Annotated in this window: 50 protein-coding genes (2 of these 50 running past the window's edge); 26 read left to right on the top strand and 24 right to left on the bottom strand. The window is 62.6% G+C overall.

The window, feature by feature from the left end:
- Positions 1-598 carry the 5' portion of a glycosyltransferase gene (locus tag E4341_RS02425; protein WP_165114894.1) on the bottom strand. 3416 nt of this gene lie to the left of the window's left edge, so only the first 598 of its 4014 coding nucleotides appear in the window; the start codon lies at positions 596-598; its stop codon lies beyond the left edge, outside the window.
- A 215-nt stretch (positions 599-813) separates the two neighbouring features.
- Here E4341_RS02425 and E4341_RS02420 point away from each other — a divergent pair, with 215 nt between their 5' ends.
- From E4341_RS02420 to E4341_RS02385, 8 genes are read left to right on the top strand one after another with little or no spacing between them, the layout of a single operon-like run.
- Positions 814-2472, top strand: a complete 1659-nt coding sequence (locus E4341_RS02420) for an AMP-binding protein (RefSeq protein WP_165114892.1) — start codon at positions 814-816, stop codon at positions 2470-2472.
- Positions 2473-2479: 7 nt separating this feature from the next.
- Positions 2480-2731, top strand: a complete 252-nt coding sequence (locus E4341_RS02415; protein ID WP_165114890.1) for an acyl carrier protein — start codon at positions 2480-2482, stop codon at positions 2729-2731.
- Positions 2728-3597, top strand: coding sequence for a WcbI family polysaccharide biosynthesis putative acetyltransferase (locus tag E4341_RS02410; RefSeq protein ID WP_165114888.1), 870 nt, complete (start codon positions 2728-2730; stop codon positions 3595-3597). Before E4341_RS02415 ends, E4341_RS02410 begins: the two co-directional genes overlap by 4 nt.
- Before the next feature lie 29 nt (positions 3598-3626).
- Positions 3627-4400, top strand: coding sequence for a bifunctional 2-polyprenyl-6-hydroxyphenol methylase/3-demethylubiquinol 3-O-methyltransferase UbiG (locus E4341_RS02405; RefSeq protein WP_165114886.1), 774 nt, complete (start codon positions 3627-3629; stop codon positions 4398-4400).
- A complete protein-coding gene (locus E4341_RS02400; RefSeq protein ID WP_205751342.1) occupies positions 4393-5208 on the top strand; it encodes an ABC transporter permease in 816 nt (271 codons plus the stop codon). Before E4341_RS02405 ends, E4341_RS02400 begins: the two co-directional genes overlap by 8 nt.
- Before the next feature lie 30 nt (positions 5209-5238).
- Complete coding sequence (locus E4341_RS02395; RefSeq protein WP_165114884.1) at positions 5239-6402, top strand: chain-length determining protein; 1164 nt, start codon at positions 5239-5241, stop codon at positions 6400-6402.
- Positions 6403-6406: 4 nt separating this feature from the next.
- On the top strand, positions 6407-7087 hold the full coding sequence (locus E4341_RS02390; protein WP_165114882.1) for an ABC transporter ATP-binding protein: 681 nt from the start codon (positions 6407-6409) through the stop codon (positions 7085-7087).
- Positions 7084-8001, top strand: coding sequence for a hypothetical protein (locus E4341_RS02385; protein WP_165114880.1), 918 nt, complete (start codon positions 7084-7086; stop codon positions 7999-8001). Before E4341_RS02390 ends, E4341_RS02385 begins: the two co-directional genes overlap by 4 nt.
- Positions 8002-8063: 62 nt before the next feature.
- On the opposite strand, the gene E4341_RS02380 is transcribed toward E4341_RS02385, so the two are convergent.
- The 7 genes from E4341_RS02380 to putA form a co-directional block, all read right to left on the bottom strand.
- Positions 8064-9392, bottom strand: coding sequence for a glycosyltransferase family 1 protein (locus tag E4341_RS02380; protein WP_165114878.1), 1329 nt, complete (start codon positions 9390-9392; stop codon positions 8064-8066).
- A gap of 132 nt (positions 9393-9524) precedes the next feature.
- A complete protein-coding gene (locus E4341_RS15730) occupies positions 9525-10790 on the bottom strand; it encodes a tetratricopeptide repeat protein (RefSeq protein ID WP_370458477.1) in 1266 nt (421 codons plus the stop codon).
- 180 nt (positions 10791-10970) lie between these two features.
- Positions 10971-12500, bottom strand: coding sequence for a glycosyltransferase (locus E4341_RS02370; protein WP_165114874.1), 1530 nt, complete (start codon positions 12498-12500; stop codon positions 10971-10973).
- Positions 12500-13393 (bottom strand): glycosyltransferase, encoded by an 894-nt coding sequence (locus tag E4341_RS02365; protein ID WP_165114872.1) that lies wholly within the window; start codon positions 13391-13393, stop codon positions 12500-12502. Before E4341_RS02365 ends, E4341_RS02370 begins: the two co-directional genes overlap by 1 nt.
- 33 nt (positions 13394-13426) lie before the next feature.
- Positions 13427-14184, bottom strand: a protein-coding gene (locus E4341_RS02360) for an IS5 family transposase (protein WP_156796487.1) whose coding sequence is annotated in 2 segments (ribosomal slippage) — positions 13427-13863 and positions 13863-14184 — 759 coding nt in all. Because the reading frame shifts where the segments join, the coding sequence is not laid out codon by codon here.
- Between the two features lie 25 nt (positions 14185-14209).
- On the bottom strand, positions 14210-14515 hold the full coding sequence (locus tag E4341_RS02355) for a hypothetical protein (RefSeq protein WP_165114870.1): 306 nt from the start codon (positions 14513-14515) through the stop codon (positions 14210-14212).
- A 247-nt stretch (positions 14516-14762) separates the two neighbouring features.
- Entirely contained in the window at positions 14763-17894 is a 3132-nt protein-coding gene (gene putA, locus E4341_RS02350; RefSeq protein WP_165114868.1) for a bifunctional proline dehydrogenase/L-glutamate gamma-semialdehyde dehydrogenase PutA, read from the bottom strand.
- Between the two features lie 109 nt (positions 17895-18003).
- Between putA and E4341_RS02345 the strand changes: the two genes are divergently transcribed.
- The 7 genes from E4341_RS02345 (at position 18004) to E4341_RS02315 (ending at position 25307) form a co-directional block, all read left to right on the top strand.
- A complete protein-coding gene (locus tag E4341_RS02345) occupies positions 18004-18465 on the top strand; it encodes an Lrp/AsnC ligand binding domain-containing protein (protein WP_039243792.1) in 462 nt (153 codons plus the stop codon).
- Positions 18466-18578: 113 nt separating this feature from the next.
- Positions 18579-20795 (top strand): AGE family epimerase/isomerase, encoded by a 2217-nt coding sequence (locus E4341_RS02340; RefSeq protein WP_240893601.1) that lies wholly within the window; start codon positions 18579-18581, stop codon positions 20793-20795.
- 92 nt (positions 20796-20887) lie between these two features.
- Positions 20888-21973, top strand: a complete 1086-nt coding sequence (locus E4341_RS02335) for a glycosyltransferase family 1 protein (RefSeq protein ID WP_165114866.1) — start codon at positions 20888-20890, stop codon at positions 21971-21973.
- Positions 21974-22013: 40 nt separating this feature from the next.
- Positions 22014-23513: a phosphomannomutase/phosphoglucomutase gene (locus tag E4341_RS02330; protein ID WP_165114864.1), complete on the top strand. Its 1500-nt coding sequence runs from the start codon at positions 22014-22016 to the stop codon at positions 23511-23513.
- A 69-nt stretch (positions 23514-23582) separates the two neighbouring features.
- Positions 23583-23843: a hypothetical protein gene (locus E4341_RS02325; protein WP_066628951.1), complete on the top strand. Its 261-nt coding sequence runs from the start codon at positions 23583-23585 to the stop codon at positions 23841-23843.
- Positions 23843-24586: a Crp/Fnr family transcriptional regulator gene (locus E4341_RS02320; protein ID WP_165114862.1), complete on the top strand. Its 744-nt coding sequence runs from the start codon at positions 23843-23845 to the stop codon at positions 24584-24586. The genes E4341_RS02325 and E4341_RS02320 overlap by 1 nt, the downstream gene beginning before the upstream one ends.
- Positions 24587-24638: 52 nt before the next feature.
- Entirely contained in the window at positions 24639-25307 is a 669-nt protein-coding gene (locus tag E4341_RS02315; protein WP_165114860.1) for a Crp/Fnr family transcriptional regulator, read from the top strand.
- On the opposite strand, the gene glmS is transcribed toward E4341_RS02315, so the two are convergent.
- Complete coding sequence (glmS, locus tag E4341_RS02310; RefSeq protein ID WP_165114858.1) at positions 25268-27082, bottom strand: glutamine--fructose-6-phosphate transaminase (isomerizing); 1815 nt, start codon at positions 27080-27082, stop codon at positions 25268-25270. The two genes, E4341_RS02315 and glmS, sit on opposite strands and share 40 nt — an antisense overlap.
- A 161-nt stretch (positions 27083-27243) precedes the next feature.
- On the opposite strand from glmS, the gene glmM reads away from it, so the two are divergent.
- Entirely contained in the window at positions 27244-28590 is a 1347-nt protein-coding gene (glmM, locus tag E4341_RS02305; protein ID WP_165114856.1) for a phosphoglucosamine mutase, read from the top strand.
- Here glmM and E4341_RS02300 read toward each other — a convergent pair.
- Both E4341_RS02300 and rph read right to left on the bottom strand, forming a co-directional pair.
- Positions 28587-29048, bottom strand: a complete 462-nt coding sequence (locus tag E4341_RS02300; RefSeq protein WP_165114854.1) for a hypothetical protein — start codon at positions 29046-29048, stop codon at positions 28587-28589. The genes glmM and E4341_RS02300 overlap by 4 nt on opposite strands.
- 64 nt (positions 29049-29112) lie before the next feature.
- Positions 29113-29838: a ribonuclease PH gene (rph, locus tag E4341_RS02295; protein WP_055754224.1), complete on the bottom strand. Its 726-nt coding sequence runs from the start codon at positions 29836-29838 to the stop codon at positions 29113-29115.
- Between the two features lie 66 nt (positions 29839-29904).
- Here rph and hrcA point away from each other — a divergent pair, with 66 nt between their 5' ends.
- Both hrcA and grpE read left to right on the top strand, forming a co-directional pair.
- Positions 29905-30999 (top strand): heat-inducible transcriptional repressor HrcA, encoded by a 1095-nt coding sequence (hrcA, locus tag E4341_RS02290; RefSeq protein ID WP_055754458.1) that lies wholly within the window; start codon positions 29905-29907, stop codon positions 30997-30999.
- 44 nt (positions 31000-31043) lie between these two features.
- A complete protein-coding gene (gene grpE / locus E4341_RS02285; protein WP_370458476.1) occupies positions 31044-31631 on the top strand; it encodes a nucleotide exchange factor GrpE in 588 nt (195 codons plus the stop codon).
- A gap of 24 nt (positions 31632-31655) precedes the next feature.
- On the opposite strand, the gene E4341_RS02280 is transcribed toward grpE, so the two are convergent.
- From E4341_RS02280 to E4341_RS02250, 7 genes are all read right to left on the bottom strand, one after another.
- On the bottom strand, positions 31656-33698 hold the full coding sequence (locus E4341_RS02280) for a S8 family peptidase (RefSeq protein ID WP_165114850.1): 2043 nt from the start codon (positions 33696-33698) through the stop codon (positions 31656-31658).
- A 294-nt stretch (positions 33699-33992) separates the two neighbouring features.
- A complete protein-coding gene (locus E4341_RS02275; RefSeq protein ID WP_165114848.1) occupies positions 33993-34892 on the bottom strand; it encodes a dienelactone hydrolase family protein in 900 nt (299 codons plus the stop codon).
- Positions 34893-35037: 145 nt separating this feature from the next.
- Positions 35038-36642: a bifunctional phosphoribosylaminoimidazolecarboxamide formyltransferase/IMP cyclohydrolase gene (gene purH, locus E4341_RS02270; RefSeq protein WP_165114846.1), complete on the bottom strand. Its 1605-nt coding sequence runs from the start codon at positions 36640-36642 to the stop codon at positions 35038-35040.
- A gap of 78 nt (positions 36643-36720) precedes the next feature.
- On the bottom strand, positions 36721-38568 hold the full coding sequence (locus E4341_RS02265) for a heparinase II/III family protein (protein WP_165114844.1): 1848 nt from the start codon (positions 38566-38568) through the stop codon (positions 36721-36723).
- A complete protein-coding gene (gene rpe / locus E4341_RS02260) occupies positions 38565-39242 on the bottom strand; it encodes a ribulose-phosphate 3-epimerase (RefSeq protein WP_165114842.1) in 678 nt (225 codons plus the stop codon). Before rpe ends, E4341_RS02265 begins: the two co-directional genes overlap by 4 nt.
- Positions 39243-39289: 47 nt before the next feature.
- Positions 39290-40678, bottom strand: a complete 1389-nt coding sequence (locus tag E4341_RS02255) for an RsmB/NOP family class I SAM-dependent RNA methyltransferase (protein WP_370458462.1) — start codon at positions 40676-40678, stop codon at positions 39290-39292.
- Entirely contained in the window at positions 40675-42651 is a 1977-nt protein-coding gene (locus E4341_RS02250; RefSeq protein WP_066553394.1) for a potassium transporter Kup, read from the bottom strand. The genes E4341_RS02255 and E4341_RS02250 overlap by 4 nt, the downstream gene beginning before the upstream one ends.
- A gap of 168 nt (positions 42652-42819) precedes the next feature.
- Here E4341_RS02250 and E4341_RS02245 point away from each other — a divergent pair, with 168 nt between their 5' ends.
- Together E4341_RS02245 and E4341_RS02240 are read left to right on the top strand one after the other, a co-directional pair.
- Positions 42820-43290 (top strand): Rrf2 family transcriptional regulator, encoded by a 471-nt coding sequence (locus E4341_RS02245; protein WP_091751760.1) that lies wholly within the window; start codon positions 42820-42822, stop codon positions 43288-43290.
- A 7-nt stretch (positions 43291-43297) separates the two neighbouring features.
- Positions 43298-44095: an SDR family oxidoreductase gene (locus E4341_RS02240; RefSeq protein ID WP_165114840.1), complete on the top strand. Its 798-nt coding sequence runs from the start codon at positions 43298-43300 to the stop codon at positions 44093-44095.
- Here the strand turns inward: E4341_RS02240 and lpdA are convergent, their stop codons facing one another.
- The 5 genes from lpdA to E4341_RS02215 form a co-directional block, all read right to left on the bottom strand.
- Entirely contained in the window at positions 44096-45508 is a 1413-nt protein-coding gene (gene lpdA, locus E4341_RS02235) for a dihydrolipoyl dehydrogenase (RefSeq protein WP_165114838.1), read from the bottom strand.
- On the bottom strand, positions 45505-45963 hold the full coding sequence (locus E4341_RS02230) for a hypothetical protein (protein WP_165114836.1): 459 nt from the start codon (positions 45961-45963) through the stop codon (positions 45505-45507). Before E4341_RS02230 ends, lpdA begins: the two co-directional genes overlap by 4 nt.
- 131 nt (positions 45964-46094) lie before the next feature.
- Complete coding sequence (locus E4341_RS02225) at positions 46095-47732, bottom strand: 2-oxo acid dehydrogenase subunit E2 (RefSeq protein ID WP_165114834.1); 1638 nt, start codon at positions 47730-47732, stop codon at positions 46095-46097.
- A 1-nt stretch (position 47733) separates the two neighbouring features.
- On the bottom strand, positions 47734-48801 hold the full coding sequence (locus E4341_RS02220) for an alpha-ketoacid dehydrogenase subunit beta (RefSeq protein WP_370458475.1): 1068 nt from the start codon (positions 48799-48801) through the stop codon (positions 47734-47736).
- Positions 48802-48860: 59 nt separating this feature from the next.
- Positions 48861-50096, bottom strand: a complete 1236-nt coding sequence (locus E4341_RS02215; RefSeq protein ID WP_205751340.1) for a thiamine pyrophosphate-dependent enzyme — start codon at positions 50094-50096, stop codon at positions 48861-48863.
- 161 nt (positions 50097-50257) lie between these two features.
- Here E4341_RS02215 and E4341_RS02210 point away from each other — a divergent pair, with 161 nt between their 5' ends.
- From E4341_RS02210 to E4341_RS02185, 6 genes are all read left to right on the top strand, one after another.
- A complete protein-coding gene (locus tag E4341_RS02210; RefSeq protein ID WP_055754211.1) occupies positions 50258-50746 on the top strand; it encodes an Lrp/AsnC family transcriptional regulator in 489 nt (162 codons plus the stop codon).
- Between the two features lie 39 nt (positions 50747-50785).
- Positions 50786-51724: a pirin family protein gene (locus E4341_RS02205; RefSeq protein WP_165114829.1), complete on the top strand. Its 939-nt coding sequence runs from the start codon at positions 50786-50788 to the stop codon at positions 51722-51724.
- A gap of 49 nt (positions 51725-51773) precedes the next feature.
- Positions 51774-52739 (top strand): WD40 repeat domain-containing protein, encoded by a 966-nt coding sequence (locus E4341_RS02200; protein WP_165118503.1) that lies wholly within the window; start codon positions 51774-51776, stop codon positions 52737-52739.
- Positions 52739-53431, top strand: a complete 693-nt coding sequence (gene mtgA / locus E4341_RS02195) for a monofunctional biosynthetic peptidoglycan transglycosylase (RefSeq protein WP_165114827.1) — start codon at positions 52739-52741, stop codon at positions 53429-53431. The genes E4341_RS02200 and mtgA overlap by 1 nt, the downstream gene beginning before the upstream one ends.
- A gap of 64 nt (positions 53432-53495) precedes the next feature.
- Entirely contained in the window at positions 53496-55388 is a 1893-nt protein-coding gene (locus E4341_RS02190; protein ID WP_165114825.1) for a M2 family metallopeptidase, read from the top strand.
- A gap of 96 nt (positions 55389-55484) precedes the next feature.
- Entirely contained in the window at positions 55485-57395 is a 1911-nt protein-coding gene (locus tag E4341_RS02185) for a TadE/TadG family type IV pilus assembly protein (RefSeq protein WP_165114823.1), read from the top strand.
- A gap of 4 nt (positions 57396-57399) precedes the next feature.
- On the opposite strand, the gene E4341_RS02180 is transcribed toward E4341_RS02185, so the two are convergent.
- Positions 57400-57671, bottom strand: the 3' end of a protein-coding gene (locus E4341_RS02180) for an isopenicillin N synthase family oxygenase (protein WP_055754455.1). 640 nt of this gene lie beyond the right edge of the window; only the last 272 of its 912 coding nucleotides appear in the window; its start codon lies beyond the right edge, outside the window — the gene reads right to left on this strand; the stop codon is at positions 57400-57402.

Raw genomic sequence — 57671 nt, 5'->3', positions numbered from 1 at the left:
GATTTTTGTGATTCCACTGAACGGCCGGATACAGAACGAAACGACGCCCAGCATCAAGTGTTACCGCTTCCTGGTCTCCAAACGAGAAATGCGGAGGCTGAATAATCGCGCTGACGGCGGCCTTGCCGAACACGTTACGAATCTTTTCCGCCTGCTGGTCGCTGACGGTCCAGACGTGATCGGCGCGATCAATTGCGTCACCGTAATGCGAGCGACGAAAATCGATCTCTTCCTGACTGAAAAAGTACGGCCTATCTACAAATAATAGATCGTGGATCACCGGCACAGTAAAGACATGTCTCGGTAAACGTGACGGCTCCAACCCGTTCAGAGGATCGATAAAGACATCCAGATCGTCTAGATGCGGCTCGAATGCGCGATCGACGCCATTTGAAAAATCAAGCGGAATGTACTGTAGGCCATCAACATCTCCGACCCTACGGCGGATGTCGGCCATATTCGAATACTGAACAAAAACCGAGGTACGGTAGCGTTTAGCAGCCTCTCTGACCATCGAGATTCCGAACAACCCGGCGCCGCCACCCGAGTTGGAATTCAAACGTGTAAGATTGATACCGACGATAAATTCGGGGATCATTTCAGCCAGCTTTGATCATGAAAGTTCGCGACACAAAGCAAATCTATCCCAGCATTGCAAGGGAACAGAAATCTCAACTTGATCGTTATCGGCTTAGAATTTATTGCTCGCTCGACATAATCGGAGTCACAATCGGCTAACGGCAGAGGCTCGTTTCGGATCAAGGTCTCCGGTGATAATTCCTCCCTTAAAATCGACTGTTGTTGAGAAGACCCGTGCTGACCAAGCCTGACGCCCCCCGGACAGAAACAATAGTGGGCTTGGCTCATCGCTGGGCGACCGAAACGCCAAACAAGCCGTTTACAGTGTTTCGAAAGGCCAATGGCGAACGATCAGTTCTGACTTATGGTGAGTTCGTGCGTTCTGCTGCGGTCTTTGCGGAGACGATCCAGGCCCGCGCTGCGGCGCCGGGCCAACCTATCATAATTTCACACGAGCCCGGTCCCGACCCAATGTGCGCCTTTCTCGGCGCAATGATGGCGGGCTATCCGCCTGCGATGATGCCCTACCCCAATGCCAAACAGCAAAATTCCGTCTATTGGACATCGCACTCTAAACTTTACGACCTGATCCAGCCCGCACTGTTTGTTTTGTCAAACAGTATCGCCGAAGCCTACAGAGAAAATCTACCTCAGCATAGCGATTACATTATTGCCACATCTGAGATTTCGAAATTTGATCAGGCGGTTATCGCCCGGCCAAGCGCAAAAGATGTTGCGTTTCTGCAACACAGTTCAGGCACGACCGCACTCAAAAAAGGGGTTATGTTAACGCATGACGCCGTCGTCAATCACGTCCGCCTATATGCAAATACTATCGGTTTCACGCAGGAATCGATTGCAGCGTCATGGCTGCCATTGTACCATGACATGGGGCTCATCGCCTGCTTTATGATGCCGCTGGTCATGGGGGCGACAGTGGCTATGGTTGATCCATTTGAATGGACCGCACGCCCGCGCCTGCTTCTCGAAGCCATCCAAGACGAAGGCGCACAGTATGCATGGATGCCAAACTTCGCCTTCGCTCACATGTGCAATGGGGTCAGAAACCCCGAAGATTTTGATCTCTCCAGTCTGCGCGCGATCATAAGCTGCTCTGAACCCAGCCGTCCCGCCGTCCAGGCTCGATTTCAAGCACATTTCGCGCCGTCGGGTTTTGCGGCGGAGGCGGCTCAAGTTTGCTACGCCATGGCCGAGAATGTGTTCGGAGTTACACAGACCAGTTCTGGTCGAGCAGCTGCGAGCCTAGTGGTGGACCGTGCAGCGTTCGAAGCGGGACGTGTCGCCCCCGCGAGTGACGGGCCAACCCTTGAGATCGCCAGTTGCGGGCGTGTCCTACGGGGCATGGAAGTTAGAATTTTAAGAGGCGATAGGCAACTTGCCGCGCCAGACGAGATTGGTGAAATTACCATCCGGTCGTCAACCCTGTTCCAAGGCTACAACCAGCGTCCGGACTTAACCGCCAAAGCGCTGGTCGGCGGCTGGTATCATTCCGGCGATCTCGGATTCATGTATGAAGGCGAACTCTATGTGACTGGCCGGACTGACGATCTGATCGTCGCGTACGGTCGAAACTTCATGGCGCACGAGCTAGAAGACATCATCGGCTTGGCAAAGGGTGTGCGTCCTGGGCGCGCAATCGCATTCGGCGTCGATTCCGACCAGGCCGGCACCTCCGAAATTGCGGTGCAATTCGAAGTGATGGAGGGTTCGAACCCTCAGGATGTCGCTCGCACAGTGCGTCAGCATCTCGAAGCCTCGGCAGGCGTGTCCCCACGACACATTGTAGCCCTTTCCCTTGGCCAACTGCTAAAAACAACAAGTGGCAAAATCAGCCGCTCCGCCAACAAGGCGGCGTTTCTCCAACGCAAATAGGCATCCCATGTCCGAGAATCCTGCTGAACGGTCGTTGTCGCTGGTGACGAAAGTCATCGCATCAGAATTTGGCGTAGACGCCTCACAGATCACACCGGCAACGGTCGCCGGTGATATCCTTGGTTGGGATTCATTTTCCCACGGCTCAGTGATCTTGGAACTTGAAAACGAAATTGGAACAGTCTTGCCCTTGGAACGCACATTGGAACTACAGACCGTCGGCGAACTTGCTCAATTAATTGAGGAGTTTCTCAATTGAAACCAACATTCGTTGTGTACGGAAACTGTCAAGCCGCCGTTCTGGCGAGTTGTTTTCAGTTTATGGGCGACATCTTCTCCAATTATGAAGTCGTTTATTACAGAAGCTTCGTTCATCCCACTGAAGGAACGGCCATAGTTGACCCTGAGGTCATATCCCGTTGCAAAATACTATGGAATCAAATTGATGAAGGCGCACCTTTTCCTCAGTTAGCCTCACTCCCTCAAGATTGCCGCACCGTCACATTCCCACCTGTCGATATTGGCTTGCTTTGGCCGTTCCAGGCGCACGATCCTATTTTCGGCCCCGAGCCTGACTATGAATACGGCATGTTCCCTTATGGTGATCGGGTCCTCATGGAAACCTCCGATGCCGGACTCCTTGGTGCGGAAGGCCTCCAACACGCTACCGCTCTCGAGGAAAAAAAGACGAGGGATATAGAGCGACATGTGGACATTGAATTCAGCCGTCTAATGCGTCGCGAGCGGGATGCAACAGTGCGCATAGCCCCGTTCGTCCTTTCAAATTTCAAGGTCAAAAGGCTGTTTTGGGCGTATAACCATCCAGCATCGCCCTTGTTTGCTGAAATTCTGGATCGTCTTATCGTTGCGACTTGGCCCGACGCACGCAAGCCGGGACACGCGCTTCATAACTCAGGGTCGCGCATTTTCGCCGAATGGGACCCCCTTTCAGAGCTTCAAATTCCCGTGGGCGAAACAGTCGCACAGCGACTGAATCTGACATGGTGGACTGCATCTCAGAAATACAACTTTCACAACAATCAGGAATTAACTTCTGAAGAGTATCGTCTACTGTATCTAAAAGAACGCGTTTCGCGGTTGATAAAGAAAGATAGCGCGGTCTAACTCAATATTACTAATATGGAACACAGCGAATGACTCCGGAAGAGTACGTCGAAATCTACTCATCACACTTGGGCCCAAATAATGATTATTTCGAGACCCATAAAAAGCGCTTTCTTCAAACATTATGCAACCTACCGAAGGCAACGCAAGGCGGTATGCGCGCTATAGAAGTTGGAACCTACGGGTTCTTTCTCAAGGCCATGAAGGATATTGCCGGGTATGATCGCGTTGATGGCGCGATTTTTGAATCAGATACCCCCTATAAGATAATCCAGCGCTCATACTCGTTCGATACTGACCAAACAAAGTTCACGCTATATAATGGCAACATTGAGCAGGAATGCCTGCCTATGGATGGTGAAGAGTACGATCTTATCATTGCCCCAGAAATAATAGAGCACATGCCGTTGGATCCTGTCGGATTTATGGGCGAGCTCAATCGGGTCATGAAGTTTGGCGGCCGACTATTTTTGACTACTCCTAATGTGTCGAGTATAGAAAACATACATCGGATACTGTGGCGGCAAGTGCCCAACAGCTATTATCACTACAGATCTGCAAGAATTTCAGATCGACACAACCTTGAGTACGGCCCGGATCTTATGATGCAATTGATGGAAAACTGCGGATTTAGTGTCGAGAGGATTTGGACCGAGTATAGTTGGTTTCCTCCGCGCGATGACCTTTTAGATTGGGTTGGAAAGGCCGGCTATCCGACTGAATTGAGGGGCGATAATCTTTTCGTTCAAGCAGTGAAGACCGGTCATGTGAAAGAACGTTTTCCGAATTTTCTATATGACTAGCACAACTCCGTCTAACAAGAATCCTAGCATTACTTACATCAGCGGCGCGATCGTTCAGGGCCGCATTATCGGCGCCTTGATGATGCGAGAGATCATGACGCGCTATGGCCGTGAGGGGTTGGGATTTTTCTGGCTTGTCGCCGAACCTCTCATTTTTTGCCTTGGCGTTCTCATCATGTGGCACTTTTTGAAGCCACCTTATGAACACGGCATCCTTCTCGGACCGTTCGTCATGACAGGCTATATGTGCCTGCTGTTGATCCGACACATGATCGGCCAATCGGTAGGTGCTGTGCCGGCGAACACCGGACTGCTTTACCATCGTGCGATCAAGCTTCCCCATATTTTCGCCACTCGCATTATCTTGGAGTTTTTTGGTGCCACAATCGCCTTCTTCTTCATTTATGTTCTTCTGTTGGTGCTGCGTCAGGTGGAGCCGCCGTCCGATTGGCTTCTTTTGTATGGCGGATGGTTTTTGATGGGGGGGATGGCCGCGGGCGTGGGCCTGATCGCCGGTGGCCTTGCAATGCTATCCGATCAATTCGAACGCCTTGTAGGGTTCATAAGCTACGCGCTGATCCCGATCTCCGGCGCTTTTATGATGACATCGTTTCTCCCCCCTTCCGCTCGGGAAATCTACAAATGGGTTCCCTTCCCACATGCGACTGAGATGGTAAGGGCTTCGGTGTTTGGCGAGTTTGTCGAAACGCACTATGATCCCATGTACGGGCTGCTCTGGGTCGGCATATTCAATTTTGTCGGTTTGTTGATAATCAACTCTGCTAAAGATCGGATCGAGATCGAATGACCATGTCCGTCCCCTCTATTTCGGTGACTAATGACCAATAGGCTTAGCTATCTTGGCCCGCTCCCGACGTCCAAGCATAAGCAAAATATTTCTTGGCAGGAACGCGTGGCAAAAGCTCCAAGAGGTTTCCTTTTGGTCGTGGCACTACCTACGCTTATTGCATCGGCTTATTTTCTACTAATCGCTTCACCTCGTTATGTATCAGAGGCGCGGTTCATCGTTCGTGCACCTAGCCAATCCCAAATGTCGCCCCTAGGCGTGGCGCTTCAGGGGGTCGGCTTCTCCACCCAGCCTTCCGACTCCTTTGCGGTTCACGAATATATTACTTCGCGCGACGGGGTATCTGACTTGAACCGCAAGTTTGATCTGCGACAAATCTGGGGCCACAAGGGCATAGATGTTTTCTCTCGTTACCCAAATCTGTTTGAGGACAGCTCGCAGGAAGGCCTTCATAAGAGTTTCAAACGGTTTGTAACGGTCGGCTACGCCTCGCAAACAGGAATAAGCACTCTTAGGGTCGAAGCCTTCACGCCCGTCGATGCACAACTCCTCGCCAACGCCATGCTCGACCAGGGCGAAGCCCTGATTAATCGACTTAATGAGCGAGCGTCTGATGATGCAGTTCGTTCAGCCAGGCAGCGGGTCGCAGACGCCCAAGCTAAGTTAATAGCGAATCAGAAAGCTATTTCGGCATTTCGCACGAAGGAACAATTTATAGATCCAGCGAGGGCCGCCGCCGAGAGCACTCAGCTGATTGGAGGACTGCTATCAAGTGTTGCGCAACTAAGAGTTGAACGGTCACAACTAGCCTTGGAGGCACCTCAAAGCCCGCAACTGCCTGCCATTGATGGACGCATTCGTGCCTATGAGGCTCAGATCGCGGCAGAGCGTGCCAAGATAGCAGGTAGCCCTAATTCTTTGGCGCCACGCGTCGGTGATTATGAAACGCTGGTCCTGCAGTCTGAAATCGCCGATCGCGAACTGGTAGCAGCAACTAGTGCGCTCACGACAGCTGTTCTCGACGAAAGAAGTCAGAAACTATACCTCGAGCGGATTGCTGCACCCGCTCTAGCCGACAAGGCGCAGCTGCCCAATCGCCCAATGTCGATTCTGACCGTGCTGCTCACCTGCTTGCTTGTCTACAGCGTAGGCCTGCTGATCTTTTCAAGCTTGCGCGAGCATCAGCAAGGCTAGAACGATGTTCGAATCCAGCGACCATGTCGGGTTGATAGTACGAAATCTCACCAAATCTTATAGCAGATCTCGCTCAAAAAGCCCCGTCTTCACTGAGCTAAGCTTCCAGATTGCGCGCTCTGGTCGTTTAGCTTTGCTTGGGCGAAACGGTCAGGGCAAGTCGACGTTGATCAAAATTTTGGGTGGTGTTTTACCTGCCACCTCGGGCACTGTGCTTTGGTCGATGACATCATCATGGCCGATCGGTTTTGGCGGTGGTTTCCAGGGCAGCCTTTCAGGGTACGACAACATTCGATTTCTAGCGCGTCTATACGCACGCGATTACGACGAGATACTTGAAAGAGTCGATGGATTTGCAGAACTGGGATCCAAGCTAAAGATGCCAGTAAAACATTATTCCGCCGGTATGCGAGCGCGGCTTACATTTGGTCTTTCATTGGCGATTGAGTTCGACTGTTATCTAATCGACGAACTGGTGGCGGTTGGTGACGCCCGCTTTCAAGACAAGTGCAATGCAGAACTATTCCAGCACCGGGCTGATCGAGCCTATATCATGGCCTCACACGATATGTCGCTGATCGCACAACATTGCGATAAGGCTTTGGTCATCGAAAGTGGTCAAGCGCGGATGTTCGATGACATCCATGAAGCTATTGATGTTTATACTTGGCTGAGAGCAGCATGAGCCTACCCGTTGATCCCACTAACAATTTTGCGTCGGCGCCTGAATTTGTAGGCCATCTGCTGATATCACCATCCACCTACAGACCTTTGCTGAAGCAGGCGATCATTGATGCAGCTGTGGCAAATCACATATCTATAGATGGTTTTGGGTACCACCCCGGCAAATCTGTAATTAATTTTGTGCAAACTTCGGAGGATCTCCAAAAACGAGAACCTGGACATCAACTGACGATTATTCACCTTCCGCCTGAAACAGCGCCGTTAGATTTGACACTTGCCCTTGCGACCGATCTTTTGTCGTCGCTCAGCGAGCTGCCACAGGATGCACGGTTCATCGATTTATCCTCGGCGAAAGAAAACGAAAAGCTCGAGATTTTTCCCGGCGTGGTCGTGCCGCTACCAGCGCAGCCGAAGGTGGAGACCATCACGCCACTGGGCTCGGCTCTCAGCCTATTTCGTTATGGCGCTATACGACCTGGCCTGTCCGCCGAATGGCCCGTCGAAGCGTTTAACATTGATGCCGTCAGCGCTGTGACAGGAGTATCTGGAGTATTCAGCCTGCCTGGTCGGGCACGATGCCTAATGTGGGGGCCTTATATTAAACTCCCGGCCGGGACTTGGCGCATCAATATACGGTTTACGGCCGATGATGCCGCCGCACAACAGTATTTTCGATTTGAATGGGGAGGGACCGATTTGTCGGAGCTCTCTTTCAAACCTGGAACAAGCGGTGCATACGAGGCTGAGCTCACGCAGAGCTGGACCTCGCCCGAGACTGTCGAACTCAGATTCATCATGCCGTCCAGCGCACTCAACGGGTATGTCGAGATCCAAAGCATTCGTGTTGAGATGATTGGGGGCGTTGAATCGACAACGCTCGAACCTCATATGCCCTCTCAGCTACCATCAACTTGAGATAAGCCCAACACGTCCAGAGCAGTCTTAACCGTCTTAGATATCGCACCTAAGAGTATGGGTCATGAAACTCCGACCTTAGCGTAGAGGTCTTTTAACCGTTCAATAAAGGCCTGCTGAGAGAACTTAGCCGCTTGAATTTTACCTCTGGCGACAAGGTCGAGGATCAACTCGTCGTCTGCGTCCAGCGCCTGCAACCCTCTGGTCATGGCCTGAACGTCATAAGGATCGACGATGACTGCAGCGTCCCCAGATACTTCTGGCAATGCTCCGCCATTCGATGTCAGCACAGCCGTTTCCAGAAGCATCGACTCCAGAACCGGTAGGCCAAAGCCTTCATAAAGCGAGGGAAACAACGTTGCCCGTGCACCACGGATCAGACTTACCAACATCGAGCGTGACATAAACTCGTATCGGCGCAATCGCGAAGCACTCACCCCGCCATCTTTTTTCACCTGATTGAAGAGAGCGACCTCAGGCCCATCCAACCATGATCGCCCGCCGACAACAATCAAAGGCTTAGTTACGCCAGAAGCTAGATAGGCCTCGACAATCCGACCAAGATTTTTCTTCGGCTCAATCGCCCCAAAGTGAAGATAGTAATCCTTCCATCCTAGGTCGAATATACCCTTCAATTCCAACTCAACATCTGATTGACTACGGAACAAGACTCCCGGGTCGATTGACACAGACTGATATGTATTAGTGACCTTATTTTCGGGCACCCCAAGAACTCTTATCACATCTTGCCTCGTCGCTTCTGATACTACCGCGATATGATCTGCTTTCTTTACGATAAACGACACTAAGGAGCGATACCGCTCCTTACTTTCAAGAGTAGCGTGCGGAAGTCTGAGAGGAATAAGATCATGGATCGTATAGATATTCGCTGCATCTCTCGCATAGATAGGCAACGTCGACGTCCAATGCATCAAATCGGGACCGTGGTGAGCGCCACTCTTCAAAGTGAGGGGCGTCATGGCACCGTGACGGTGAAAACCCCTATTAGCAAGGAAATATAAATCTTGGCTCGATCTGTAACGGCGCGCTAACGGCTGCCCGCCCATACGCTCCGGCCAGATCACCTCGCCTGACGGTTCGACCAAAACAGCGGAACGACCAAATCGAGTCGTTATCGTCTTGGAGTACCGTACCGCTTTCTGCATTTTTCGACGTTCACGATGGGCATCGGCCAGTGCGATCTCGTTCAGAACGTTGTCACGTCCAGGCTTCACTTCTGGTCCATAGAGCACCTCGCCCTCAAACCCCATCCGATCTATAGCATCAAGCAAGTTGCGCCCGTAGGTCGTAATCCCCGACCCCTGCGGTAGTGACAAGTTATATCCGTCGATGCATATCGATTTTGCACGCATTACGAGTTCCACCAGCACGCCAAGGCCGATAACCGATACAGCCCAAGTCCAGCAATTAGCGTCATTTAGGACAAAATGACATCAGGAATTACAAGTATAAGCTCGGCACGATTTTTCGTGGTCGCTGTCTTCACCCACGCTAATGCAAGGTTACCAAGCCAAAGAAGTCACAGAAGGTAACCTTCGGCTGGCTGCAGCATGCATCAGATCAAACCAGTAGTGCGGGCAATCCTCTGGGAAAACTGTGAACCCGATCATAAAGGGAGCCCTTCGCCCCCCGGGCACCAGCGGATCGAGCGCGATCGAAAGAGTGAGGGATTCTGGATCCGGCAATATCCGCGCGCTTGTCCAGATCGGACTATCAGTGTCACCGGATGCCGGAACATCATATGCCCACAGTATTCGGCAGACATGGGGCGTCAATCGAGGAGCGAGGAGCCTAATCACCAGCTCGGAATCTTGACCGATCATCCGCCCCATTTCAGAACGCGGGCCCCAATCATTGCCCCATAGATACGGCTGCCCGTTCGCTTCGAACTCGACATCTTGTGGATTGTTGCGAAGCGCCAATGTATAGAAAAGCCCGGAATGCAAGGCGGGGATTTCATCTTGAGGCGACCTCACCCACCGCGGTCGATCAAACACCTCCGATGTAGAAGCGGCTTCCTCAGGCCTCGCCAGGGGCGGCATAGTTCGTCCCAGCGCCTCGCTTATGGCAATGAAATTTCGCCCGTCACTAGTCACGCGAGCATACCCGCCCGCCTGCGATATACAGGTCCGCCAACGGACTAGTTCAGGAACGAGGTCAACTGACTCCGTTTCCAGATTTCGCACCACGACTGCTGAGGATACTGAAAGCGGCTTGGTGTAGGACGGGAACCATCTATCTCCATTCGTCAACGCCTCCAGGGCAGCGGCCACGTCGCCAACTCGTAGTTCTCTAAAAATATTCTCGTGTACATCTAAGAAAACGATAGGTTCGCCGCTCTTAAGGCAACGCTCAGAAACAGCGCCCGCGAATGCTTCACTCGACTTGAAGCGCCGTGTACCCGAAGCGGCTGAATTTACGATAGTGCTGACATCCCAATACGCAGGAGGCGACTCAACGGCAGGGCCGCGCCTATCTATTGCTGCTACTCCACTGGCCTCATCCTCATTCAAGACAAATGACCGGATTTGTTCTGCAGTCAGGCCTAGAGACCGCAGCTCCATTCGAGCATGCGGCGTGGCGCCCGGCCATATCAAGGCTTTGACGTACCAGTCTCGGGCTGTCTCAAGCTCACCTTTGACCTTGAACGCATGACCGAGTTGCAACGCCGTATCGGCTCGCTTAGGCGCCAAAACCAAGGCTCGATTATAAGATTGGATCGCTCCATCCAAATCTCCACAGTGTTTGAGCGCGTGGCCGTGCTGCATCCAAAGGCCCACTCGCTCCGGACGTACAGCCAAAGCGTTACGGTACAGGTCCCTTGCAGCTCTCCATCGCTGAGCGTCCCGAGCGGCATTCGCCTGCTCAATCATTGCGGCAATGTCTTTGCTCGACTTGCCGGACAGTCGTCTGCGCACCCAAGTAAGGACACTGGCCATCAAGCTAACTCAAGTTGAGAAGACGAGGGCGGCAACCGCCAGTCGGCTCTTATGTTCGGAATTCATCGACCAATCGGCTCCATAGCTCCGAATCTGTAGATAATTCAGAAACTTCAAATCCACGGGGTCGATCAAAATCTCGACCACATCCTGATCAGCCTGAAAATTTCCCGATGCGATATGTTTTCCGTTCAAAATTACTGAATAGCCAATGACTTCACCGACCAACACGCGCCTGTGCAACTTCAGATGATTTCTCTGCGCCACTCCAAAACGTGGGTCCATTGCAAATCCGATCGTTACGTCCTCCCCGACAATCCACGCGCCGTCGTTCCCTCCAATTAACTGACCAGCCAAAACGAAGGGTTCGGGCTTTGATGTCGGCAGACAATTTTGTGGCAACTCGCTCAGCCGCACAGTTAGAGGATCTAACGACGGACGATCATCATATTTTCCGGCTGTCGATATTCGGTCAGCCAGCGATAGGCCACTTACGCACGATACAGTCGACGTAATCTCACTTAAGAACTGGGAATAGATCTCCATGCCGCCATAGTAGGCGCGGATCAGTCGCGGGGCGAGGGTGTCAACCTCATACTGCGTCATGGTGACGGGGTGGGGCTGCAGTTCTTCGAACAGCTTTAGAATCTTTGGTACAGACGCCAACCAACGCTCACGACCAAATTTAGCCGCCGTCCAAGCCATGGCGGAAAGTGACCGCATACGCCCCTTCAAAGCGACAGGGCATGGGCTGGCAAGATCAAACAGAACACCGTTTATGCCGTCGGCGATATACTCATTATGCGTTGGAACATCGCTAGCGATGACCACCATGCCGCGCGCAAGCGCATCGACCATAGCCATGCCGATCCCCTCGCCGTTCCGGGGAGCTATGAACACATTGGCTTGGGACAATACAGCCGAATAATCGGCCTCAGATTCGAACCATCTGGATTGGGTTAGCCGGTATTTTCGTCCCTTTGGAATTCGACTCGGCCGATACGTTTGAGAGGGATCATCTGGCGCATCATGAATGTGGATCGACGACGCCTCTCTACCCACGAGACAATCCACCAAATCGAAATCTATGCCGTCTTCTGGTCTACGGCGCCAGAAGAAGACGTTTATATCCCCGTCATCACGGACGCATGGCGTCGGCGTCACCTCCGGGTAGTAGCGTAACAGAGTAGAACGACCCCCCATCTCTTCAACTCTGTTATGAAGCGATAGGCTGAAGTTGATAAAAACTGCATTCCTAGCAAACAACCAATGAAGATCTGGGGCCCCCCAAGACCCGTCAAACATTGGTATGACCACAACTTTTAGTCCGCGCCCTAAAAACAGTGGCGCAAGAAAATCCATTTGCCAGAGCACGATAATATCGTTTTTGCCAATGACCGACGCATTGATCCAACTCGAGTCGGCATTAGGCTCAAAAAAGATGTGCTCCACCTCAAACGAAGTTGACAAGAGTTGAACAAAAAAATGGCTCGATGCCGTCTTCTTATGAAATGCATGGTCGAAGAAAAAGACCTTCATTAAAGCGCAGCCCATATGCGAAAATCAATCTGCGTGGACGCGACAAAACGGTGCCGGGCCTGAACAGCACGAGCAAATAAATCCGCCGGCCGTTTACTTGCGATTGTCAATATTTCGGCGGCCATATCCTCAACACGCTCCACGACTGTTCCGAGCGCGAAATATCGCACCTGATCACTGAACCCAAGCCCTTCAATGGTCAGCACCTGTCGCCCAAACGCGGCGGCCTCCATCAGCGCTGCGGAACCACGAAGCGCGTAGACACCCCGATCATAGGGAAGCAAAATCAAACTACTGCGCGCGTATTGCCGCAACATCTCTTGGCTCGAAATCGCCGACGGCAGGAATTCAACCCCAGGCAGTGCGAAAAGCTTTCGAGCATAGGCTTGGTGATCCATAGCCGCAACTCGCGGCAAACCTTGAACAACAAAGCTAATCTTGAGATCCACATCCACTTCGCGCACCGCGCGGAAAATTGCTTCCAGCTTGAGATACCCTTTATCTAAACGCGCAGAACCCGGACAATAGACAACGAACTGCTGGCTTTCGGGGGAAGAAAGTGGTGTCGATTGGGGAGAAATCGGAAACGTCGTCACAGACACGGGCCGACCCAAGAGCACGGATAGGCGGTCAGCCAGAACTGGCGTTTCCGCGCTAAAACTCAGACGCAACTCCTTTCCCGACAAGTCATTGATGCGGCCTAGTAACTCCGCTTCTGGATCTGGATATCTGTGAGAAGCATTCTCCATCACATGGATGAAGCGCAGCAATAACCTTGGTTGGCGCGCCTTCGGCATGTCCGCAAGAACATTAAGCAGCCCAATAATCCCGTAAAAATCCAAGTGAGGAAATATCACCACATCATCGAAACCTATATTCCATCGGTCGATCATGGCGCGCGCATCCGCAGTCGCTAGGCTCAGGACTCATAGCCAGAATAGCACTGTAGCGGCGAGGGCGATGGCGGACAGGAAGACGGTCGGGCACCGATCGTAGCGGGTGGCGACGCGACGCCAGTCCTTGAGCCGGCCGAACATGATTTCGATGCGGTTTCGGCTTTTGTACCGGCGCTTGTCGTAACGGATAGGCGCGGTCCGGGATTTTCGACCGGGGATGCAGGGCGTGATGCCCTTGGCCTCCAAAGCGTCCCTGAACCAGTCTGCGTCATAGCCCCGGTCGCCCAGCAGCCATTGGGCCTTGGGAAGGCTGTCCAGCAGGGCCGCAGCACCGGTGTAGTCGCTGACCTGGCCTGCCGTCATGAACAGGCTGATGGGGCGTCCGTTCGCATCGGTTACGGCGTGAAGCTTGGTGTTCATGCCGCCTTTGGTGCGTCCGATGAGCCGCCCAAGACCCCCTTTTTTACCGCGAGGCTCGAAGCCGTACGGTGCGCCTTGAGATAGGTCGCGTCGATCATGAGGGTGCGCCGTTCGGCCTGAGCGCCGGACAGTCCCTCCATCATCCGGATGAAGATCCCGGCCTCGCTCCAACGCTTCCAGCGGTTGTACAGCGTCTTGTGTGGGCCATAGACCGGCGGCGCGTCACGCCAGCGAAGCCCGTTGCGGTTGACGAAGATGATCCCGCTCAACACCCGACGATCATCCACCCTGGGCTTGCCGTGGCTCTTGGGGAAGTGCGGCTGCAGCCGCGCCATCTGCTCGTCCGTCAGCCAATAGAGGTCGCTCATATCCAGTCTCCTTACAGAGCCTGAATCAGATCGAGCACATCACATCAATGGGTCCTGAGCCTAGAGCCTCCAATGAATCGAGGAAGCCATCTTGGTCAACACCACTCCAGTCCCGTTCCGGCTCCACGTCAGAAAAGAAGTGATTGTAGTACATGCGGAAAAATGGCGTAAATCCATTTTCGTCCGCTAGTTGAGAAGGGATTGATCGGCTGCAGATAGCAACAACATCATCAAAGCTATCCTTGAAGGCCTGCGAAAAATACTTCAACGCCGCTACATTATGACCGATCTCCTGAAAACATACCGGATCACAAACCAACAGACGCGTCAAATCAGGCTCCAAGCGATAGGCAAACATTTACCGCTGCGTTCGAAGTATAGCTTATCTGCGACGTTCAAGGACATCAAGCGCAGACGCATGACCTCACAGGACACCTTGGACTGGGCCTCACAACAAAGACCTATGGTTTAGTCCATCTCGTCGGACTGGAGGATTATCGACATTGGGGTTCGGCAATTGCCAGCCTCCTCGGCCTCACCCCTTACAGATGCAACTAAGGTTCACTCTTGGCGAGTGGCTACAGATTTAATAACGCTGGATCCCCGCCCTGCGCGGCGATGTTCACGCTGATCGCCTTCTCGGCCGCGTAGCGGATCAGGCTGTTGGGGCCGCCCGCCTTGGGACCGGTGCCTGACAGGCCTTCGCCACCGAACGGCTGCACTCCGACCACCGCGCCGGTGATCGAACGGTTGACGTAGACGTTGCCGGCGGGGACCAGGTCGACGACTTGGGCGGCGAAGGCTTCGATGCGGCTGTGAACGCCCAGGGTCAGGCCGTAGCCGCGGGCGGCCAGCTTGCCGGCGACCGACTTCAGATCGGACGGGGCGTAGCGATAGATGTGCAGGATCGGGCCGAAGACCTCGCGTTCGAGGAAGTCGGGCGTCGGGATTTCGGCGATGGTGGGGGCGAACAAATCCCCTTTGTCGGCACACAGCGGCAGGTCGGCGCGGGCGATGATTTTCGCTTCTTTCGACAGACGCTCCACGTGGGCTTCCAGGGCGCGGCGCGATTCCGGGTCGATCACCGGGCCGATGTCGGTCTTGGGATCGGCGGGGTCAGCGACGGTCTGGACGGCCAAGGCGCCCTTCAGTCCCTCGATCAGGGCGTCGGCGGAATCCCTGGGCACATAGAGGACGCGCAGCGCCGAGCAGCGCTGGCCGGCGGAGCCGAAGGCCGACTGGATCACGTCGTCGATGACCTGTTCCTTCAGCGCCGTGGTGTCGATGAACATGCCGTTCAGGCCGCCGGTCTCGGCGATGAAAGGGATGATGGCGCCGGGACGGGCGGCGATGGCGCGGTTGATGGCGGCGGCCGTGTCGGTGCCGCCGGTGAAGGCGACGCCGTCGATGCCCGGATGGGTGACCAGCGCCGCGCCAACCGTCTCGCCACGCCCGGGGACCAGGGCCAGCAGGTCGGGGTTCAGGCCGGCCTTGTGATAGAGGCGTACGGCCTCGGCGGCGATCAGCGGCGTCTGTTCGGCGGGCTTGGCCAGCACGGCGTTGCCGGCGGCGAGCGCTGCGGCGATCTGGCCGGTGAAGATGGCAAGGGGGAAATTCCACGGCGAGATGCAGGCGAAGACGCCGCGTCCGAGCAGGAACAGCTGGTTGGTCTCGCCGGTCGGCCCCTTCAGGGTCTCGGGGGCGGTGAAGTCGCGTTCGGCAAGCAGGGCGTAATAGCGGCAGAAGTCGGCGGCCTCGCGCACCTCGGCGACGCCGTCGTTCAGGGTCTTGCCCGCCTCGCGGCTGAGCAGGGCGACCAGCCGATCCAGATCGGCTTCCAGTGCATCGGCCATGGCGCGCAGGACGATGGCGCGTTTGGCGCCGCCCTGGCGGTCCCATTTGACCTGAGCCTCGGCGGCGGCCTGGACGGCGGCGTCGATGTCACCCGCCTCAGCTTCCGAGACGTGGCCCAGCACCTGCGAGCGGTCGAACGGATTGGTCACGGCCTGGGCATCGACGCCGGCGCGCAGCTTGCCGCCGATGATCGGGCCGCTGGTCAACTTCTCGCGGTCGATCAGTTCCAGCGCCTTGGCGTGGGCTTCACGGTCGGCGGCCTGAGAGTAATCGCGGCCGAGGGAGTTCTGACGATCGCCGTACATGTCTTTCGGAACCGGAATCTTGGGGTGACGGTCGGGCGCCTGCTCGACCAGGGAGATGGGATCGGCCGCGACGGCCGAGGCGGGCACGCGCTCGTCCAGAAGGGCGTGGACGAAGGAGGAGTTGGCGCCGTTTTCAAGCAGGCGACGCACCAGATAGGGCAGCAGTTCTTCGTGCCCGCCGACAGGGGCGTAGGCGCGGACGATGACGACTTCGTCGTCCCAGGCTTCGTGAGCGGCGTCGTAAAGCGCCTCGCCCATGCCATGCAGCCGCTGGTGCTCGACCGTGACGCCGTGATCACGCGCCATGCGCCGCACGGCCGCCAGCGTATGGGCGTTGTGGCTGGCGAACTGGGAATAGATGGCCGGCGCAGCCTCGATCATCGCCTTGGCGCAGACCAGATAGTTCAGGTCGGTCGCCGCCTTTGTCGTATAGACAGGGTAGTCGGTGCGGCCGAACACCTGGGCGCGCTTGATCTCGGTGTCCCAATAGGCGCCCTTGACCAGGCGCACCATCAGACGGCGGCCGGAGCGGCGGGCGAGGTCGGCGACGCGTTCGATCGTCTCCAGACCGCGCTTCTGATAGGCCTGAACCGCCAAACCCAGGCCGGTCCAGCCGCCCAACGATGGCTCGTGCGCCAGTCGGTCCAGCAGCTTGAGCGACAGGGCCAGACGGTCCGCCTCCTCGGCGTCCATCGTATAGTTGATGTCGTATTTCGCCGCGATCTGAGCCAAGCGCAGGATGCGGGGATACAGGGTCGCCCAGACGTCATCCTCGTGCGTCGCCTCATAGCGGGGGGACAGGGCCGACAGTTTCACCGAGACGCCGTGGCCGTGCTCCGGCCCCTGACCTTTTGACGTCTTGCCCACCGCCTCGATGGCGTCGGCGTAGATCTTCTCATAACGGCCGGCGTCGGCCATGGTCCGGGCGCCCTCGCCCAGCATGTCGAAGCTGCACAGCCAGCCTTCCTTGTTCGACCGCTTCAGCGCGCCCTGGATGGTGCGGCCGACGACGAACTGCTCGCCCATGATCTTGACGGCGGTGGCCACGGCCTGACGGATGACCGGCTCGCCCAGACGACCGGCGATCCGCTTGAGGAAGCCGGGCAGATCGGTGCGCGCCTCGTCGTCCACATCGACCAGCTTGCCGGTCAGCATCAGACCCCAGGTCGAGGCGTTGACGAATAGGCTGTCGGACTGACCCAGGTGGGCAGCCCAGTCGGCCGAGCCGATCTTCTCGGCGATCAAGCGGTCGCGGGTGTCCTCGTCCGGCACCCGCAGCAGGGCTTCGGCCAGACACATCAGGGCCAGACCTTCGCGGGTCCCAAGCGAGAATTGCTGCAGGAAGCTTTCGACGACGCCCTGCTTCTTCTGGCTGCGACGCGCGTGTTCGACCAGGGTCGTCGCCTCAGCGACCACATCCGCCCGTTCGGTCGCATCCAGGGGCATGCGCGCCAGATTGGCGGCGACGGCCTCACGCTCGTCTCGGAACTTGTGCGCATCCAGACCGTCCCAGGCGGCCAGGCTCGAAGGCAGGAGGGCGGGCGTGGTCATTGGCGACAGATCCTGTGGATTTCAGCCATATATGCCGGAGTTCATTGAAGGTGCTTCGTATGATACAAACCTGAGCCGAAGATCGTTCGGCATACTGCCCAGATTTCCGATGATCGATATCGACGCCGTCGACCGCCGCATCCTGCGGGTGCTTCAGACCGACGCCCGCATCTCCAACGCCGAACTGGCGCGACGCTGCAACCTGTCCCCCGCCGCCTGTTTCGAACGGGTCAAACGGCTGCGCGAAAAAAAGATCATCACCGGCTACGCCGCCATGATCGACCCGGCTCAGGTCGGTCGGGATCTGCTGATCTTCGTCGAGGTCCTGCTGGACCGCACCACCGGCGACGTCTTCGAAGCCTTCGCCGCCGCCGTCCGCAGCCAGCCGGAGGTGCTGGAATGCCACATGGTCGCCGGCGGCTTCGACTATCTGATCAAGGCTCGCGTCGGTGATATGGACGCCTACCGCGCCTTTCTGGGCGACGTTCTAGTGCGGATGCCAGGCGTCCGCGAAACTCGCACATATGCGGTGCTGGAAGAGGTGAAATCGACGACGGTCTTGCCGTTGTAACTGGAAGCGTCAAACCAAGTGACGGGTCGCGCAACTCTGGCGCATTCAACACGTGACGCGACAGCAAAGCTCGCGTAGTAGGCGGTTCGGTCAAGAAATGGCAGCTTAAGAATATGGCAACGCTTTACCCGGTCATCATGTGCGGCGGTTCAGGTACGCGTTTGTGGCCTGCGTCACGGCCTTCCCTGCCGAAGCAATTCATCCCGCTGGCAGGAAACCGATCACTGTTTCAAGAGACGGCCGAACGCGTGGTGTCTTTGGCGGCGGGAGCTGATCTCATCGTCGTCGCCGGACTATCGCATCGCGATGCCATTCAGTCCCAACTTGACGAGATCGGGATATCGGCAACCATAATCTTGGAACCTGAAGGTCGGGATTCTGCAGCCGCCATGGCCGCTGCCGCCCTGTGGACGACCCGCAGGGATCCTGACGCGGTCAATCTGTTTGTCGCTTCTGATCACTACGTCCCGCACGGAGAAGAGTTCAGGGACGCGGTTCGCGAGGCCGTTGTCGGCGCTGAAGCCGGACGTATCGTCACCTTGGGTGTGGTGCCGACCGAACCGTCGTCGGCCTACGGATATATTGCGCCTGAAGGCCCTGGCTTGTCGGCAGTCGCCGCTTTTGTTGAAAAGCCCGACGCTACGACGGCGCAGCGCTATATCTCCGAGGGGTACCTCTGGAACAGCGGCAACTTCATCGTCCAGTCCACGGTCCTCGTTCAAGAGATAACAGAGCGCGCCGCCGCTGTGGCGGAAGCTGTTGAGAGCGCATTGAAGAGCGCCGTGCAGCATGACGCATACATCCTCCTGGGCTCGGAGTTTAAACTGGCTCCGAAAATCTCGATAGATTACGCGGTGATGGAGAAAACCAGTCTCGCCGCAGTGCTGCCGGTACGTTTCGCTTGGACCGACCTCGGCGCGTGGGATTCCGTGCACGCGTCGGGCGAGGGCAATGTCGGCCTGCATGTCTTGGAGGACTCAGAGGGCTGTCTGATCAGGGCCTGCGATGGCGTAATGGTCGCCGCAATCGGCTTGCGGGATGTCGGCATTGTCGTAGAACGCGACGCGGTCTTGGTGACCGATCTGAGAAAAAGCCAAGATGTGAAGAAGGTTGTGGATCGCCTTCGAAACCTCTCTCCTCAACATTTGGACTTTCCGCCCCTTCCGGAACCGGAAGGGTTGAAGGACGGTGCGGTCAGGTTGACGAACTGGTTGCGGCAGGCCGCGCTGCCGGTTTGGTCCGGCTTGGGCCAGGACGCCACAGGGGCTTTTGAAGAAGTTCTGGCGCTCGACGGCCGCCACGTCTCGGCGCCGCGCCGCGCCCGTGTCCAGGCGAGGCAGTTGCAGGTCTATGCGGAAGCAGGATTGCAGGGCTGGCAGGGCCCATGGAAGCCGGTGATTTCAAAGGGTCTTGAGCGGCTTAGGTCACTCTACCTGCGTCCTGACGGGCTGATGCGGACGCTTCTTGCAGCCGACGGCTCGCCGATGGACGAGACCGCGATGGTTTATGATCAAGCGTTCTTGATCTTCGCTCTCGCCCGCGCGTCGGTCGCAACCGGCGACCCTGCGCTGGAAGTCGATGCAGCTGCAGTGAGAGAGGAAATACTTAAGCGGGCGGATGCTGTCGGCGGCGTAATGGAAAGCGGGGCCCACCCCTATCAATCAAACGCGCACATGCACCTGTTGGAGTCCGCCCTCGCCTGGGAAGAAGCAAACGGCGACGCGACATGGGGGCGTCTCGCTGACCGCATCGTAGACCTCGCTCGAACCCGATTCATTGACCCCGAGTCCGGATACCTGCTGGAGTTCTTCCAGAAAGACTGGTCTGCGGCTGCAGGAGAAGACGGGCGCTTGGTCGAACCGGGACATCAGTTTGAGTGGGCTTGGCTATTTGCACGGCATGGCCGCAACAGGCGCGATGAATCCGTCGTTGCGGACGCCTGGAGACTGTATGAGGCGGGCCTGAAGGGTATCGACAGGAAGCGCAATATCGCCATAGACGCCATGAACACCGACGGGAGCGTGAGGAGCGGCAGATCCAGGCTCTGGCCCCAAACCGAATGGCTCAAAGCCTCTCTTATACTGGCGTCGTTAAGTGACGACGGCAGACGCGCTCAATGTTTGGAACAGGCCGCCAATGCGCAGCGTGCGCTTTGGAAATATCTCACGCCGCAAGGACTTTGGCACGACAAGCTCCTTGCCACTGGCGAGTTCATCGACGAGCCAGCTCCTGCCAGTTCCTTCTATCACATCATGGCCGCTTATGTTCAGGCGAAAGAAACCTTGACCGTAATAGAGCCTGATATAGCTCCACCCTTGCGGCTGCTATAGGAGCCTTGGACATCGGAGACTGTCTCGCCTTCGTCATTCGAACCGTCTAGAAGTTCCGCCCTTACTCAACGGCTCAGGGTCCGCCCGCCTCAATGCGCATCGTTCTGGCCACCGACGCCTGGGAACCTCAGGTCAATGGCGTCGTCCGCACCTTGACGCGCACGGTCGCGGAATGCCGCGGCATGGGTCATGAGGTCGAGGTCATCGAACCTAGTCTGTTCAAGACCATCCCCTGCCCCACCTATCCGGAGATCCGGCTGGCGCTCGGGGCGGAAGAAGAGATCCGCGAGATGCTGCGGGCCTTCGAACCCGAGGCCGTGCACATCGCCACCGAGGGTCCGATCGGCATCGCCACGCGGCGCATCTGCGTGGAATGGAAGCTGCCGTTCACGACCAGCTATCACACCAAATTCCCCGAATATGTCTCGGCGCGTTTCCCGATCCCGGTTCAGGTCGGCTACGCCTATATGAAGTGGTTTCACAAGCCGTCGGGACGTCTGATGGTGGCGACGCCGACCCTGCGCGACGAACTGGTCGAGCACGGATTTAAGAACGTCTCTCCCTGGTCGCGGGGCGTGGACACGGATGTGTTCAATCCCAACCTGGAGCGCATCTACGACGAACTTGGCGGCAAGGACTGGCCGCGGCCCTTCTTCCTGAACGTCGGTCGTGTGGCGGTCGAGAAGAACATCGAGGCCTTCCTGCAACTTGACCTGCCCGGCACCAAGATTGTCGTCGGCGATGGCCCGGCCCGCGCCGAGCTAGAAGAGAAGTATTCGGATGCCAAGTTCCTCGGCGCCAAATTCGGCGACGATCTGGCCCGCTGTTTCCGCGATGCCGACGTCTTCGTCTTCCCCAGCTGGACCGACACCTTCGGCCTGGTGATTCTGGAAGCCATGGCCGCCGGCACGCCGGTCGCGGCCTATCCGGCTCACGGCCCGATCGACATCATTCCGGGATCGAACGCAGGCGCAATCGACAAGGACCTCAGGAGCGCCTGCATGAAATGCCTTGAGCTGGATCGCAAGGCTGTGCGCGCCTATGCGGAAAAGTTCAGCTGGCGCGCCTCGGCCGAGCAGTTCGTCGAGAACCTGCAACCCTATCCCGAACCCGAGCGCGGACGGTTCTGGCGGCGCCTGCGCCGCATCGCCCGCATCCGCAAGCGCGCGGCCGCCTGATCGGTCGGCAATCCAACTGAAACAACCAAGGACTACCACCATGCTCAAGCCCCGTCAGGACCTGAAGCCGAACACGGCCGCTTATGAAACCCAGGCCTTGGTTAAGCCCACCGGGTTCCGTGAATACGATGCGCGTTGGATTCTGGAAAAAGAGATCAACCTCCTCGGCATCCAGGCCTTGGGTCTCGGCCTGGCCACCTATGTCCATGAGATCGGCGTGGCGCCCAAGATCGTCACCGGACATGATTTCCGAGGCTACAGCCTCAGCGTCAAACAGGCTTTGATTCTGGGCTTGCTGGAAGGCGGGATGGAGGTATTGGACGTAGGCTTGGCCCTGTCGCCCATGGCCTATTTCGGTCAGTTCGAGCTGGACGCGCCTTGCGTCGCCATGGTCACCGCAAGTCACAACGAGAACGGCTGGACCGGCGTGAAGATGGGGGCAAACAAGCCTCTGACCTTTGGCCCGGTGGAAATGGGCCGCCTGAAAGAAATCGTGCTGAACGGCGAGGGCGTGGCCCGCCCCGGCGGCAAGCTGGTGCGCATCGATGACTTCCGCGAAACCTATGTCGCCGACGTGGCCTCCAAGGTGCAGATCAAGCGTCCCTTGAAGGTCGTCTGCGCCTGCGGCAACGGCACGGCTGGCGCCTTCGCCCCCGACGCCTTGCGCCGGATGGGCGTCGAGGTGATCGAGATGGACACCGACCTCGACTACACTTTCCCCAAATATAATCCGAACCCGGAAGATCACGCCATGCTGGTGCAGATGGCTCAGCGGGTGCGTGAGACGGGCGCAGATCTCGCCCTTGGCTTCGACGGCGACGGCGACCGTTGCGGCGTTGTGGACGACACGGGCGAGGAGATCTTCGCCGACAAGATCGGCCTGATGCTGGCCCGCGACCTGTCCAAGGTCTATCCGGACAGCACCTTCGTGGTCGATGTGAAATCGACCGGCCTCTATAAGACCGATGAGGTGCTCAAGGCGAACGGCGCCGAGGTCGTCTATTGGAAGACGGGCCACTCCTACATCAAGCGCAAGACCGCCGAACTGGGCGCCCTGGCCGGCTTCGAAAAATCGGGCCACTTCTTCATGGCCGGCGATCTAGGCCACGGCTACGACGACGGGCTGGTCGCAGCCGGGGCCGTTCTGGCCATGCTGGATCGCAATCCAGGTAAAAAGCTCAGCGAACTGAAGTCGGCCCTTCCAGACGCCTGGACCAGCTTGACCATGTCGCCCCACTGCGACGACGAGCTGAAGTATGGCGTGCTGGAACGGATCGTGAAGGAATACTCCGATCTGGCCGACGCCGGTGGCGAAATCCTGGGCCGCAAGATCATCGAGGCCATCACCGTCAACGGCGTTCGCGTGCATCTGGAAGACGGCTCATGGGTCTTGGTCCGTGCCTCGTCCAATAAGCCGGAATTGGTCGTGGTGGTCGAGAGCATGCGATCCGAAGACGATATGCGCGATCTGTTCCGCAAGGAGATCAAGCCGCGCCTGGCCGCCTATCCTGAAATCGGCGCCTTCAACCAGGAAATCTGAAAGATCACAGCGGACTGAACCAATCGCGCCCGTGACCGCTTCCCTTTCGGCTGAGGCCAGGAGGGAAGATTGCCGCGTTACTTTTTCCATACCCAGAACGGAGATTGCATCCGCGACGATCAGGGCGAGGAACTGAGGAGCGTTGATGCGGCGCGCGAGGAAGCCGTCGCCGTGCTGGGCGAAATCCTGCGCTATCGGGGCGCATCGTTCTGGACGACCCGCGCCTTCAGCGTCATCGTCACGGACACCGAGGGTCGAACGGTCGTCAGCGTCACGGCCTCCGCATCCGATCAGGCGCCCGAGGGCTGGACATTGACGGGGGACGCGTGATGACCAAGGCTGGCAGCGCCTCAAAAATCACCACGCTGGTCGATAAGTTGTCGCTCCGGGACCGGCTCAATCCCGAAGAAATAGAGGCGTTACGCGCTGTCCTCGATGCGCCCAAAACCGTCTCCGCCGGATGCGATATCGTGCGCGAGCACACCCGCCCGCTTCACAGCACCCTTCTGATTTCAGGCTTTTCGGCCCGTTATTCCACTCTGGAAGATGGGGCGCGTCAGATCACCGAGATCAATGTGTCGGGCGACTTCATCGACCTGCACAGCCTGTTGATGAAGCAGATGGATCACGGCGTCGTCGCCCTGACCGACTGCGTGATCGCAGAGGCGCCGCACAGCGGCTTGATCGATATCACCGAACGACATCCACACCTGGGCCGACTGCTTTGGCTGGACACCATCATCGACGCCGCCATCCATCGACAATGGCTGGTAGCCATGGGCCGACGGAGCGGTCTGGGCCATCTGGCGCATCTGGTGTGCGAGCTTTACCTTCGCCTCCAGGCCGTCGGACAGACGGGTGATCTGTCATTCGATCTTCCCCTGACGCAAACGTCGCTGGGTGACGCGCTCGGCCTCTCGACCGTCCATGTCAGCCGTCTGATTTCCGAGCTCCGCAGCGAGGGGGTCGTCGCCTGGGCGGGTGGGCGGATCGATATTCTCGACTGGCGCCGCTTGGCCGAGATCGCTGAATTCGACCCCACCTATCTGCGCTTGCAATCAGAGCCCGTCTGATCGCTTAACGCATGTTATCGCACACACCGGCGATCGGCCGTCTAGACGGGGCATGTCCCAGTCGAACCTCGCGCACGCTCTGTTGTCTGCCCTCGCAGTTCAGGGCCTGGACGAAGGCGACGCGTTCTTCGCCGAGGCTGGTGCGCGAACCTCAACCACACAGAATGGCGAAGCCGTCGTCACGCTGATTTTGTCCGGCGTTTTGGCGCGGATCGGGCTCGACGGCGCTCTGTCGCATGGGCTGGCGTCCAGCGACGACGTGATCAACTTCGACGCTGTATTAGGTGGGGGTGGGCCAGAGTCGGCCGTTTGGTTGACGACCGGACGATACCTGACCGTCTCCGCTCGCAAGCTGGCGCAAAAGATCGATCGCGACAGTCTGGTCGAGTTGGCGCTGATTGATCTTCGCCGTCGCAACATCGCCCTTCAGGCTGAGCTTTCGCGCCACGCCACATTAAAAGTCAGCCAGCGCCTGGCCGCCCTATTGCTCGACGTCCACGACCGAAATGGAGGCGACGTCCTCGCTCTGCGTCAAACAGAGCTGTCGCAGCTGATGGCTGTGCGACGCGCCAGCATATCGACCGCCTGCACCGAACTGTGCGCCGCCGGCGCCGTGCGGCTGCGGCGCGGCGCGATCCAGATCACCGATGCAGAGGCCCTGCGGCGGATGACGGACGAGGCCTATTCGACCGTGACGGATTTTGCCAGGTTGCGGGGCTGATCCACGTCAGTGCCCTTCTGCACGGCGGTGTAATAGGCCAGCAGCTGCACCGGCACGGCATAGACCAGAGGCGCGATCAGCGGATGGCAGTCGGGGGCGTGGATGCGGCGAATGCCGGCGCCGTGCGGATCGGGTGCCTTTTCCGGCGCGATCATGATGACCGGGCCGCCCCGTGCGGCGACCTCCTGCAGGTTGGACGCGGTCTTTTCGAACACATCGTCAAGCGGAGCCAGGGCGATGGTCGGGGTCTCTTCGTCGATCAGGGCGATGGGGCCGTGTTTCAACTCTCCGGCGGCAAAGCCCTCGGCGTGGATATAGCTGATCTCCTTCAGCTTCAGCGCGCCTTCCATCGCCAGCGGGAACATGGCCCCGCGCCCCAGGAACAGGACGTCGTCCGCCTTTGACAGATCGTGGGTCACGGCGCGGATGCTGTCGCCCATCGTCAGGGCCTCGGCGATCAGGCGCGGGCTTTCGAACAGAGCCTTGACCAGTTCGGCCTCGTGAGCCGCATCGATCCGGCCGCGCGCCACGCCCGCCGCCACGGCCAGAGCCAAGAGCGCGGCAACCTGGGCGGTGAAGGCCTTGGTCGAGGCGACGCCGATCTCGGGTCCGGCATGGGTGGGCCACAGGACGGCGGCTTCGCGCGCCATCGAGGATGAGTGAACATTGACGACAGCGGCGGTCTGCAACCCCTGCGTCTTGCACCAGGTCAGGCTGGCCAGGGTGTCGGCCGTCTCGCCCGACTGGCTGACGGCGACCGCCAGGGTAGATTTCGAGACGGCCGGCGAGCGATAGCGGAACTCCGACGCGATCTCGACGTCGCAGGGCAGGCCCGCCAGCTTCTCGAAGGCGTAACGGCCGATCTGGCCGGCGTAGAAGGCGGTGCCGCAGGCGACGATCTGGAGGCGGTCGATGGCGGCGAAATCGACGGGATTGGTCTTGGCCTTGCCGGTCACCAGGTCGAGATATTCCGACAGGGTGTGCTGGACGCTGTCGGGCTGTTCATGGATTTCCTTCTCCATGAAGTGGCGATATTCGCCCTTCTCGACCATGGCCGATGAGGCCGAGACCTGGACGATGGCGCGTTCGACCGGCTTGCCCGCCACGTCGAACATCTGGGCGCCGGCCTTGGTCACGGCGACGTAATCGCCCTCTTCCAGATAGGAAATCTTCTGCGTGAACGGACCGACGGCCAGCGCGTCCGAGCCCAGATACATTTCGTCCTCGCCCCAGCCGACCACCAAGGGGCTGCCGCGTCGCGCGCCCAGGATCAGGTCGTCCGTCCCGTCGATCAGCACCGCCAGCGCATAGGCGCCGGTCAGGCGATCCAGAGTGGTCTTGAACGCCTCCAGCGGCGCGCGACCCGTATTCAATTCGGCGTCCAGCAGGTGGGCGATGACCTCGGTGTCGGTCTGGCTTTCAAAGACATGGCCTTCGGCGGCCAGCTCGGCTTTCAGCTCGGCGAAGTTTTCGATGATGCCGTTATGGACCAGGGTGACACGACCGGCCTTGTGTGGGTGGGCGTTGGCGGTCGTGGGCGCGCCGTGCGTGGCCCAGCGGGTATGGCCGATGCCGACCGTCGCGGTCATCGGCTCCTCGACCAGAACGGCCTCCAGATTGCGGATCTTTCCTTTGGCGCGGCGGCGCTCGACCGAGCCGTCCACGACGGCGGCGACGCCGGCGGAATCATAGCCGCGGTACTCCAGCCGTTTCAGGCTGTCGATCAGCCGGGGAACGACAGGACCATTGCCGGTGACGCCGATGATGCCGCACATGAGCGAAGGCTCCGAGAAATCAGGAAAAGGGCGCCGCTTTGCACTGGCGGCGATCCGGGGCTAAGCCACAGATCAAGCCCCATCGGCCGTCTATGCAATCTTAAGGCGGACCGCATCAAAAAAGGGGTTTCGGAACGTTACCCGAAACAAAGGACCGCACCTTGGGCGACAGAAAATATTTCGGCACCGACGGCATTCGCGGCCGCGCCAACACCTATCCGATGACGGCCGAGGTCGCGCTGCGCGTGGGTCTGGCCGCAGGGAAACTGTTCCGCACCGACGACGACCGCCGCCATCTTGTGGTGATCGGCAAGGACACGCGCCTGTCCGGCTATACGATCGAGCCAGCCCTGGTCGCCGGTTTCGCTTCGGTCGGAATGGACGTGCGCACCTTCGGTCCCGTCCCGACGCCCGGCGTGGCCATGCTGACCCGGTCGATGCGCGCCGATCTGGGCGTGATGATCTCGGCCTCGCACAACAACTATGCCGACAACGGCATCAAGCTGTTCGGGCCGGACGGCTACAAACTCTCGGACGAGATCGAGCTGAAGATCGAGGCCATGATGGACCAGGGTCTGGACCAAGGCCTGGCGCCGTCGAACAAGCTAGGCCGGGTCAAACGCATCGACGACGCCCAGGCCCGCTATATCGAGATCGCCAAACAGGCCTTCCCCAAGCGGCTAACGCTGCAAGGGCTGCGTATCGCCGTCGATTGCGCCAACGGCGCCGGCTACAAGGTCGCGCCCACCACCCTGTTCGAACTGGGCGCCGAAGTCTTCCCCGTGGGCGTGACCCCGAACGGCACCAACATCAACGCCGAGTGCGGCTCGACCCATCCGGCGACCCTGGCCGATGCGGTCAAACGCTACCGCGCCGATATCGGCATCGCCCTGGACGGCGACGCCGACCGACTGATCATCTGCGACGAGACGGGTCGGGTCGTGGACGGCGATCAGATCATGGCCTTGGTCGGCCTGGACTGGGCTAGGCGCGGCCTCCTGACCGGCGGGGGCGTGGTGGCCACCGTCATGTCCAACCTGGGGCTGGAGCGCAAACTCAAGTCCGAAGGCCTGACGCTGGAGCGGACCAAGGTCGGCGACCGCTATGTCATGGAAAGGATGCGCGAAGGCGGCTTCAACATCGGCGGCGAACAGTCGGGCCACATCATCCTGCACGACCACGCCACGACCGGCGACGGCCTGATGGCGGCGCTGCAGGTGCTGGCCGTCCTGGTCGAATCCGGCAAGCCGATGAGCGAACTGGCCCGCCAGTTCGATCCCGTTCCGCAAAAGCTGGAGAACGTTCGCTTCACCGCCGACAAGCCGCTGGAAACCGACACGGTCAAGGCCGCCATCGCCGAGGCCGAGGCGGCGCTGAACGGCTCGGGCCGCCTGCTGGTGCGGCCATCGGGCACGGAAAAACTGATCCGCGTCATGGCCGAGGGCGACGACGAGGCGCTGGTGAAGCGGGTGGTGGCCGATGTGGCGGGCGCGGTGCGCTCAGCCTAAGGCTTGCACGCCGCCGGCGGGTCGCCGTCGCGTGCCCACAGTTTGCAGGACCGGTCGATCTCCCCCTGGATGAGGTCGCAGGGGTTGGCGGCGTTGCAGGGCGGGCGGGTCGCCGGGCTGACCTGAATGCAGCGCTCGACCAGCCGGGCCGAGGCGGCGGCGCCTATGGCGTCGCGGCAAGGAACCTCGCTGACCGGCACCGGCTGAGCGGGCATGTCCGGTCCTTCGGGAATGCTGGCCTCGGGGTCCTCGGCCGGTTTGGCGGCTTCCTTCTCCGCAGCCGCCGGCTTGGCGGGCGGGGCAGGCGGCGGAGCGTCCGGCGCCAATGGAACCGCGTCGATGACGTTGCTGCTTGCCGCCGTGTCTCCGGACCCAGGCTGATCGGCTGGATCAGCGCGCTGACATCCGGCCATCAACACAACGCAGGCGGCCATCGAAAGCCAGGGGGATCGACGCATCGACTTGTCTCCGGTCAGGACTGACCGGACGAGGATGCCCGTCCGCGCCCCGAGGTGAAACCCCCTATCGCTTCACCGCCGCCAAGGCCGCTTTCTGCAGGGCGAACAGTTCGGTGCAGCCGATCTCGGCTAGCGAAAACAGCCGGTCGAACTCGGCGCGCGAGAAGCCGCGCTTCTCGCCGGTGGCCTGGACCTCGACGATCTGGCCGGAGCCGGTCAGGACGAAGTTCGAATCCGCCTCGGCCTCGGAATCCTCTTCGTAATCCAGGTCCAGCACCGGCACGCCGTCGCAGACGCCGCACGATACGGCCGCCACCTGATCCGTGATCGGGTCGGCCTTAAGCACGCCCTCGTCGCGCAGATAGTTCAGGGCCAGGCTCATGGCGACCCAGGCGCCGGTGATCGACGCCGTGCGGGTGCCGCCGTCGGCCTGGATGACGTCGCAATCGATCAGCACCTGACGTTCGCCGAGCGCCTTGAGGTCCACCACGGCGCGCAGGGAGCGGCCGATCAATCGCTGGATCTCTTGCGTGCGGCCCGACTGTTTGCCGGCGGCGGCTTCACGACGCCCGCGCGTGTGGGTGGCGCGGGGCAGCATGCCGTATTCAGCGGTCACCCATCCCTGGCCCGTGTTGCGCATCCAGCCCGGCACCTTGTCCTCGATCGAGGCGGTCACCAGCACCTTGGTGTTGCCGAAGCTGATCAGGCACGAACCCTCGGCATAGCGGTTGACGCCGGTCTCGATGGTCACGGGACGCAGTTGATCGTCGGTGCGTTGCGAATGGCGCATGGGAGGGATCCTTGGAAGTCTGACCTTGGAAGCTGTCGCGGCGGTGCTTATCCTGAAACCGTGAGCCTGTATGCCCCGAAAAACCCGCCGTTCGACGCCGGCCAGTCCCTCGCGGGACTGGCGGGGCTGGATGCGCGGGCGCGCGACATCTTCCGTCGCATCGTGGAAAGCTATCTGGAGACAGGCGAGCCGGTCGGGTCGCGGACTTTGTCGCTGGGCGGCATCGCCCTGTCGCCTGCCTCGATCCGCAACACCATGCAGGATCTTACCCTCGCGGGCCTGCTGGCGGCGCCCCACACCTCGGCCGGGCGCATCCCGACCCATGCAGGCCTTCGCCTGTTCGTCGACGGCCTGCTGGAAGTCGGCGACCTGACCAAGGAAGAGCGTCGCGAGATCGACGGGCGGCTCGCCGGACGCGGCCGGAACTTCGAGTCCGCCTTGGACGAGGCCTCGAACCTGCTGTCAGGCCTGGCCGGCGGCGCGGGCGTCGTATCGAGCCCGGTCCGTGATTCCGGCGTCAAACATGTCGAGTTCGTCGCCCTGGGCGGCGATCAGGCCCTGGCGGTCATCGTCGCTGACGACGGCACGGTCGAAAACCGCATCATGACCCTGTCGGCAGGCGTCACGCCTTCGACTCTTGTCGAGGCCTCCAACTTTCTGAACGCCCGCCTGCGCGGCCGCCCTTTCGCCGACGCCAAGCGGGAGATGACCCAGGAGTTGGAAATCGCACGGCGTGAACTGGACCAGACCGCCGCCCGCCTGGTCGAGGACGGATTCGCTGCGTGGTCCGGCGGCCAGGATCGCGAGCGCGCCCTGATTGTGCGGGGCCGCGCCAACCTGCTTCAGGACCGGGAAGGCTTGGCCGATCTGGAGCGGGTCCGCGTCCTTTTCGATGATCTGGAGCAGAAGGAACAGCTGATCGGCCTGCTGGACGGCGTCGATGCGGCGCAGGGCGTACGCATTTTCATCGGCGCCGAGACACGGTTGTTTTCACTTTCGGGTTCCGCCGTGATCGCGGCGCCCTATATGAGCGGCCGACAGCGGGTTCTTGGCGCCATCGGCGTCATAGGCCCCGCACGACTGAACTACGCCCGTGTCATTCCGTTGGTGGACTATACCGCCCGGGTGCTGGGCCGGATGCTGGACGGGAACGACAAGTGAGCGACAAGCCCCTTAACGACGAACTAAACGCCGTGGACGCCGACATGGCCGAAACCAACGCCGAACACGGCCTGGACGCTCATCCGTCAGACGATCTGGCGCCGCTGGACGCCGTGATCGCCGAGCGTGACGAATGGAAGGACCGCGCCCTGCGCGTCGCCGCCGAGATGGAGAATCTGAAGCGCCGTTCGGAAACGCAGCAGAATGACGCCCGCGCCTTCGCCATCCAGCGCTTCGCCAAGGACCTGCTGGGCGTCGCCGACAATCTGGAACGCGCCCTGATGGCTGCGCCCAAGGACGCCGAGGGCGCGACCGCCGGTCTGGTGACCGGGTTGGAACTGACGCAGAAGGCCCTGCTGCAAGCCTTCGACGCCAACGGCCTGAAGCGCGTCGCGCCCCAGGCCGGCGAGGCCTTCAATCCGCATCTCCACCAGGCGATGATGGAACAGCCGTCCGAGACCGTGCCCGGCGGATCGGTGATCCAGACCATGCAGTCCGGTTTTGAACTGTTCGGCCGCACCGTGCGCCCCGCCATGGTGGTCGTCGCCGCCAAGGGATCCGGCACCCAAACTCCCAACCCCTATGGCGCCGCCCCCGTCGCCGACGGTCAGGCCTTCGACGGCAAGGCCTGATCCGCGGCCTTCAGGCGGCGTCGGTCAGAACTGACGCCGCCAGGCTCCGATCAAGGCGAACTCCGGCGGCGCGTCTGCGACATGGCGCGGCGCGCGGCTGGCGACCGCTTGCAGCGTCATGCTGGACCCATCCCACAGCCGACGTTCGCCACCGAGGATAAAGTCGATCTGGCGGCCGCTGGGCGTCGCCGAGAAGCTGCGGCGCGAATAGGTCAGCGGATCGAAATATTCGACAGGAACATCCGCCAGCATGGCCGAGAAGGTTCCGCGCTCGATCCTGAGCGGCTGAGCCAGGGTCAAGCTGATCCGGTCACAGATCATCGAACAGCCCGTCAAGAGCCCCAGCCGCCAATTCGAACTGATCGCCGCCTGATCCATCGACAGGAACCGACCCTCAATCCGCGTAGACCCCATCCCCGCCTCGCCGATCAGGCTCAGGCCCGGCCGCAGGGTCCAGTCGCCACCCAACGAATAGAAGCTGGTCCGTGACGGCAGGGCGAAGTCGGACCCACCCGGCAGGAAGGCGCCCAAGGGTCCGAGACGTTCATCCAGGGCGCCGACGCTGAACGACAGACCGCCCTCCGCTCCGCGCCATCCGATCGCCGCGCGACTATAGGTCGAGGCGTCCTGCTCGACACGACGCAGCGGCATCCGGCGATCGCCGCCTCCGCTTTCGCCCGAGACCGTCACCGCGCCGAACCGCAGGGCGCCCCGCACTGCGTGGTCGGCCTGGGCCAAGGCGGCGAAACCGTCGCCCGCCGCGCCGTTGAACGGCGATGTCGCCCCGCCCTTTCCTTGCCAGACCGAAAAATTCATACGGCCTGTGGAGACGTCAAGCATCGCCTCCTGACGCGGCTCGTCCCCCATCCAGGGCGCATCATACAGATCGTGACGAGGCGTGATCGGGTCGGGTCGAGCGCTGGGTTGGGCCGCGATCAAGTTCAATTGACCGCCGCCCGGCAGAGCCAGGCTGGTTGTCGCCGTGGTATTCTGCTCGAACGGCGCCGCCTGATAGGATCGGCTCGGCGCAGTCGGATAGGCGCCGCCCAGTTGGACGGCGAACATCCGATCGTAGGCGTCGTAAAGCACCGTGTTCAGCGCCGTTTGGCGACCGAAAGCGTCTCCGAACGCCGCGCCGACGAAGCTGCCCGGTTCGCTCATGCTGACGATGGAGCTTCCGTCCGCCATCGGCGTCGAGGTCGTTCCGACCGGTCTGAACGCGCCGGCCATGTCCAGCAGGCCGCGCCCATAAACGATGTCCGTGCCGGGATCGCCGGCGTCGCGTGCGGTCGTCAGCAAGATATCCAGAGCGGCACGCGCCGACAGATTGGGGAAGGCCTGCATCAGCAAAGCGAGCGCGCCGGACACATGCGGCGCCGAGAAGGATGTGCCGTTGACGCGCCAACACGACGTGCCCTCGCACCCAGTGATCACATCCTCGCCCGGCGCAGAAATATAGCCGGCCGCCGTATCCCCTGCCCGGTTCGAGAAGCTGGACATCGCATCGGTCGCACCGTGCGATCCGACCGCGATGACGCTGCCAGCAAACCGGGGGTCGATGGCGTAACGCGCGGGCCAGCCCGGATTGGCGTTTCCGTCATTGCCCGATGAGGCCACGATCACGGCGCCCGAGTTGACCGCGCGCAACAGCGCCGACTCGAACGCCGAGCCCAGCCGCCCATCGCCGCCCAGCGACATGTTGATGATCTTGACGCCATTGGCGACGGCGTAGTCCAGCGCGCGCACCAGATCCGAACTGCTGAAACAGACCTCGGTATTCTTGTCCGTACAGTCAGAGATATCGGTGCGGATCGACAGGATGGTCGAATTGTACGCCACCCCGATCGTGCCGAACCCGTTGAAGTTCGAGGCGATCACGCCCGACACGCGCGTGCCGTGGCTGCTTGACGCCACATAGGGCGTATTGCGCCCCAGGACGATGTCCGTCGAGGCGCTGGAGATACGCCCCTCCAACTCTGGCAAGGTATTTGCAATGCCGGAGTCGACGACGGCGACGGTGACGCCGGCTCCAGTCGCCCCGGCCTGCCAAGCGGATTGGACCTTCATATTGGCCAGGCCGTAGTTCCGCAGATACTCGCTCGACGTGACCGAAGGAGGGGGCGGCGGCGGAGGCGGTGGTGGGGGCGGAGGTGGGGGAGGCGGCGGGGGTGGCGGGGGCGGAGGAACGGGGGGCGTGATCGTGCCGCCGCCGCCACCGCCTCCACCACCGCCTCCGCACGCTGCGAGAGGCAGAAACAGCAGGCCGATACCCAGGACGATCGCCCCGCGAAGCCGCAATCCGTTCACGCCCTACCCTCCCATACTCGGGCTGCTCCCCGCAGCCTTGGCACCAGTAACGCCCTAATTCTTTAACGCTTTATCGAACGTCGCCAGCAATTTGGACCAGCCGTCCTTGGCGTCTGCTTCCGAGTAGCTTGCGCGGTAGTCGGCGTGGAAGCCGTGCTGGGCGTCGGGATAGACGATGATCTGGCTGCCGGTCTGGCCGGCGCGCGCCAGGGCCTCGCGCATCCGTTCGACGCTGGCCAATGGGATGCCCTGATCCTTGCCGCCGTACAGGCCGAGCACGGGCGCCTTGAGATCGTCGGCGATGTCGACCGGCCAGGGTTGGCCCGATGAGATCTGAACCGGCGTGGCGTCTGCGGCGGGCGCCAGACGGCCGTACCAAGCCACGCCGGCGCCGATGGCGGCGAAGCGGGCCGCCGCCTGCCACACGACCTTGCCGCCCCAACAATAGCCTGTGATGCCGACCTTTCCGTCCTTGGACCACGACTGCTGGCTGGCCCATTCCAGCGTCGCTGACAGGTCGCCCATCACCTGCTCATAGTTGGCCGCCCCGACGATCTGCATGATCCGCTGCATGTCCGACAGCGGCGCGGGATCCTCGACCCGGACGAAGAAGGCCGGCGCAATGGCGGCGTATCCCTGCTTGGCCAGACGGCGGCAGATGTCGCGGATATATTCGTGGACGCCGAAGATCTCGGACACCACCACCACGACCGGGAACGGGCCGTCGCCCGCCGGCCGGGCGACATAGGCCGGAAGCTGGAACCCGTCCGGGGCGGCATAGGTCACGGTCTCGGTGGACAGACCCTCGGCGTCGGTCGTGATGGGCTTGGCTTCCTTGGCCAGGGCCGCGACCGCATAGCCGGAAAACAGCAAGCCCCCCAAGGCACCCAGGGTTCGACGGCTCAGTTTCAGGTCGTCGGCGGTCTGGCCTTCAGGGCGGATCAGCACGGTCATGGGACGCTCCAACGCGGGAAAGACGTCAGAGCATCACGGCTGACGGCAGTCGTCCAGTCACGATAAGGCGCGCTTTAAAGCGGGAAGAAGGGCGCTCAAGCAGTCCGATGCCGCGCGTCGAGCGTTAGCGCCCTTCCTTCCAAGATTAGTGCCTGAAGACCCGCACGCCGGTGAAGGCCATGGCGATGCCTTTCTCGTCGGCGGCGGCGATGACCTCGGCGTCTCGCATCGAGCCGCCGGGCTGGATCACCGCCGTGGCCCCGGCCGCGACGGCTTCCAGCAAGCCGTCGGCGAAGGGGAAGAAGGCTTCGGACGCGCAGGCCGACCCCTCGGCCAAGGACTGGGTCAGACCCTTGGCTTCTCCGGCTTCCTTTGCGCGAATAGCGGCGATGCGGGCGCTGTCGCGGCGGTTCATCTGGCCCGCGCCTATGCCGGCGGTCTGGCCGTCCTTGGCGTAGACGATGGCGTTGGACTTGACGTGTTTGGCCACGGTGAAGGCGAACAGCATGTCCTGGATCTCGGTCGGCGTCGGCTGGCGCTGGGTGACGATCTTCAGGTCCGACGGCTTGATCAGCGACCGGTCGCGGCTCTGGACCAGGAAGCCGCCGGCGACCGAGCGGAACACCTCGCCCGGCCCATGCGGATCGGGCAGGCCGTCGGTGATCAGCAGGCGCAGGTTCTTCTTGGCGGCGAAGACGGCCTTGGCCTCGTCGTCGGCGCCGGGGGCGATGACGACCTCGGTGAAGATGCCGGTGATGGCGCGGGCGTCATCGCCGTTCAGCGGACGGTTGACCGCGATCACGCCGCCGAAGGCCGAGACGGCGTCGCACTCCAGCGCGCGGGCATAGGCTTCGGACAGATCCTTGCCCACGGCCACGCCGCACGGGTTGGCGTGTTTGACGATGACGACGGCCGGCTGTTCAAACTCCGCGACCAGCTCATAGGCGGCGTCGGCGTCGGCGATGTTGTTGTAACCCAGTTCCTTGCCCTGAACCTGTTCTGCATAGGCCACGCCCGGACGACGCTCGCCGGTACGGTAGAAGGCGCCCGTCTGATGCGGGTTCTCGCCATAGCGCAGAGTCTGGGCCAGGGATCCGGCGATCGACTTGCGGGCCGGGGCGGCATCCTCGATTTGACCGGCAAACCAGCTGGAGACAGCGGCGTCATAGGCGGCGGTGCGGGCGAAGGCGCGGGCGGCCAGGCGTTTGCGCAGGGCCAGATCGGTCGAGCCTTCGGCTTTCAGCGCCTCAAGGATCAGGCCGATGCTCTCGCCGTCGACTGCGACGGCGACATAGCCGTGGTTCTTGGAGCCCGAGCGGATCATGGCCGGGCCGCCGATGTCGATATTCTCGACCGCCGCCTCGAACGCGCCGCCGGCCGCGACGGTGCTTTCAAACGGATAAAGGTCGATCCAGACGATATCGATGGCGCTGATGCCGTGGTCGCTCATGGCCTGGGCATGGTCGGCCGCGTCACGCACGCCCAACAGGCCGCCGTGAACGATGGGGTGCAGGGTCTTGACCCGGCCGTCCATCATCTCGGGGAAGCCCGTCAGATCGGCCACGTCCTTGACCGGCAGGCCCAGCTTCTCGATCGCCGCGCGCGTACCGCCGGTCGAGACCAGTTCGACGCCCAGATCGTGCAGGGTGCGGGCTGCGTCCCCCAGCCCGGCCTTGTCGGACAGGGAGATCAGGGCGCGTTGCGGCTTGACCCGATCAGGGGCGGGCGGAAAGTCGGGAGCGGCGGGCATGGGCGGCGTCCGTGATGGCAGGGGAGGATGGCGCGCCGTCTAGACCCAAACCGCTTCGCCGTCACCCCACGGACGGTTTCAGGTCGGTTCGCCGCTTGCGCCGGCCGGGCTCAACTTCCAGCGGATCTTGGTCTCGCTGTCGGTGCGGGCCGAGCCGCGCACCACGATCTGAAGGGAGCGGCGGGTCAGGCCGGCGTCGATATGGACGCTGGGCTCGATGGCCACGTCCGGTCCGTCGGTCCTGAACCACCAGCCCCGGCCCGAGGCGCCGCGCAGCAGGATCGACCGCCGGTCGCGCGCCAGCGAGGCCTGCACTCCCGGCTCCAGATGGAAGCGGATGGCGTAGGGGGCCGCGATCTGGCGCACCATCTCCTTGCGGCCTGGCGTGGTGAAAAGCTTCTCTTCGGCCCGCAACTCGTCCAGGCGCTGGTCCAGATAGAGCCGGCGTTGATGGTTCAGGCCGAACAACTCATTCCAGCCGTCGTGTTCCATCTCCAGCCAGACGGCGCCGTCTCCGTCGCGCAGGTCGGTGGTCACATGGATCGGCGGTCCGACCAGGCGCGGGCCCAAGAGCTCACCCTTCCAGCCGCCCAGCGGTTCGTTCAGCGACCGCTCGCCCAGGGTCAGGGTCGAATGGGCCGGCGTCAGCCGCAGGGCCTGGCGGTCGGTGGAGGCCGGCGTCCACCCCGAGCCGGTCACCAGACGATCCTTGCCGCAGGCGATTTCCAACGCCAGCGGCTGGGCGCAGGCGGCCGCCCCCCAGGCGTCGCGCGCCGGCGGGGCTGTGTCGGCGATGATGGTCAACAGCGGGCTGGCGATGCGCGTCAGGCCGGCGACCGCACCGGTCCCTGTAGGCGTATCGTCGCTGCTGGCCACCGCTTCGTCGTCGTGGGCGCGGGCGGCCGCGACGCGTTCAATGGTGGAGGGGCCGCCGCCTTGGAAGCTGGCCAGACGACCATCGGGCAAGGTCAGCAGGCGCAGGCCCTGCGTCAGCCGGGCGATGGCGGCCGAGACGCTCTCCGGCGTCGGTTCGGACAGTTGCGACAGGGCGTCGTCCAGTGTCAACAGGTCAAGCAGCAGCTCAAGCCCCGCCTCGGGACTGCGCGAGGCGTGGCCGCCATCGGCCTGCACCGTGGTCTTCAGGGCGCCGTCCAGCCGCGACAACGCGCGGCGGCGCAAGCTCTGCCCTGGCGCCCCCGCCAGCACGCAGCCGCCGATGGCCGCCGCCGTCAACCGCTCGGCCCGGCTGGCCAGACCGCCGGGCGGACGCAGCAGCTGTCGGGTCTGGCGCGCCAGACTATCGGCCAGTTTCAGCCGCTCGGCCTCGGTCGCGACGGCGCCCATCCGCCGTGCGCCGCACGCCAGATTGACGACCCGCCGGGCCAGGATTTCCGGTCCCCACGCGAAGGGCGACCACCGTGCAAAGGCGTCGGCCCAGGCCAAGGTCAGACGCAGCGCCTCGCGCGCGCCACGGTCGCCTTGCGCCATCAGGCCCCGCAACCAGGCGAAGGCGTGAAGCTCGACCGCAAAGGGCCGCGAGGGACTGGGCCGGTTCCACGGATCGGACGGCGGTTCGACCTCCATTGAAGCGCCTGCCAACATGAAACGTCCGGCCAGAACATTGCGGCCCGGCGCGGGATCGTGCGGGCGAAAATCGCGCGGCGTGGCGGCGAACGCCGTCACCTTGCCCCCACCCAGCGGAGCCCCAAGCGTCAGGCCGTAGCCGGGCAGACCGTAAAGCTCGATCCACAGCTGCCGCGTCGCCAACCGTCCGGCGATGGCGGGCCACAGGCCGGGTCCTGCGATCGTGTCGCCCGACCGCACCGGCGTGCGCACCGGCGCGCCAGGCAGGCCGGGGATCTGACCCGAGGCGACGTCCAGCGTCGTTTCCTGGCCCCGCGGGGCGAACGGGCCGAGCGGGCTCACGAGAGGCTCTGAGCAGGGGCCGACGCGGCTTTCAGGGCGGCGATATTGGCCGCGTAATCGCCCTTGAACACGAACGAGCCGGCGACCAGCGCATCGGCGCCGGCGGCGACGCAGGCTGCGGCGTTGGCGGAGGTCACGCCGCCGTCCACCTGAAGGTGAGCCGTCGAACCGGCGCGGTCGAGAATGGCTCGCGCCGCCGCGATCTTCTTCAGCGAACTGTCGATGAACTTCTGACCGCCGAAGCCCGGATTGACCGACATGATCAGCACCAGATCGACCAAATCGACCACCTCTTCCAGGATCGACAGTGGCGTCGCCGGGTTGAACACGACGCCTGCCTTGGCGCCCAGCTGGCGAATGCGACCCAGGGTGCGGTGCAGGTGCGGCCCGCTTTCAGGGTGAACGGTCAGGACATCGGCGCCCGCCTCGCGGAACGCCTCCAGCCATGGATCGACCGGCGCGACCATCAGGTGCACGTCGAACGGCAAGGTCGTGTGCGGTCGGATCGCCTTCACGATGTCGGGTCCAAGCGTGATGTTCGGTACGAAATGCCCGTCCATCACATCGACGTGGATCCAGTCGGCGCCCGCCGCCTCAAGCGCGCGGACTTCTTCACCCAGCCGCGCAAAATCGCTGGCGAGGATCGACGGGCAGATCAGAGGGGTAACGGCCATGGCCTTCCGGATAAGGCGGGTTGCGGGCAGGAGCAAGGCGCTCCCGCTCAGGACACCCGTTCCAGCCTTGCCGCGAAGAAGCCGTCCAGTCCGCCGTGTTCGGCCCACATGGAGGGCAGGATGCGCAACCAACCTTCGGGCGTCAGCGCCTCGGGCGGAGCGCCGACGGCGGTCGGATCGGCGGCGACGGTGCGGAAGGCAGGATTGCGACGCAGGAAGGCGATGACCTGGGTCTCGCCCTCCTCGCGCTCCAGCGAGCAGGTGCAATAGACCAGACGGCCGCCCGGCTTCACGCGCTCGGCGGCGGCGTCGAGCAGGCGGTGCTGGACGTCCGCCAATTTGGCGACCTCTGCCGGTTTGGTGGCGCGCAGGACCTCTGGATTGCGGCGGAAAGTGCCCGTCGCGGTGCAGGGCGCATCCAGCAGGACGGCGTCGAAGGTGCGGGGGTCCTCCCAGTCCTCGGCCGGGACGGCGACGACCTCGGCGGTCAGGCCGGTCCGCTCAAGGTTGTGCGTCAGGCGTTTCAGACGCGGGGCCGAACGATCGAGCGCGACGACCGCGGCGCCGGCGGCCGCCAGTTGCAGCGTCTTGCCTCCAGGCGCGGCGCACATGTCGAGCGCCGTCTCGCCGGGCTTCACATCCAGCAGCCGGCCGGGCACGGCGGCGGCCGCGTCCTGGACCCACCAGTCGCCGTCCTCGAAACCGGGCCAGCCGGCGACATCGCCGCGACGGCCGGTGCGAACCGTGCCGCCGGGCAATGCTTCGCCCTCGACAGAGGTAGCCACGGCGGCGGGATCGACGCCTGGCTTCAGGCTGAGATCGGTCGCGGGTTCTTCGCGCGCGGCCAAGGCCAGACCCGCCAGGGCGGCCTCGCCATAGGTCGCCTTCCAGCGCGCCGCGATCCAGTCCGGCAGATTGCTCTCGGCCGTGGTCAGGCCCGGGCCTTCACGCCCAACCCCGCGCAGCACCGCATTGACCAGATTCTTGTAGGGCCGGGTCTTGGGATCGCGCTCGGCCAGTTTCACCGCCGTCGAGACGGCGGCGAAGGCGGGCGTTTCCAGCACCAGAGTCTGGGCCAGGGCGATGCGCATCAGGGTGCGCACAGCTTCGGGCGGCGACTTCTTCAGGCGGCGATCCAGGATCTGGTCGATCTCGCCCAAACGACGCAGGGCCGCCATGGCCACGGCCCGGGCGAAGGCGCGGTCCACCGGCTCCAGCGCGCGTGCGGCAGGCTGAGACAGGGCTTCGTCCAGGCCGTTGCGCTTCTCCAGCGCGGCGTTCAGCAGGATGCCGGCGACGACGCGGGCTTCGACGCCGATGTCGTCCTGCGACGGACCTTGATCGGCCTCGGCCGAGGCCGGGCGCGGGCGGCCCTTGGTGGCCATGCGACGGCCGCGCGCCTGCGAGCTCTGCCCGCCCCGTCCCTCAATGCTCATACCGCCACCTGCGCGCCCAGCTCGACCACGCGGCCGGGCGGGATGTGGAAGAAGTCGGTCGGATTGGCGGCGTTGCGCATCAGGAAGATGAACAGCTTGTCCTGCCAGAGCGGCATGCCCTGACGCGCCGACGGGATCAGCGAACGGCGACCCAGGAAGAAGCTGGTCGACATGATGTCGAACTTCAGCCCCTGCTTGCGGCACAGGCCCAGCGCACGCGGCACGTTCGGCGTTTCCATGAAGCCGTAGGTGACCGTGACCTTCTTGAAGTCGTCGTTGATCGGCTCCATTCGCACCCGGTCGGCTTCCTTGACGCGCGGGCGCTCGGAGGTGCGCACGGTCAGGATGACGTTCTTCTCGTGAAGCACCTTGTTGTGCTTGAGATTGTGCATCAGGGCGACCGGCGCGACATCGGGGTCCGAGGTCAGGAAGATGGCCATGCCCGGCGCACGGTGCGGCGGACGGGCCTGAAGCATCTCGATCAGATCGTTCAGCGGCAGGCTGTCCTTGCGCGTCTTGGCCGTCAGGATCTGCGTCCCCCGCACCCAGGTCCACATCACGACGACCAGCAGGGCGCCCAGCACCAGCGGCATCCACGCACCGTCCGGAATCTTCAGCAGGTTGGACGTCAGGAAGACGCTGTCGATGAAGGCGAACGGAATGAGGGTCCCCGCCACCGCCCACATAGGCCACTTCCAGCCCTTGCGGATAACCGAATAGGCCATCAGCGTATTGACCAGCATGGTGCCTGTCACCGCCACGCCATAGGCGGCGGTCAGGTTATGCGAGCTCTGGAACACGACCAGCAGCACCAGAACCCCAACCATCAGGAAGGTGTTGACCGCCGGCACGAAGATCTGGCCGGCCTGGGTCTCGGAGGTGTTCTTGATGTCGATGCGCGGCAGAAGGCCCAGCTGCACCGCCTGCTGCGTCACCGAGAAGGCGCCGGTGATCACGGCCTGGGAGGCGATGACAGTCGCGGCGGTCGCCAGGATCAGCATCGGCCAATAGGCGAACTGCGGCACCATGTTCCAGAACGGGTTCTCGGACGCGGCCGGATTGTCCAGGATCAGGGCGCCCTGGCCCAGATAGTTCAACGTCAGGCACGGCAGGACGAAGGCCAGCCAGCCCATGCGGATCGGCGCCTTTCCGAAATGGCCCATGTCGGCATATAGGGCCTCGGCCCCCGTGACGGCCAGGAAGACGCTGCCCAGGATCACGAAGCCCAGGAAGCCATCGTTGAGCAGAAGCATGACGCCATAGTGGGGCGACAGAGCCCGCAGCACGCTGACGTCGTCGAAGATATGATACAGGCCCAGCGCCCCTAGACTCAGGAACCAGACGGCGGTGATCGGGCCGAAATATTTGGCCAGGCTGGCCGTGCCGCGCGACTGGACCAGGAACAGGGCGATCAGGATGCCGGCCGAGATCGGTACGATGAAGGAATCCAGCCGTCCGGCCAGACCCGGCGCGTCCTGCAGGCCTTCCACGGCGGACAGGACCGAAATGGCGGGCGTGATAATGCCGTCGCCATAAAAAAGGGCCGCGCCGCAAACGCCCAGGATGAAGATCCACGCGCTGCGCCGACCGACCGCGAACTGCGCCAGCGCCATCAGCGACAGGGTGCCGCCCTCGCCCTTGTTGTCGGCGCGCATCAGGAAGAAGACGTATTTGAACGTCACCACCACCATCAGCGCCCAAAACGCCAGCGACACGACGCCGATCACGGCCAGATCGCCGCCCACGCCGGAGCGCGCATGGTCGATCGCCTCGCGCAGGGCGTAGAGCGGGCTGGTGCCGATGTCGCCAAACACCACGCCGATCGCGCCGATGGTCAGGGCCCAGAAGCCGCCGTGCTTGGCGGCCTGGCCGCCCGGGATGTGGGATTCCGGACCCGTGGCGTGGGTGGGCTTGTCCGGCGTGTTCGACGCGGGCGAGGGAGCGCTCGCGTCGTGGGGAGTGTCCCCGGCCATGCGTATCCTCCGGGTCTCCGACGCGGCGTCGGTCCCTTCAAAGCGGCGAGCCTTTAGGCTCATTCCACGCGGTCTTCAATCGCGCCGCGGTGGATTCGGTTTCGGCGTTCTGCGGCGCGATTTGTGATTCAGCCCCTGAACGCCTATTTTCGCATCAGGAACAGAACCATGTCAGACAGCCAACGCTTCCCCGTCGCCGCCCACGCCCTGGCCTATATGGCCCATAAGGGCGCGTTCGGGCCTGCGCAGGCGATGCCCAGCGGCGTGCTGGCGTCCTCGATCCCGACCAATCCCGTCGTGGTGCGCCGCGTGACCGCCCTTCTGGCCAAGGCCGGCCTGATCGCCACCCGCCCGGGCGCGACCGGCGGATCTTGGCTGTTGCGTCAGCCCGAGGACATTCGGCTGGATCAGGTGCTGAAGGCGGTGAACGGCTGCGCCCACATCGGTTCGCCCCCTGCCGGCGCCAAGGGCTGCCCGATCAGCGAACATATCCCGCGCCAGGTCGCCAAGGCCCTGACCGCTGCGGACGAGGCCGCGACCGAGGCTTTGTCCAAGATCACCATCGCCGATCTTCTGGCCGAGAACCCGACCTCGCTCTCTGCCTTTGCGCCGCACAAGTCCTGCCCCGTCGCGGCCTGATCGCGCCGTGAATCGGACCGTTCTGATCACCGGCGCCTCGGCCGGCATCGGCGCGGCCCTGGCCCGGACCTATGCGGCCGAGGGCTGGAATGTGATCCTGACAGCGCGTCGCCAAGCCCCGCTGCAGGCTCTGGCCGACGAACTGACCGCCGCCCACGGCGTGACCGCGACCGTGATCCCCGAAGACCTGTCCGATCCCGCGGCGCCCGAGCGGCTGGTCGCAGCAATCGCTGTGCGCGGCCTGACCGTCGACGGTCTGGTCAACAATGCGGGATTCAGCCGGGTCACGGGCTTTCTGGATACCGACCTGAGCGCGCACCGCGCCATGATCCAGGTCATGCTGACCGCGCCGGTCGAGCTGTCGCGCCTGTTACTGCCCGGCATGATCCAGCGGGACTTCGGCCGGGTGTTAAACGTCGCTTCGCTGGCCGGCCAGATGCCCGCGACGGGCGGCGACACCCTGTATGGGCCGATCAAGAGCTTCCTGATCAAGGCGTCGCAGGGCTTGTATCTGGAGACGCAGGGAACCGGCGTCCACGTCACGGTCCTGAACCCCGGCTACACTCTGACCGAGTTTCACGACGTCAACGGCTCGCGCGACCAGGTCTCCAGCGCCTATCCGGCCTGGATGTGGATGGACGCCGCGCGCGTGGCGCGCATCGGCTATGACGCCTGCGAGGCCAACCGTCCCACCGTCACCCCCGGCGTTATGAACAACGTCATGGCCGGACTGGCCCGCTTCCTGCCCGATGGTCTGGCGCTCCGCATGGTGGCGAACCACGCGAAGCGCCTGGACCGGATCTGATCAAATGTGGATGGCGTGCCCGAGGGCACGCAGGCTGGCCTCGTGGAAGGCTTCGCCTAGCGTCGGGTGGACATGGATCGTCCCGGCGACGTCTTCCAGCACCGCGCCCATCTCCAGCATCTGGGCGAAGCTGTTGGACAGTTCCGACACATGCTGGCCCACCGCCTGGATACCCAGGATGCGATGATCGCCCTTGTTCGCGATCACCCGCACGAAGCCGCCGTCCTCGCCCGCCTCGATGGCCAGGGCGCGACCGATCGCGGCGAAGGGGAAGATCGACTGGATCACATCATCGCGGCCCGCGACCTCGTTCGGCCCCAGACCGGCCGAAACGATTTCCGGCTCGGTGAAACAGACGGCGGCGATGGTGACGGGATCGAAGATGCGGTCATGGCCAGAGAGGATTTCGGCGACCACCTCGCCCTGGGCCGAGCCCTTGTGCGCCAGCATGGGTTCGCCGGTCAGGTCGCCGACCGCCCAGACGTTCTTCATGCTGGTGGCGCAGCGCTGGTCAATTTTCACGAACGGGCCGTCCATGGCCACGCCCATGTTTTCCAGACCCCAGCCTTGAGTGCGCGGACGCCGGCCGACCGTGACCAGCACTTTGTCGGCGTCCAGTTGCAACGGCTCGCCGTCCTTCGTCGTGATCGACAGCTTACCGTCGCCGAAGCCCCCGGCGCGCGCGCCCAGATGCAGCTCGACGCCATGCCTCTCCAACCACTTGGCGACCGGATCGGTCAGAGCCTTGTCGTAGAGCGGCAGGATGCGGTCGGCCATTTCGACGATGGCCACTTCGGCGCCCAGCTTGCGATAGGCGATGCCCAGTTCCAGGCCGATATAGCCGCCGCCCACGACGACCAGCTTCTTGGGGACCTCCGACAAGCTCAGCGCCTCGGTCGAGGAAATGACGTCGCCGCCGAACGGCAGGAAGGGCAGTTCGACCGGCTCGGACCCCGTCGCCAGGATCACGTGTTCGGCGGTGATACGGATGTCGCCTTCGTCGGTCTTGACCACGCAGGTCTTGGCGTCGGCGAACTGGGCCCAGCCCTTGATCACCTTGACCTTGGCCTTTTTCAGCAGGGCCGAGACCCCGGCGTTCAGCTTACGGACGATGCCGTCCTTCCATTCGACCGTCTGCGACAGGTCGATGGCCGGCGCCGCCGCCGTGATGCCCAGCGTCCCGCCGCCGGCCGCCTTGGCCACCGTCTCGAACTTGCCCGCCGCATGGATGATGGCCTTGGACGGAATACAGCCGACGTTCAGGCAGGTGCCGCCCAATCCTCCGCCACCATGGCCGTCGCCGCCGTCCACCAGCACGGTGTCGAGGCCCAGCTGGCCGCAGCGAATGCCGGCGACATAGCCGCCGGTGCCCGCCCCGATGATCAGGACTTTGGTTTTCAGGGTCTGGGTCAACGATAGGCCTCAAGGCGGGTGCTGAACTGCGGAGGAACTTGCTGGGGCTCGAAAACACGGACCGCGCCGGTCTGGGTTTCCATGGCCACTACGACGTCGCCGGGTTTGACGCGCTGAAAATCGACGCAAATCATGCCTTGATAGCCGCCCAACGGACGGGCGGCTTCTGCAGCGGTCAGGATGTATGTCTCTTGCGGCGCGCCTTGAAGCGTTTCCAATCTGGCGATGGTCGCCTTGGATTGAATGACCTCGATGGTCGGCGTCCGGCTGGGTTCAGCCAAACGCTCCACGGTCGTCACGCGCCCGATGAACAGCGCCGGCCCATCGGTCCGTAGCAGAGACGACCAAGCCGGCGGCGGCTCGGGAATGCAGGCGTTAGCGGACGAGGCGACGACGCCGACGGCTGCTAGCAGGCTGGCGCCGAAGGTCAGCGCTTTGACTTTGACTTGCCGCATCAAATTACCCTTCCAATTCCCGCTGATCCTCTCTCGGAGAGGAGAGAGAAACATCAAGAGCCATGGCGCCGATTTTGAGGTGATAGCCATAGACGCGGGCGGACTTCGCTTTCCCGCTTAGAAAATGGGCATCAACCCATCCACAGCGTCGCGGGGTTTTCCAAGAGCCCCTTGATCCGCTGCACGAACACCGCCGCATCATGCCCATCTACAATGCGGTGATCGAAGCTGGACGACAGGTTCATCATCTTGCGCACGACCATCTGGCCGTCCTTGACCACGATCCGTTCGGCGATCTTGTTGGGACCGACGATGGCGACCTCGGGGTGATTGATGATCGGGGTGTGGACCACCCCGCCCAGCGTGCCCAGCGAGGTGATGGTGATGGTCGAACCCGACAGCTCTTCGCGCTTGGCCGAACCGTCCTTGGCCGCGCCCGACACACGCGCGATCTCCAGCGCCGTATCGTAGGGGTCGCGCGCCTCGGCGTGTCGCACCACCGGCACCATCAGGCCGTTCGGGGTCTGGGCGGCGATGCCCAGATGGACCGGGGCGTGCTGGGTCAGAACGCCGGCTTCATCGTCATAGGTGGCGTTGATCTGGGGCTGGTCTCGCAGGGCGACCACGATGGCGCGGGCGATGAAGGGCAGGACGTTCAGCTTGGGCTGGTCCTTGGACTTCGTCGCGTTCAGGTGGGCGCGCAGCTCCTCTACCGCCGTCATGTCGATTTCCTCGACATAGGTGATGTGGGGAATGCGGCGCACGCTCTCGGCCATCTTCTCCGCAATCTTGCGGCGCAGGCCGATGATCTTGACCTCGGTCGTCCCTTGCGCCTTCGCATAGGTCGAGCCGCCGGACGGCGCCGATGCGGGTTGCGAACCGCCGCGCGCGATAAAGCCGTCCAGATCCTCGTGCGTGATCCGACCCGCCGGGCCGGAACCAGGCACGAAGGTCAGATCTACACCCAGGTCCCGCGCGCGATTGCGCACGGCCGGCGAGGCCGACGGACGTTCGCCGGGCGCACGTCCCGTCAGGGCGGGAACGGGCTTGGAGGGCGCAGTCGCTGAAGTCGCCCTCTGAGCCGTCGAAATCGCGGCGGGAGCCGTCGTCGCGTTCCCAGCCGGCTTCGGGGCCGGTTTCGGCGCCGCGACGGGCGTCGAAACATTGCCCCGACCCTCGACATCAAACGCCACCAGCGGCCCGCCGACCGGCACCGACTTGCCCGCCTCGCCGTATAGGGCGACGACCGTTCCGGCGACCGGCGAGGTGATCTCGACCGTGGCCTTGTCGGTCATGATGTCGGCGATGATCTGGTCTTCCTCGACCGCGTCCCCGACCTTGACGTGCCAGCCGACCAGTTCGGCCTCGGCCGTGCCTTCACCGACGTCGGGCAGTTTGAAGACATAGTTGCCGGATGTCGGCGCCTCGACAGCGGGGGCTGCCGGCGTCTCGGCGACTACGGGCGCGGGGTTCGGCTTGGCGGCGGTAGGAGCAACGGGCGTCGGGGCGTCATCGGCATTGCCCGCCCCCTCGATCTCGAACTCCACCAGAGGGCCGCGCACCGGCACCATGGCGCCGGGTTCGCCGTGCAGGGCGAGGACCTTGCCGCTGACCGGGGCGGTGATCTCGACCGTGGCCTTATCGGTCATGACGTCGGCGACGATCTGGTCCTCGGCGACCGTGTCGCCAACCTTGACGTGCCATCCGACCAGTTCGGCCTCGGCGGTGCCTTCGCCCACGTCGGGCAGTTTGAAGACGAAACGACCCATCTTATCGACCTCCCGTCATGACACTCTTCAAGGCGTCTGCGACCCTTTGCGGCCCGGGGAAATATTCCCATTCGAAAGCGTGCGGATAGGGCGTGTCCCAACCGGTGACGCGCGCGATCGGCGCCTCCAACGAATAGAAGCAGCGCTCCTGAACGAGAGCCGACAGCTCGCCGCCGAAGCCCGAGGTCTTGGGCGCCTCGTGCACGATGACGCAGCGGCCGGTCTTCTTCACCGAGGCCTCGATGGCTTCGATGTCCAGCGGCACGAGCGAGCGCAGGTCGATGACTTCGGCGTCCACGCCCGCGTGCTCCGCGCCGGCCAGGGCGACCCAGACCATGGTGCCATAGGCCAGGATGGTGACGTCGTTTCCTTCGCGCATCACGCGCGCCTTGCCGATGGGCTCGACATATTTGCCGGTCGGGACCTGGGCCAGATCCTGGGCCTTCCACGGGCTGACCGGCTTGTCGTGCCAGCCGTCGAACGGGCCGTTGTAGAGGCGTTTCGGCTCGAAGAAGACGACCGGATCGTCATCCTCGATGGCGGCGGTCAGCAGGCCCTTGGCGTCATAGGGGTTGGACGGAATGACGACCTTCAAGCCCGCGATATGGGTGAACAGGCTTTCTGGCGACTGGCTGTGGGTCTGGCCGCCGAAGATGCCGCCGCCATAGGGGCTGCGCACCGTGATTGGCGAAGTGAACTGACCGCCCGAGCGGTAGCGCATCTTGGCCGCTTCCGAGACGATCTGATCGTAGGCCGGATAGATGTAGTCGGCGAACTGGATCTCGACGACCGGACGCAGGCCATAGGCGCCCATGCCGATCGCGGCGGCGACGATGCCGCATTCCGAGATCGGGGCGTCAAAGCTGCGGGTCAGGCCGTGCTTCTGCTGCAGCTTGTCGGTGACGCGGAAAACGCCGCCGAAATAGCCGGCGTCCTCGCCGAACGACAGGACGTTGGCGTCTTCGGCCATCTTGACGTCGATGGCCGAGTTCAGCGCCTGGATCATGTTCATGGGGACCACGCCCGCGCCCGTCGCTTTCGAGGCGGGGGCGGCGTTCTGGTCGACCATGTCGGGCTCGACGCCGTCGTTGCGATCGGCGTCGGTGAAGGTGGTTTGCTCGCTCATGGTCAGACCCCCACCTCGCGGCGCTGTTCGATCAGCCGCCAGTCTTCGGTCGCATAGACCTCTTCGAACATCGTCTTCACGCTAGGGCGCGACTGGCCCAGGGTGCCGATGGCTTCGGATTCCTTGCCGGCGGCGCGGACCTGCTCGACGGCGTCATTCAGCGCGGCGGCGTGACGCTCTTCGTCCCATTCGCCGATGACGGTCAGATGCTGGCGCAGACGTTCGATCGGATCGCCCAGCGGCCATTTCTCATGCTCGTCGCCGGGGCGATAGCGGCTGGGGTCGTCGGAGGTCGAGTGCGGGGCGCCGCGATAGGTGAAGAGCTCGATCACCGTCGCCCCCTGGTTCGACCGCGCCCGTTCCTCAGCCCACTGGGTCGCGGCCCAGACCGCCAGGAAGTCGTTGCCGTCCACCCGCAAGGCCGGCAGGCCATAGCCGATGGCCTTGGAGGCGAAGGTGGTCTCAAGCCCGCCGGCGATGCCCTGGAAGGAGCTGATGGCCCACTGGTTGTTGACGACGTTCAGAATGACCGGGGCGCGATAGACGCTGGCGAAGGTCAGGGCGTTGTGGAAATCGCCTTCGGCCGTGGCGCCATCGCCGATCCAGCTGATGGCGATCTTGTCGTCGCCCTTGTAGGCGCTGGCCATGGCCCAACCGACGGCCTGCGGAACCTGGGTCCCCAGATTGCCGCTGATGGTGAAGAAGCCATAGTCCTTGGCCGAATACATGATCGGCAGCTGGCGGCCTTTGATCGGATCTTCGGCGTTCGAATAGATCTGGTTCATCATCGCGACCAGCGGATAGCCGCGCGCGATCAGAAGCCCCTGCTGTCGATAGGTGGGGAAGCCCATGTCCTCGCGGCTCAGGATCATGCCCTGCGCGACTGCGATGGCCTCTTCGCCGGTGCACTTCATATAGAAGCTGGTCTTGCCCTGGCGGTGGGCGCGGTGCATCCGGTCGTCGAAGGCGCGCGTCAGGATCATGGCCTTCAGGCCCCGGCGCATCGTCTCGGGATCCAAGCGCGGGTTCCACGGACCGACCGCGGCGCCCTCATCGTCCAGCACCCGAATCAGACGGAAGGCGAGATCGCGCATCTGATAGGGCGTCGATCCGACCTCGGGCCGTTCGACCACGCCGGCAGGGTCCATCTGCAGATGGCTGAAGTCCGGCGTATCGCCGGGACGGCCGGACGGCTCCGGCACGCGCAAGGACAGGGGCTGGCTGTTCTTTTTGTTCATTTTATCGTTCATGCGGGCGTCCATATCCGTTCTGGGGTCCGTCCGTGTTTCCTCTGGACGTGTGATAACACGCCGCTTAAGCAGGTGCTCGCTCAATTTGACCTTGCGCAATCCCGATATCGGGTATTTTATTTCGCGATAATCATAATCGGAGAAACGCATTGGCCGACGAACTCGACCCCATCGACGCCCGCATCCTGGATATCCTGCAACAAGACGCCGGGCTGTCGGTCGCAGAGGTCGCCGATCGCGTCGGGCTGTCGGCCTCGCCCTGCTGGCGGCGGATCAAGCGGCTGGAAGACTCCGGCCTGATCACCAAGCGCGTCACCCTGCTGAATGCTCAGCTGCTGGGCTTGGACTTCGAGGTCTACGCCATCGTCAAACTGATGCTGCCGTCGGCGGACAATCTCAATGTCTTCGAGGCCGCCGTGGCCAAATGGCCGGAAGTGGTCCAGTGCGCCACCATCACGGGGCGCGAGGACTATGTGCTGCGCATCATCACCTCGGACATGCACGCCTTCGACCTGTTCCTGCGCGAGAAGCTGCTGGCCCTGGGCATCGTCTCGGACTGCGAAAGCCACATCGTCACGCGCGGCGTGAAGAATGTGACCGCCCTGCCTCTTGGCATCATCACGCCTCACGTCGGATAACGTCGCTCAGGCGGCGCGGGCCGCACTGGGAGCCGACACATGATCGAACTGGTGATCGACGCACGCCGCAAGGACCTGGGCGGGTTCGAGGTCGGGCGCGTCCTGCCCTTCCATTCGCGCCGGATGGTCGGGCCCTTCATCTTTCTGGATCAGATGGGACCGGCGCAGTTCGCGCCGGGCGCCACGGCCATCGACGTGCGACCGCACCCGCATATCGGCCTGTCGACCCTGACCTATCTGTTTGAGGGCGAGATCATGCACCACGACAATCTCGGCTACGATCAGGCGATCCGGCCGGGCGAGGTCAACTGGATGACCGCCGGCAAGGGCATCGTCCATTCCGAGCGCACCGATCCGTTGAAGAAGAGCAAGGGCGGGCCGATGCACGGCATGCAGGCCTGGGTCGCCCTGCCCGACGAGGCCGAAGAGATGGACCCGGCCTTCCACCACTTGGGCGAGGACGCCCAGCCGGCCTACGAGAACGGCGGCCTGTTCGCGCGACTGGTGGCCGGTGAGGCTTACGGCGCCAAGGCGGCCGTCCCGGTGTCGTCGCCGCTGTTCTACATCCATTGGGAGCTTCAGCCCGGCGTGCGAACCGCCCCGCCGTCCGGCAAGGGCGCCGGAGGCATGAGCGAGCGCGCGCTCTATGTGGCCAAGGGCTCTATCGAGGTCGGCGATCGCACCTTCCACGAGGGCCAGATGATCGTGCTGGAGCCGACGGCCGAACCGACGGTCAAGGCCCTGACCCAGTCGACCGTCATGGTGCTGGGCGGAGAGCCGGTGGGGGAACGGCTGATTTGGTGGAATTTCGTCGCCTCCAGCCAGGCCCGCATCGATCAGGCCAAGGCCGATTGGAAGGCAGGCCGGATGACGCTGCCGGACGCGGACGATCTGGAGTTCATCCCGCTGCCTGACGAACCGGCAAAGGCGCAGGCGGAGCCTGCGCCAGTGACGCCCAAGCCGACCGATCCGGTCTAGCGGTCAAGCAGAAGGTGACGCGGCAAGGTCGGATCGCTACATGCGGCCTATGAACTTCGATTTCGACGCCCAGGTCACCGCCGCCCTGTTCGACAACACCGGCGCTGTCTTCGCCCTCGGCGACGGCTCCGTCCGGTTCGAGGACCGGACGCGGGTGGAGGCGCACGACGGCGCCGTGCTGTGCGCCTGCGTTCATCCGTCCGGCGACGGGATCGTCACAGGCGGCGATGACGGCAAGGTCGTCTGGACCCGTCGCGACGAGGACCCGGTCGTTCTCGCCACGGCCAAGAACCAATGGATCGACGCCATCGACGCCTCGCCGGCCTCGGGTCTGATCGCCTTTTCCTTCGGCCGCACCCTGTCGGTGATCGACCCCAAGGAGGTGGGCTTCCGCCGCGACTTCCAGCATGAGCGCACCGTCTCCGGCGTCGCCTTCGAGCTCAAGGGCAGGCGCATCGCCACCTCGACCTATGGCGGGGCGGCCCTGTGGTATGCACGGATCGAGAAACAGCAACCGGTGAAGCTGGCCTGGGCCGGGTCGCACACCGGCGTCGCCTTCTCGCCCGACGGCGCCTTCGTCGTCACGACCATGCAGGACAATCAGATGCACGGCTGGCGCATCAAGGACGCCAAGAATCTGCGCATGGGCGGCTATCCCGGCAAGGTGCGGTCGATGGCTTTCCTGGCCAATGGCCAGTTGATGGCGACCTCGGGCGCGCAGGGCGCGGTCCTATGGCCCTTCATCGGATCGAACGGACCGATGGGGCGCGAGGCGACCGAGATCGGCTATGACGACACGACCCTGGTCAATCTGGTCTCGGCCCGCGCCGATCAGGGCCTGCTGGCCGCCGGCCTGACCGACGGTCGGGTCTGGGTCGCGCATCCGGCGGCCCAGGGTCTGAATTTCGTCAAGGCTGAGAAGGGGCCGGCCATTGTCGCCCTGTCGCTCAGCCCCCCCGTCGACAAGGTGGCCTGGGCCGACGAAGACGGCGCCGCTGGAGTCTTGATCCTCTAATGGCGACGGGCCGCAAGAGCTGGCGTCGCGTGGTGCTGACCGCGCTTCTGATCCTGGCTCTAGTTCCGGTTGCAGGCGTGCTGATCGTCGCCATCATCCCGCCGCCGCCCACCATCTTGATGCTGCGCCAACTCGCGAGGGGCGACGGCATGGACTATCAGTGGCGCGGCCTGAACCAGATTTCGCCCAATCTGGTGAATGCGGCCATCGCCGCCGAGGACGCCCGGTTCTGCAGCCACCACGGCTTCGACATGGAGGCGATCCAGAAGGCCCTGGATCACAACGCCGAGGGCGGGCGTCTGCGCGGCGGATCGACCATCAGCCAGCAGACGGCCAAGAACGTCTTCCTGTGGCCCGGCCGCGACTGGATCCGAAAAGGTCTTGAGGCCGGCTACACCGTCCTGATCGAGGCCGTGTGGTCCAAGCGCCGGATCATGGAAGTCTATCTGAACGTGGTGGAATGGGCGCCCGGCGTCTATGGCGCCCAGGCCGCGTCGCGCCACTGGTTCGGCAAGGACGCCCGCGACCTGAGCCCGCGTGAGGCGGCGCGTCTGGCCGCCATCCTGCCGGCCCCGCGCCGTTACGAAGCCGCCGCGCCCGGCCCCTATGTGCGTCGGCGCGCCGCGCGCGTTCAGGCCGCCATGGGCACGGTGCGCAACGAGGGTCTGAACACCTGCGTCGTCGGCCGCTGAACCGTCACGCTTGACGGGCGACCGGGCCTGACCTCTCCTGCCCGCGCTGTTCAGGAGATCCATCATGAAGCGTCAGATGATGACCGCCGTCGCGGTCTGCGCCCTCGCCTTCGCCGCCGGCTGCGCCAGCACCAGCGAACCCGCCGCCGGCGCGCCAGGCGTCGAACAGACGGCCTCGACGACGCCTGCGCCGGCCAGCGGCATGCGCGGCGACTATCCGATCACCGCCGAGGGCGCGACGGCCTTCATCGCCGACGCCGAAACCAAATGGGCCGAGGTCAGCGAATATGTCGCCCGAATCCAATGGGCGCGCGCCACCAACATCACCTTCGACACGATGTGGCTGGAATCCAAGGCCAACGCCGAGGCGACCGAGCTTCAGGTCCAGCTGGCCAATCGGGCCGCCAAGTTCAATGACGTTCAGGTCGATCCGGTCGTGCGCCGCAAGCTGAACCTGCTGCGGCTCAGCCTGGTCCTGCCCGCCCCCAACCGACCTGGCGCGGCCGAGGAATTGGCGCAGATCACCACGCGGCTGGACTCGACCTATTCGACCGGCAAGTTCGATTTCAAGGGCAAGCCGATCACCCTGGACGAAGCCTCGCTGATCCTGGCCGACAGCCGCGACCCCGCCGAGACCAAGGCGCTGTATGAAGGCTGGCGCACCATCTCGCCGGTCATGCGCGACGACTACGCCCGCATGGTCGAGATCGCCAATGAGGGCTCGCGTGAGTTGGGCTTCGCCGACACCGGCGCCCTGTGGCGGTCAGGCTACGACATGCCCGCCGACGATTTCGCCGCCGAGACCGATCGGCTGTGGGCCCAGGTGAAGCCCTTCTACGAGAACCTGCACTGCTATGTGCGCGCCAGGCTGAACGCCAAATACGGCGACGCGGTCCAGCCCGACCACGGCCCGATCCGCGCCGATCTGTTGGGCAATATGTGGTCCCAACAGTGGGGCAACATCTATGATGTGGTTGCCCCGCCCAGCGGCGGCGCCTCAAGCTACGACCTCACCGAACTGCTGAAGGCCGCCGACTACGACGCGACCAAGATGGTCAAGACGGGCGAGGGCTTCTACGTCTCGCTGGGCCTCGACCCGCTGCCTCAGACCTTCTGGGAACGCAGCCAGATCACCCGCCCGCGCGACCGCGAAGTCGTCTGTCACGCCTCGGCCTGGGACCTGGACAACGCCGACGACATCCGCATCAAGATGTGCACCAACGTCAACGGCGACGACTTCTACACCGTCCACCACGAGCTGGGTCACAACTACTATCAGCGCGCCTACAAGAACCAGCCCATGCTGTTCCGCAATGGCGCCACCGACGGCTTCCATGAGGCCATCGGCGACTTCGTCGGCCTGTCGGCCCTGACCCCCACCTATCTGAACCAGATCGGCCTGTTGAAGACCACGCCAGGCGCAGAGGAGGACATTCCCTTCCTGCTCAAGATGGCCTTGGACAAGATCGCCTTCCTGCCATTCGGCCTGATGGTCGATCGCTGGCGCTGGGACGTCTTCTCCGGCGAGACGGCGCCGGCCGCCTACAACACTGCCTGGACCGCCGACATGCTGCAGTACCAGGGTCTGGTGCCGCCCGGACCACGCCCGGCCAACGCCTTCGATCCGGGCGCCAAATACCATGTGCCCGGCAACACGCCCTATACCCGCTACTTCCTGGCGGCTATCTATCAGTTCCAGTTCCAGCGCGCGGCCTGCAAACAGTCGGGTTGGACCGGGCCGCTGCATCGCTGCTCCGTCTATGGGAACAAGGAAGTCGGCGCCCGCTTCAACGCCATGCTGCAAATGGGGCAGTCCCAGCCGTGGCAGGAGGCGATGATGGCCTTCACCGGCGACGACGGCAATGACGCCTCGGCCATCGCCGACTATTTCGCCCCGCTGAACGTTTGGCTCCAGGAACAGAACCGCGGCCACCAATGCGGATGGAGCGCCGCCTGATCACGCGGCGGCGTTAACCGTCCCCTTCACAATTCCCTTAACCGCCCGATGGCAAACTCAGCGCTAATCGGGCGGTCCGCGTCCTTTGGGATGGGCATGGTGAAGGTTTCCAATCGGATCGGCAGGGCGGTGAAGGCTCTGCGCATGTTCACGTCGCGCCTCTCGTCGGACCGCGACGGCAATGTCGTGATGATCTTCGCCCTGATGATGCCGGCGCTGATCATGCTGACCCTGGGCGGCATCGACATCAACCGCGTGACGACGGCGAAGGCCCGCGTTCAGGACGCGCTGGACGCGGCCGCCCTGGCCGCAGCGCGCTCGTCCTACACCGATCCGAAAGACCTGAAGACCGTCGCGCTGGTGGCGCTGAGAGCCAATCTGCGCAACGCCTCGGTGGAGCCGTTCGCCGACGACGCCGTCAAGATCGAGTTGACGAAAGACCAGGTCGTCATCGCCGACATCCAGGTCCAGGTGAAGACCCTGATCGCCAATGTGGTCCTGCCGCCCTACGGTAAGATTCTGGACGACACCCTGCCCGTGAGCGTCCACTCCGAGGTGAATAGATCGTCCAAGGATATCGAGGTTTCGCTGGTGCTCGACATCACCGGCTCGATGGCCAGCAACAATCGGATCGGTGATCTGAAGAACGCCGCAAACCAGCTGATCAAACTGGTCGTTCAGCCGGCGGCGAAACAAACGCCCTACTATTCACGCATGGCGATCGTGCCCTATTCGATTGGCGTAAATCTGGGCGCTCGCGCCGACGCCGCGCGCGGCGCTTCGGTCGGATCGACCGGCATCACCAGCGCCGCATGGGCGGCGGCGGCGGCCAAGTCGATCTCCGGCATCACGCGCGCTTCGCCGGGCGTCGTGACCGCCAACGGCCACGGGCTATCGACCGACGACTACGTTTGGATCAGCGGCGTCAGCGGCATGAGTCAGATCAACAACCGCGCCTACAAGGTCGTGCGGATCGACGCCAACAAGGTGTCCCTGCAATATCAATCTGGCGCGAACTGGTATGCGCTGAACACGAGCAGCGGATACAGCAGCTACAGCTCGGGCGGTCAGATCCGCAAATGCATGCGCTCGGACTGCTTTGTCACCATCACGTCCACGAACCACGGCCTGTCTGAGGACGAGGGTGTGCAGATCACTGGCGTGAATGGCATGACGGCGCTGAACAACAGCAGCGGCCTCTTTGAAGTTTACGAGCGCACATCCAAGGACGCCTTCGTTGTGCCTGTCGGTGGCGCGACCTACGCCGACTATTCCAACGGCGGCGCAGTTCAGTGCGGCCGTGACGGATGCGCCAAGCGTGTCTTCCGCGATCCGCAATACAATCGTCTGAACGTATTCGACAACACGACCTGCGTCAGCGAGCGCACTGGCTCATCGGCCTACACCGACACGGCTCCCGGTTCGGCCTACGTTGGTCGAAACTACGCGTCTCCCCGCAATCCCTGTCCGGCAGCGACCGTCCAGCCGCTGACGTCCAATATTGACACACTGACCAGCCTCGTGAACGGGCTGTCTGTCACAGGCTCGACGGCGGGTCAGATCGGCCTGGCCTGGGGCTGGTACACGGTATCCAACCAATTCAACGGCCTGTGGTCGTCGAACCCGGCGGCTGCCTATGCGCCGACCAAGGTATTGAAGGCCGTCATCCTGATGACGGACGGCGAGTTCAACACCCCCTATTGCGGCGGCGTGATCGCTCGCGACGCCGGCCCCGGGTCCGGTAATCTCTACGACAAGATCGCCTGCGACGCGACGAACGGCGACCCGTTCGATCAGGCCGCAAAGCTTTGCACCGGCATGAAGGCCAAGGGTGTGATCGTCTATACCGTGGGCTTCTCGATCACGCCTGGCAGCGACGCGGCCAACATCCTCAGCACCTGCGCCACCGACAAGGACAAGGCCTTCCTGCCGCAGTCGGGCGCGGACCTGTCCAACGACTTCCAGGCCATCGGACGCGACATCACCCGACTACGGATTTCCCGCTGACGGCCTAGAGCAGGCGGATTTCGCGCAGGCGTTCGGTCAGATAATCCTCGGCCAGGATGGTCTTGCCCGCATAGCGATCGGGATTGTCCGGCGTGATGGCGCTGGGCAGGGTCTCGATCGGGAAGTCAGGGTTGAAGTGCAGGAAGAAGGGCGTCGAATAGCGGGCGAAACCGCGACGCTCGGGCGCCGGATTGACCACGCGGTGGGTCGTAGACGGCAGGACGTGGTTGGTCAGCCGCTGCAGCATGTCGCCGATATTGACGACCAGGGCGCCGG

The organism is Brevundimonas sp. 'scallop', from assembly GCF_011045535.1.
GTDB lineage: Bacteria > Pseudomonadota > Alphaproteobacteria > Caulobacterales > Caulobacteraceae > Brevundimonas > Brevundimonas vesicularis.
Note: the sequence above shows the minus strand (reverse complement) of the source record. Positions and strands in the feature narration are given on the sequence as shown.

Coding starts and splice junctions, on each gene's coding strand:
- E4341_RS02415 (WP_165114890.1), top strand. CDS start 2,480: ATGTCCGAGAATCCTGCTGAACGGTCGTTGTCGCTGGTGACGAAAGTC.
- E4341_RS02405 (WP_165114886.1), top strand. CDS start 3,627: ATGACTCCGGAAGAGTACGTCGAAATCTACTCATCACACTTGGGCCCA.
- E4341_RS02400 (WP_205751342.1), top strand. CDS start 4,393: ATGACTAGCACAACTCCGTCTAACAAGAATCCTAGCATTACTTACATC.
- E4341_RS02395 (WP_165114884.1), top strand. CDS start 5,239: ATGACCAATAGGCTTAGCTATCTTGGCCCGCTCCCGACGTCCAAGCAT.
- E4341_RS02390 (WP_165114882.1), top strand. CDS start 6,407: ATGTTCGAATCCAGCGACCATGTCGGGTTGATAGTACGAAATCTCACC.
- E4341_RS02385 (WP_165114880.1), top strand. CDS start 7,084: ATGAGCCTACCCGTTGATCCCACTAACAATTTTGCGTCGGCGCCTGAA.
- E4341_RS15730 (WP_370458477.1), bottom strand. CDS start 10,790: ATGCAGCACGGCCACGCGCTCAAACACTGTGGAGATTTGGATGGAGCG.
- E4341_RS02370 (WP_165114874.1), bottom strand. CDS start 12,500: ATGAAGGTCTTTTTCTTCGACCATGCATTTCATAAGAAGACGGCATCG.
- E4341_RS02365 (WP_165114872.1), bottom strand. CDS start 13,393: ATGATCGACCGATGGAATATAGGTTTCGATGATGTGGTGATATTTCCT.
- putA (WP_165114868.1), bottom strand. CDS start 17,894: ATGACCACGCCCGCCCTCCTGCCTTCGAGCCTGGCCGCCTGGGACGGT.
- E4341_RS02345 (WP_039243792.1), top strand. CDS start 18,004: ATGATCGATATCGACGCCGTCGACCGCCGCATCCTGCGGGTGCTTCAG.
- E4341_RS02340 (WP_240893601.1), top strand. CDS start 18,579: ATGGCAACGCTTTACCCGGTCATCATGTGCGGCGGTTCAGGTACGCGT.
- E4341_RS02335 (WP_165114866.1), top strand. CDS start 20,888: ATGCGCATCGTTCTGGCCACCGACGCCTGGGAACCTCAGGTCAATGGC.
- E4341_RS02330 (WP_165114864.1), top strand. CDS start 22,014: ATGCTCAAGCCCCGTCAGGACCTGAAGCCGAACACGGCCGCTTATGAA.
- E4341_RS02320 (WP_165114862.1), top strand. CDS start 23,843: ATGACCAAGGCTGGCAGCGCCTCAAAAATCACCACGCTGGTCGATAAG.
- E4341_RS02315 (WP_165114860.1), top strand. CDS start 24,639: ATGTCCCAGTCGAACCTCGCGCACGCTCTGTTGTCTGCCCTCGCAGTT.
- glmS (WP_165114858.1), bottom strand. CDS start 27,082: ATGTGCGGCATCATCGGCGTCACCGGCAATGGTCCTGTCGTTCCCCGG.
- E4341_RS02300 (WP_165114854.1), bottom strand. CDS start 29,048: ATGCGTCGATCCCCCTGGCTTTCGATGGCCGCCTGCGTTGTGTTGATG.
- rph (WP_055754224.1), bottom strand. CDS start 29,838: ATGCGCCATTCGCAACGCACCGACGATCAACTGCGTCCCGTGACCATC.
- grpE (WP_370458476.1), top strand. CDS start 31,044: ATGGCCGAAACCAACGCCGAACACGGCCTGGACGCTCATCCGTCAGAC.
- E4341_RS02280 (WP_165114850.1), bottom strand. CDS start 33,698: ATGAAGGTCCAATCCGCTTGGCAGGCCGGGGCGACTGGAGCCGGCGTC.
- E4341_RS02275 (WP_165114848.1), bottom strand. CDS start 34,892: ATGACCGTGCTGATCCGCCCTGAAGGCCAGACCGCCGACGACCTGAAA.
- purH (WP_165114846.1), bottom strand. CDS start 36,642: ATGCCCGCCGCTCCCGACTTTCCGCCCGCCCCTGATCGGGTCAAGCCG.
- rpe (WP_165114842.1), bottom strand. CDS start 39,242: ATGGCCGTTACCCCTCTGATCTGCCCGTCGATCCTCGCCAGCGATTTT.
- E4341_RS02255 (WP_370458462.1), bottom strand. CDS start 40,678: ATGAGCATTGAGGGACGGGGCGGGCAGAGCTCGCAGGCGCGCGGCCGT.
- E4341_RS02250 (WP_066553394.1), bottom strand. CDS start 42,651: ATGGCCGGGGACACTCCCCACGACGCGAGCGCTCCCTCGCCCGCGTCG.
- E4341_RS02245 (WP_091751760.1), top strand. CDS start 42,820: ATGTCAGACAGCCAACGCTTCCCCGTCGCCGCCCACGCCCTGGCCTAT.
- E4341_RS02230 (WP_165114836.1), bottom strand. CDS start 45,963: ATGCGGCAAGTCAAAGTCAAAGCGCTGACCTTCGGCGCCAGCCTGCTA.
- E4341_RS02225 (WP_165114834.1), bottom strand. CDS start 47,732: ATGGGTCGTTTCGTCTTCAAACTGCCCGACGTGGGCGAAGGCACCGCC.
- E4341_RS02220 (WP_370458475.1), bottom strand. CDS start 48,801: ATGGTCGACCAGAACGCCGCCCCCGCCTCGAAAGCGACGGGCGCGGGC.
- E4341_RS02215 (WP_205751340.1), bottom strand. CDS start 50,096: ATGAACAAAAAGAACAGCCAGCCCCTGTCCTTGCGCGTGCCGGAGCCG.
- E4341_RS02205 (WP_165114829.1), top strand. CDS start 50,786: ATGATCGAACTGGTGATCGACGCACGCCGCAAGGACCTGGGCGGGTTC.
- E4341_RS02200 (WP_165118503.1), top strand. CDS start 51,774: ATGAACTTCGATTTCGACGCCCAGGTCACCGCCGCCCTGTTCGACAAC.
- mtgA (WP_165114827.1), top strand. CDS start 52,739: ATGGCGACGGGCCGCAAGAGCTGGCGTCGCGTGGTGCTGACCGCGCTT.
- E4341_RS02190 (WP_165114825.1), top strand. CDS start 53,496: ATGAAGCGTCAGATGATGACCGCCGTCGCGGTCTGCGCCCTCGCCTTC.
- E4341_RS02185 (WP_165114823.1), top strand. CDS start 55,485: ATGGTGAAGGTTTCCAATCGGATCGGCAGGGCGGTGAAGGCTCTGCGC.